The 57258-nt window shown below is 64.2% G+C and carries 51 protein-coding genes, 1 tRNA gene and 1 pseudogene (2 of these 53 cut by a window edge); 41 read left to right on the forward strand and 12 right to left on the reverse strand.

Features of this window, described 5'->3' with window-relative positions; genetic code table 11:
* From der to AXYL_RS10870, 13 genes are all read left to right on the forward strand, one after another.
* On the forward strand, positions 1–483 hold the 3' end of the coding sequence (der, locus tag AXYL_RS10810; RefSeq protein ID WP_013392829.1) for a ribosome biogenesis GTPase Der. Its footprint begins 870 nt before the window's first position; the window shows 483 of its 1353 coding nt (coding positions 871–1353); its start codon lies beyond the left edge, outside the window; the stop codon is at positions 481–483.
* A gap of 3 nt (positions 484–486) precedes the next feature.
* A complete protein-coding gene (hisC, locus tag AXYL_RS10815) occupies positions 487–1560 on the forward strand; it encodes a histidinol-phosphate transaminase (protein ID WP_013392830.1) in 1074 nt (357 codons plus the stop codon).
* Positions 1561–1716: 156 nt separating this feature from the next.
* The gene (hfq, locus tag AXYL_RS10820) at positions 1717–1953 is read left to right on the forward strand and encodes an RNA chaperone Hfq (protein ID WP_006218585.1); all 237 of its coding nucleotides are present in this window, start codon (positions 1717–1719) and stop codon (positions 1951–1953) included.
* 84 nt (positions 1954–2037) lie between these two features.
* Entirely contained in the window at positions 2038–3144 is a 1107-nt protein-coding gene (gene hflX, locus AXYL_RS10825; RefSeq protein ID WP_013392831.1) for a GTPase HflX, read from the forward strand.
* A complete protein-coding gene (hflK, locus tag AXYL_RS10830; protein ID WP_013392832.1) occupies positions 3110–4411 on the forward strand; it encodes an FtsH protease activity modulator HflK in 1302 nt (433 codons plus the stop codon). The genes hflX and hflK overlap by 35 nt, the downstream gene beginning before the upstream one ends.
* A gap of 18 nt (positions 4412–4429) precedes the next feature.
* A complete protein-coding gene (hflC, locus tag AXYL_RS10835; protein ID WP_013392833.1) occupies positions 4430–5332 on the forward strand; it encodes a protease modulator HflC in 903 nt (300 codons plus the stop codon).
* Between the two features lie 265 nt (positions 5333–5597).
* Positions 5598–6755 (forward strand): ATP phosphoribosyltransferase regulatory subunit, encoded by a 1158-nt coding sequence (locus AXYL_RS10840; protein ID WP_013392834.1) that lies wholly within the window; start codon positions 5598–5600, stop codon positions 6753–6755.
* Between the two features lie 77 nt (positions 6756–6832).
* Positions 6833–8128, forward strand: coding sequence for an adenylosuccinate synthase (locus AXYL_RS10845; protein ID WP_013392835.1), 1296 nt, complete (start codon positions 6833–6835; stop codon positions 8126–8128).
* An 84-nt stretch (positions 8129–8212) separates the two neighbouring features.
* Complete coding sequence (locus AXYL_RS10850; RefSeq protein WP_013392836.1) at positions 8213–8755, forward strand: phosphoribosyltransferase; 543 nt, start codon at positions 8213–8215, stop codon at positions 8753–8755.
* A gap of 392 nt (positions 8756–9147) precedes the next feature.
* Positions 9148–9360 carry a 30S ribosomal protein S21 gene (gene rpsU, locus AXYL_RS10855; protein WP_006218592.1) on the forward strand — a complete coding sequence of 71 codons (213 nt, stop codon included), beginning with the start codon at positions 9148–9150 and terminating at the stop codon, positions 9358–9360.
* 19 nt (positions 9361–9379) lie between these two features.
* Positions 9380–11434, forward strand: coding sequence for a DNA primase (gene dnaG, locus AXYL_RS10860; protein WP_013392837.1), 2055 nt, complete (start codon positions 9380–9382; stop codon positions 11432–11434).
* A gap of 768 nt (positions 11435–12202) precedes the next feature.
* Positions 12203–14455, forward strand: coding sequence for an RNA polymerase sigma factor RpoD (rpoD, locus tag AXYL_RS10865; protein WP_013392838.1), 2253 nt, complete (start codon positions 12203–12205; stop codon positions 14453–14455).
* 9 nt (positions 14456–14464) lie between these two features.
* Positions 14465–14543 (forward strand) — tRNA-Ile (locus AXYL_RS10870).
* Positions 14544–14664: 121 nt separating this feature from the next.
* On the opposite strand, the gene AXYL_RS34300 is transcribed toward AXYL_RS10870, so the two are convergent.
* Positions 14665–14823 carry a DUF6726 family protein gene (locus tag AXYL_RS34300; protein ID WP_080551052.1) on the reverse strand — a complete coding sequence of 53 codons (159 nt, stop codon included), beginning with the start codon at positions 14821–14823 and terminating at the stop codon, positions 14665–14667.
* Between the two features lie 325 nt (positions 14824–15148).
* On the opposite strand from AXYL_RS34300, the gene AXYL_RS10875 reads away from it, so the two are divergent.
* On the forward strand, positions 15149–15742 hold the full coding sequence (locus tag AXYL_RS10875; protein ID WP_041655386.1) for a YSC84-related protein: 594 nt from the start codon (positions 15149–15151) through the stop codon (positions 15740–15742).
* A 13-nt stretch (positions 15743–15755) separates the two neighbouring features.
* On the opposite strand, the gene AXYL_RS10880 is transcribed toward AXYL_RS10875, so the two are convergent.
* Positions 15756–16688, reverse strand: coding sequence for a LysR family transcriptional regulator (locus tag AXYL_RS10880; RefSeq protein WP_013392840.1), 933 nt, complete (start codon positions 16686–16688; stop codon positions 15756–15758).
* Between the two features lie 154 nt (positions 16689–16842).
* Between AXYL_RS10880 and AXYL_RS10885 the strand changes: the two genes are divergently transcribed.
* The 20 genes and pseudogenes from AXYL_RS10885 to AXYL_RS35280 all read left to right on the forward strand — a co-directional run.
* Entirely contained in the window at positions 16843–17244 is a 402-nt protein-coding gene (locus tag AXYL_RS10885; protein ID WP_013392841.1) for a Zn-ribbon domain-containing OB-fold protein, read from the forward strand.
* Positions 17241–18413, forward strand: coding sequence for a thiolase (locus tag AXYL_RS10890; RefSeq protein WP_013392842.1), 1173 nt, complete (start codon positions 17241–17243; stop codon positions 18411–18413). Before AXYL_RS10885 ends, AXYL_RS10890 begins: the two co-directional genes overlap by 4 nt.
* A gap of 58 nt (positions 18414–18471) precedes the next feature.
* The gene (locus AXYL_RS10895; protein ID WP_013392843.1) at positions 18472–19161 is read left to right on the forward strand and encodes a 3-oxoacid CoA-transferase subunit A; all 690 of its coding nucleotides are present in this window, start codon (positions 18472–18474) and stop codon (positions 19159–19161) included.
* Positions 19148–19816, forward strand: coding sequence for a 3-oxoacid CoA-transferase subunit B (locus tag AXYL_RS10900; RefSeq protein WP_013392844.1), 669 nt, complete (start codon positions 19148–19150; stop codon positions 19814–19816). Before AXYL_RS10895 ends, AXYL_RS10900 begins: the two co-directional genes overlap by 14 nt.
* Positions 19817–19848: 32 nt before the next feature.
* Positions 19849–21393 (forward strand): acyl-CoA carboxylase subunit beta, encoded by a 1545-nt coding sequence (locus AXYL_RS10905; protein ID WP_013392845.1) that lies wholly within the window; start codon positions 19849–19851, stop codon positions 21391–21393.
* A gap of 10 nt (positions 21394–21403) precedes the next feature.
* Positions 21404–22771, forward strand: coding sequence for an acetyl/propionyl/methylcrotonyl-CoA carboxylase subunit alpha (locus tag AXYL_RS10910; RefSeq protein WP_013392846.1), 1368 nt, complete (start codon positions 21404–21406; stop codon positions 22769–22771).
* Positions 22768–22980 carry an acetyl-CoA carboxylase biotin carboxyl carrier protein subunit gene (locus AXYL_RS10915; protein ID WP_013392847.1) on the forward strand — a complete coding sequence of 71 codons (213 nt, stop codon included), beginning with the start codon at positions 22768–22770 and terminating at the stop codon, positions 22978–22980. The genes AXYL_RS10910 and AXYL_RS10915 overlap by 4 nt, the downstream gene beginning before the upstream one ends.
* A 42-nt stretch (positions 22981–23022) precedes the next feature.
* Positions 23023–24048, forward strand: a complete 1026-nt coding sequence (locus AXYL_RS10920; RefSeq protein WP_013392848.1) for a Bug family tripartite tricarboxylate transporter substrate binding protein — start codon at positions 23023–23025, stop codon at positions 24046–24048.
* A 62-nt stretch (positions 24049–24110) separates the two neighbouring features.
* Entirely contained in the window at positions 24111–25040 is a 930-nt protein-coding gene (locus AXYL_RS10925) for an SDR family oxidoreductase (protein WP_013392849.1), read from the forward strand.
* A 51-nt stretch (positions 25041–25091) separates the two neighbouring features.
* Positions 25092–25949, forward strand: coding sequence for a MaoC/PaaZ C-terminal domain-containing protein (locus tag AXYL_RS10930; protein ID WP_013392850.1), 858 nt, complete (start codon positions 25092–25094; stop codon positions 25947–25949).
* 368 nt (positions 25950–26317) lie between these two features.
* Complete coding sequence (locus AXYL_RS10935; RefSeq protein WP_013392851.1) at positions 26318–26584, forward strand: hypothetical protein; 267 nt, start codon at positions 26318–26320, stop codon at positions 26582–26584.
* Positions 26581–27999, forward strand: a complete 1419-nt coding sequence (locus AXYL_RS10940) for a pilus assembly protein TadG-related protein (protein ID WP_013392852.1) — start codon at positions 26581–26583, stop codon at positions 27997–27999. Before AXYL_RS10935 ends, AXYL_RS10940 begins: the two co-directional genes overlap by 4 nt.
* Positions 27996–28613 (forward strand): pilus assembly protein TadE, encoded by a 618-nt coding sequence (locus AXYL_RS10945; RefSeq protein WP_013392853.1) that lies wholly within the window; start codon positions 27996–27998, stop codon positions 28611–28613. The genes AXYL_RS10940 and AXYL_RS10945 overlap by 4 nt, the downstream gene beginning before the upstream one ends.
* A 71-nt stretch (positions 28614–28684) precedes the next feature.
* Positions 28685–29404, forward strand: coding sequence for a hypothetical protein (locus AXYL_RS10950; RefSeq protein ID WP_148260598.1), 720 nt, complete (start codon positions 28685–28687; stop codon positions 29402–29404).
* Positions 29401–30255, forward strand: coding sequence for a Flp pilus assembly protein CpaB (gene cpaB / locus AXYL_RS10955; protein WP_013392855.1), 855 nt, complete (start codon positions 29401–29403; stop codon positions 30253–30255). Before AXYL_RS10950 ends, cpaB begins: the two co-directional genes overlap by 4 nt.
* A complete protein-coding gene (locus tag AXYL_RS10960; protein WP_013392856.1) occupies positions 30252–31622 on the forward strand; it encodes a type II and III secretion system protein family protein in 1371 nt (456 codons plus the stop codon). The genes cpaB and AXYL_RS10960 overlap by 4 nt, the downstream gene beginning before the upstream one ends.
* On the forward strand, positions 31619–33313 hold the full coding sequence (locus AXYL_RS10965) for an ATPase, T2SS/T4P/T4SS family (protein ID WP_013392857.1): 1695 nt from the start codon (positions 31619–31621) through the stop codon (positions 33311–33313). The genes AXYL_RS10960 and AXYL_RS10965 overlap by 4 nt, the downstream gene beginning before the upstream one ends.
* Positions 33310–34155, forward strand: coding sequence for a type II secretion system F family protein (locus tag AXYL_RS10970; protein WP_013392858.1), 846 nt, complete (start codon positions 33310–33312; stop codon positions 34153–34155). Before AXYL_RS10965 ends, AXYL_RS10970 begins: the two co-directional genes overlap by 4 nt.
* Positions 34156–34169: 14 nt before the next feature.
* Positions 34170–35042, forward strand: a complete 873-nt coding sequence (locus AXYL_RS10975) for a type II secretion system F family protein (RefSeq protein WP_013392859.1) — start codon at positions 34170–34172, stop codon at positions 35040–35042.
* Positions 35043–35164: 122 nt separating this feature from the next.
* Positions 35165–35275 (forward strand): annotated as a pseudogene (locus AXYL_RS35280) (DUF192 domain-containing protein); the annotation flags it as partial.
* A 6-nt stretch (positions 35276–35281) separates the two neighbouring features.
* Here AXYL_RS35280 and AXYL_RS35285 read toward each other — a convergent pair.
* Both AXYL_RS35285 and AXYL_RS10985 read right to left on the reverse strand, forming a co-directional pair.
* The gene (locus AXYL_RS35285; RefSeq protein ID WP_013392860.1) at positions 35282–36085 is read right to left on the reverse strand and encodes a BPSS1780 family membrane protein; all 804 of its coding nucleotides are present in this window, start codon (positions 36083–36085) and stop codon (positions 35282–35284) included.
* A 64-nt stretch (positions 36086–36149) separates the two neighbouring features.
* Positions 36150–37118, reverse strand: coding sequence for a homoserine kinase (locus tag AXYL_RS10985; RefSeq protein ID WP_013392861.1), 969 nt, complete (start codon positions 37116–37118; stop codon positions 36150–36152).
* A gap of 220 nt (positions 37119–37338) precedes the next feature.
* Here AXYL_RS10985 and dusA point away from each other — a divergent pair, with 220 nt between their 5' ends.
* The gene (gene dusA / locus AXYL_RS10990; RefSeq protein WP_013392862.1) at positions 37339–38319 is read left to right on the forward strand and encodes a tRNA dihydrouridine(20/20a) synthase DusA; all 981 of its coding nucleotides are present in this window, start codon (positions 37339–37341) and stop codon (positions 38317–38319) included.
* 29 nt (positions 38320–38348) lie between these two features.
* Here the strand turns inward: dusA and AXYL_RS10995 are convergent, their stop codons facing one another.
* On the reverse strand, positions 38349–38807 hold the full coding sequence (locus AXYL_RS10995) for a CBS domain-containing protein (protein WP_013392863.1): 459 nt from the start codon (positions 38805–38807) through the stop codon (positions 38349–38351).
* Positions 38808–38845: 38 nt separating this feature from the next.
* Positions 38846–40159, reverse strand: a complete 1314-nt coding sequence (locus AXYL_RS11000; RefSeq protein ID WP_013392864.1) for a YihY family inner membrane protein — start codon at positions 40157–40159, stop codon at positions 38846–38848.
* A 17-nt stretch (positions 40160–40176) separates the two neighbouring features.
* Here AXYL_RS11000 and AXYL_RS11005 point away from each other — a divergent pair, with 17 nt between their 5' ends.
* The 3 genes from AXYL_RS11005 to AXYL_RS11015 all read left to right on the forward strand — a co-directional run bounded on the left by AXYL_RS11005 (position 40177) and on the right by AXYL_RS11015 (position 42966).
* Positions 40177–40548: a DUF2069 domain-containing protein gene (locus tag AXYL_RS11005; RefSeq protein WP_013392865.1), complete on the forward strand. Its 372-nt coding sequence runs from the start codon at positions 40177–40179 to the stop codon at positions 40546–40548.
* Positions 40545–42032 (forward strand): protein adenylyltransferase SelO, encoded by a 1488-nt coding sequence (locus AXYL_RS11010; RefSeq protein ID WP_013392866.1) that lies wholly within the window; start codon positions 40545–40547, stop codon positions 42030–42032. Before AXYL_RS11005 ends, AXYL_RS11010 begins: the two co-directional genes overlap by 4 nt.
* A gap of 214 nt (positions 42033–42246) precedes the next feature.
* The gene (locus AXYL_RS11015; RefSeq protein WP_013392867.1) at positions 42247–42966 is read left to right on the forward strand and encodes a response regulator transcription factor; all 720 of its coding nucleotides are present in this window, start codon (positions 42247–42249) and stop codon (positions 42964–42966) included.
* Positions 42967–42981: 15 nt separating this feature from the next.
* Here AXYL_RS11015 and AXYL_RS11020 read toward each other — a convergent pair whose 3' ends face one another.
* Together AXYL_RS11020 and AXYL_RS11025 are read right to left on the reverse strand one after the other, a co-directional pair.
* Positions 42982–44472 (reverse strand): sensor histidine kinase, encoded by a 1491-nt coding sequence (locus AXYL_RS11020; RefSeq protein WP_237709994.1) that lies wholly within the window; start codon positions 44470–44472, stop codon positions 42982–42984.
* Positions 44473–44522: 50 nt separating this feature from the next.
* The gene (locus tag AXYL_RS11025) at positions 44523–46496 is read right to left on the reverse strand and encodes an EAL domain-containing protein (RefSeq protein ID WP_013392869.1); all 1974 of its coding nucleotides are present in this window, start codon (positions 46494–46496) and stop codon (positions 44523–44525) included.
* Positions 46497–47007: 511 nt separating this feature from the next.
* On the opposite strand from AXYL_RS11025, the gene AXYL_RS11030 reads away from it, so the two are divergent.
* From AXYL_RS11030 to AXYL_RS11040, 3 genes are read left to right on the forward strand one after another with little or no spacing between them, the layout of a single operon-like run.
* Positions 47008–48390 (forward strand): putative bifunctional diguanylate cyclase/phosphodiesterase, encoded by a 1383-nt coding sequence (locus AXYL_RS11030; RefSeq protein ID WP_013392870.1) that lies wholly within the window; start codon positions 47008–47010, stop codon positions 48388–48390.
* A 36-nt stretch (positions 48391–48426) separates the two neighbouring features.
* Entirely contained in the window at positions 48427–49497 is a 1071-nt protein-coding gene (gene aroC, locus AXYL_RS11035) for a chorismate synthase (protein WP_013392871.1), read from the forward strand.
* Positions 49498–49534: 37 nt separating this feature from the next.
* Positions 49535–50374: a M48 family metallopeptidase gene (locus AXYL_RS11040; RefSeq protein ID WP_013392872.1), complete on the forward strand. Its 840-nt coding sequence runs from the start codon at positions 49535–49537 to the stop codon at positions 50372–50374.
* A 53-nt stretch (positions 50375–50427) separates the two neighbouring features.
* Here the strand turns inward: AXYL_RS11040 and AXYL_RS11045 are convergent, their stop codons facing one another.
* The 4 genes from AXYL_RS11045 to AXYL_RS11060 all read right to left on the reverse strand — a co-directional run.
* Complete coding sequence (locus tag AXYL_RS11045) at positions 50428–52386, reverse strand: LapD/MoxY N-terminal periplasmic domain-containing protein (protein ID WP_013392873.1); 1959 nt, start codon at positions 52384–52386, stop codon at positions 50428–50430.
* 17 nt (positions 52387–52403) lie between these two features.
* Complete coding sequence (locus AXYL_RS11050; RefSeq protein ID WP_013392874.1) at positions 52404–53087, reverse strand: transglutaminase-like cysteine peptidase; 684 nt, start codon at positions 53085–53087, stop codon at positions 52404–52406.
* Between the two features lie 104 nt (positions 53088–53191).
* Positions 53192–56395, reverse strand: coding sequence for a retention module-containing protein (locus tag AXYL_RS11055; protein WP_013392875.1), 3204 nt, complete (start codon positions 56393–56395; stop codon positions 53192–53194).
* 160 nt (positions 56396–56555) lie between these two features.
* Positions 56556–57258: the 3' portion of a retention module-containing protein gene (locus AXYL_RS11060; RefSeq protein WP_013392876.1), read on the reverse strand. The gene runs 3488 nt beyond the window's last position; the window shows 703 of its 4191 coding nt (coding positions 3489–4191); its start codon lies beyond the right edge, outside the window; its stop codon occupies positions 56556–56558.

The following is a 57258-nucleotide window of genomic DNA, read 5'->3' on the forward strand; positions in this document are numbered from 1 at the left end:
GTGCTGGAAACGGGGCGCGCCGTGGTCGTGGCCATCAACAAGTGGGATGGCCTGGACGGCGAAGCCAAGGAACGCATCGAACGCGAGTTCCAGCGCAAGCTGCGTTTCCTGTCTTTCGCGCGCATGCATACCATTTCGGCCTTGCGCGGGCAGGGCGTGAAGCCCCTGCTCAAGTCCATCAACGCGGCGCATGCCGCGGCGTTCGCCAAGCTGTCCACGCCCAAGCTGACGCGCGAGCTGCAGACCGCGGTCGAGCAGCAGCAGCCGCCCCGCAAGGGCATATTCCGTCCGAAGATGCGCTATGCGCACCAGGGCGGGCAGAACCCGCCGCTGGTCGTCATCCACGGCAACGCGCTGGACGCTATTCCGGATTCCTACCGCCGCTATCTGGAAACGCGCTTCCGCAATGCGTTCGACCTGGCCGGCACGCCGCTGCGCATCGAATTCAAGTCTTCGCACAACCCCTACGCGCAGGAAAACTGATCCATGAGCCGCTTCTGGAGTCCCGTGGTCGGGACGCTCAGTCCGTATGTGCCGGGCGAGCAGCCCAAGCTTCAGAATCTGGTCAAGTTGAACACCAACGAGCATCCCTACGGCCCGTCGCCCAGGGTGCTCGACGCGATCCGCTCGGCCTGCGATGACACGCTGAAGCTCTATCCGGACCCTGCGTCCGACCGTCTGCGGCAGACCATCGCCGGCACGGTCGGCGTGCAGCCCGGCCAGGTCTTCGTGGGCAACGGCTCCGACGAGGTGCTGGCGCATGTGTTCCTGGCGTTGTTGAAGCATGAGCGTCCGTTGCGCTTTCCGGACATCACCTACAGCTTCTATCCGGTCTACTGCGGCCTGTACGGCATCCAGTACGAAACGGTGCCGCTGACGTCCGACTTCCGCATCGACGTCGAGGACTATCTGCCAGGCCGCAAGGGGCAGGCAGGTGCCATCATCTTTCCGAATCCCAATGCCCCCACCGGCCGCGCCCTCGGCGTGGCGGAAGTCGAACGCATCGTCGCCGGCAACCCCGACGCGGTCGTCGTGGTGGATGAGGCCTATGTGGATTTTGGCGGAGAGTCCGTCATTCCTTTGGTGGACCGCTACGACAATCTGCTGGTCGTGCAAACGCTGTCCAAGTCGCGTTCGCTGGCAGGCTTGCGCGTCGGTTTCGCAGTGGGCAGCGCCGAGCTCATCGATGGACTTGAGCGTGTAAAGAACAGTTTCAACTCCTATCCCATCGATCGCCTCGCATCGGCGGGCGCGGTGGCGGCCATGGAAGACGTGGAGTACTTTGAGCAGACGCGCCAGGCCGTGATCGAAACCCGGTCGCGGATGACGGCGGCTCTGGAATCGCTGGGCTTCGAGGTGCTGCCTTCGGCCGCGAATTTCGTGTTCGCGCGGCACCCCTCCAAGGACGCTGCGGATCTGGCTGCCGCCTTGCGCGAACGCAGCATCATCGTGCGCCATTTCCGCCAGGAACGCATCGACCAGTTTTTGCGCATTACCGTGGGCACCGACGAGCAGTGCGAGCTGCTGCTGAAGGCGCTTGCGGAGGTCTTGCAGGCTTGAGCGGCGGTAGCTTTCCAATCGGAAAACTCTGGTGTCACTTTTGCTTCCCGGCCAAGTAGCACGGGCCGGGAAAACCCTGTAGAGTACAAGTTTCGGCGTATGCCACCAGTACAGAAGTACGCCACCACTCAATAACAAACAAATGGAGCCTGGCCAATGAGCAATAAAGGGCAAACTCTGCAAGATCCGTTCCTGAACACGCTGCGCAAGGACCATGTGCCCGTGTCGATCTACCTGGTGAACGGCATCAAGCTTCAAGGGCAAATCGAATCCTTCGACCAGTACGTGGTGCTGCTGCGCAATACGGTCACGCAAATGGTCTACAAGCATGCCATTTCGACCGTCGTTCCCGCGCGTGCCGTGAATTTTCAGGTGGAAGTCCCTGCTGAGTAATCTCGCTCTAGCTTTACCTTTTATTGCCCGCCGGACGGTACTCGTCGGCGGGCATTTTCGCTTTGGCTCCAATATGGTGCATGTATGCGCGCTCTGATTATCAGCGTGGATCTGGGAGATCCGGACTTCGCGGCCCATGCCGAGGAATTCGCCATGCTGGCCAAGGGCGCTGGCGCGGAAGTCGTCGGCACCTTGACGGCTCGGCGCGACCGGCCCGACGCCAAATTCTTCATCGGTTCAGGCAAGGCCGATGAGGGCGTGGCGATGGCCCAGGCCTTGCTGGCCGACATCGTCCTTTTCGACCAGCCGCTGTCCCCCGCTCAGCAACGCAACCTGGAACGCGCGTTCAATCTGCGCGTGGTGGACCGGGTTGCCCTCATCCTCGACATCTTCGCGCTGCGCGCGAAGAGCCACGAAGGCAAGCTCCAGGTCGAACTGGCGCAACTGCAGCATCTGGCCACACGCCTGACCCGCATGTGGAGCCACCTGGAACGGCAGCGCGGCGGTATCGGCATGCGCGGGCCAGGTGAGGCCCAGCTCGAAATGGACCGACGCATCATCGGCGCCAAGGTCAAGGTGCTGCGGGAGCGGCTGGACCGGGTCGAACGCCAGCGCGTGACCCAGCGTCGGGCGCGCGCCCGTGGCGGCGCGTTGTCGGTGTCGCTGGTCGGCTACACCAACGCCGGCAAGTCCACCTTGTTCAATGCCCTGACGCGCGCCGACAGCTACGCCGCTGACCAGCTGTTCGCCACCCTGGATACGACCACGCGCCGCATCTGGATCGAAGGGGCGGGTTCGGTGGTGGTGTCTGACACGGTCGGATTCATCCGCGACCTGCCTCACGGCCTGATCGCGGCATTCCGCGCCACCCTGGAAGAAACCGTGCATGCCGATCTGCTGCTGCATGTGGTCGATGCCGCCAGCCCGCAGCGCGACGAGCAGATTTTCGAGGTGAACAAGGTCCTGGCCGAAATCGGCGCGGCCTCGATTCCCACCATTCTGGTCTACAACAAGATAGATCTGGCCGGATTGGAGCCAAGGGTGGAACGCGATGCACATGGTACGATTGCGCGAGTATTTGTAAGCGCCACCGAGCGCGCCGGTTTGGATGCGTTGCGCGGGGCAATTGCGGAAACCGGACAGATTGTGGGAAACAATGCCGCGAATTATCAAACTCTTCAATCTGAATGACCCCGGCTGGGGTCGTGGGAACAACAATGGCTCCGAGCCGCCGCCCAAGCGGCCTCAAGGCAACGGAGACGGCCCTCCCGACCTGGACGAGGTCTGGCGCGATTTCAACAATCGCATCGGATCGCTGTTCGGGCGCAAGGGCGGGGGCGGCAATAACCGCCCTGGCAACCGTGGCGGCATGACGCCGCCATCGCCGCGTGGTGCGCGCATCGGCCTGGGGGTGATCGCCCTGGTCGCGGCCGGCATCTGGCTGGCCAGCGGTTTCTACATCGTGCAAGAAGGCCAGGTCGCGGTTGTGACACAGTTCGGCAAGTACAAGTCGACGTCGCAAGCCGGTTTCCAATGGCGCATGCCGTATCCCATCCAGAGCCACGAAATGGTCAACGTGTCGCAGCTGCGCACGTTCGAGGTCGGCTTCCGCGGCGGCGCGCGCAACAAGGTCTTGCCCGAAGCGCTGATGCTCACGACGGACGAGAACATCGTCGATATGCAGTTCGTCGTCCAGTACCGCCTGCGTGCAGACGGCGCGCCCGATTACCTCTTCATGACGCGCGACCCCGATGAATCGGTCCGTCAGGCGTCGGAGACGGCCATGCGTGAAGTCGTGGGCAAGCAGTCGATGGACTTCGTGCTCTACGAGGGCCGCACCACGGTCGCCACGCAGGTGCAGACCCTGATGCAGCAGATCCTGGACCGCTACCAGACCGGCGTGCAGGTCAGCACCGTCGCCATCCAGAACGTGCAGCCGCCCGAACAGGTGCAGGCCGCGTTCGACGACGCCGTCAAGGCAGGCCAGGACCGCGAGCGCCAGATCAACGAAGGCCAGGCCTACGCCAACCAGGTCGTGCCGCTGGCCAGTGGCCAGGCGTCCCGCATGACCGAACAGGCTGAAGGCTACAAGGCTAAGGTCGTCGGCGATGCCCAGGGTAATACCTCGCGCTTCACCAGCATCCTTGGTGAATACGAGAAGTCGCCGGCGGTCATGCGCCAGCGTATGTATCTGGAAAGCATGCAGGAGATCTTCACGCGCGCTAGCAAGGTCATGGTCGACACCAAGAGCAACAACAACATGTTGTATCTGCCCCTGGACAAGATCATGCATCTGGCCGCTCAGGACGCCAGCAAGTCCGGTGTCGCCGGTTCGGGTTCGCCCACGCTCGCCAGCCCGCCCGCCCAGTCGCCGGCGCGCGGCAGCGCCGCGCCGGTGCCTCAGTCTTCCGGCAGCAGCAATAGCAACACGCTGCCCCGCGACCGTACGTCGCGCTAACCCGGAGGAGTCCTGATCATGCAACGTCTCATGCCTATCCTGGTCGGCCTGCTCATCGTGCTGGCCGCCCTTTCTTCCTGCGTCTTCGTCGTGCGCGAGCGCGACTACGCCCTGGTGTTCTCGCTGGGTGAAGTGCGCAAGACCATCAACGAACCCGGCCTTTACTTCAAGGCGCCGCCTCCGTTCCAGAATGTCGTGACGCTCGACAAGCGCATTCTGACCATCGAAACCAACGAAGCCGAACGCATCCAGACTTCCGAAAAGAAGAACCTGCTGATCGATTCGTACGTCAAGTGGCGCATTGCGGATCCGCGCCAGTACTACGTGTCCACCGGCGGCAATGAGCGCGTGGCGCAGGAGCGCCTGCAGGCGCTGATCCGCGACGCGCTGAACGCCTCGGTCAACGTGCGTACGGTGCGCGACGTGGTTTCGACCGAACGCGACAAGATCATGGCCGAGATCCTGACCAACGTCGCCAAGCGCGCCGAGCCCTTGGGCGTGCAGATCGTCGATGTGCGCCTGCGCCGCATCGAGTTTGCGCCGGAGATTTCGGAATCGGTGTATCGCCGCATGGAAGCGGAGCGTACGCGCGTCGCCAACGAGCTGCGTTCCATCGGTGCCGCCGAAGGCGAAAAGATCCGCGCCGAAGCCGACCGCCAGCGTGAAGTGATCGTGGCCCAGGCCTACGCCAAGGCCCAGGGCATCATGGGCGAGGGCGACGCCGCGGCTGCTGCGATCTATTCGCAGGCCTATGGCAAGAACCCGCAGTTCTACACGTACTACAAGAGCCTGGAAGCCTACCGCGCTTCGTTCTCGAAGCCGGGCGACGTGCTGGTCGTCGACCCCAGCTCCAGCTTCTTCCAGTTCATGAAGGATCCCACCGGCGACGCGCTGGCGCCGGTCACCGTGCCGGCCAAGTGATGCGGCTGCGGTAACGCGGAACGAAAAGCCCCTTGGATTTCCAAGGGGCTTTTTGCTGGCGGTTGCGGCGGTTGGCTCGTCGTTGTGCAATAAGGGACGGTTGCTTGCCCAGGGCAGGTCCGGGTGGCGCTCGCCGCTGAACCATGTACAATACCCCGTAAGCTAGAAAACATTCCGCAGCGGCTGAGCGGGCTTACGCCCCCTCAGCCGCTTTTTCGTTTGGGCGACGCCCACGCATCATTTGGCGTTATTCAGGTAAACATTCATGGGTAACTGGTTGCTGCCCGAGAGCCTTGCCGACGTACTTCCGGCAGAGGCCCGGCGCATCGAGGAATTGCGCCGCGAACTTCTCGATCTGTATCGCACTTACGGTTTCGAGCTGGTCGCGCCGCCCCTGGTCGAATACATCGATTCATTGCTGTCCGGCACCGGCAGCGATCTGGATCTGCGCACCTGTAAGCTGGTCGACCAACTGTCTGGTCGCACGCTGGGCGTGCGCGCCGACATGACTCCTCAGGTCACGCGCATCGACGCGCACTTGTTGAACCGCGCCGGCGTTACCCGTCTGTGCTATTGCGGCAACGTGCTGCATGCCCGCCCGGCGGACCTGCTGTCCAGCCGCGAGTTGCTGCAGATCGGCGCCGAGATCTACGGCCATGCCGGCTTCGAGGCCGACCTGGAGATCATCCAGCTGGTGCTGGAAACGGTGGCGATCGCCGGCGTGCGCAACCCGCGTCTGGATCTGTGCCATCCGGGCGTGCTGCGCGCGCTGCTGGAATCCGATCCGGCGGCCGCGGCCTTGTCGCAGGACGTCATCCTGCTGATGCGCGAGAAGGACGTCCCGGGGTTGGGCGAATTGGCTGAGCGGGCTCCCGGCCTGCGTACAGAGACCCTGAAGGCCCTGCAATTGCTGCCCAAGCTGTACGGCGGGCCGGAAGTGCTGAAGGAAGCGCGCCGCGAACTGCCCTTGTTGCCGGGCGTGGTGGCGGCTCTGGACGCGCTGCAGTTGGTGGTGGACGCCATGCCCAATGTGGCTTTCGGCGTGGACTTGGCCGACGTGGGTGGCTATGGCTACCATTCCGGCGTGAAGTTCGCGCTGTATGCCGAAGGCTGGCGCGATGCGCTGGTCAGCGGCGGCCGTTATGACGATGTCAGCCGTGCGTTTGGCCGGGCCCGTCCCGCCACCGGCTTCAGTCTTGATTTACGCAAGCTGGCGGCGGGTTTGCCGCCGGCGGAAAGGGCGCGTGCGGTTCGCGCGCCTTGGGGGCAAGCCCCCGCCCTGACCGAGGCGGTGCGCCGCCTGCGCCGGTCGGGGGAAATTGTCGTTCAGGTATTGCCCGGTCACGAGCAGGATCAGGACGAATTCGTTTGCGATCGCGAGCTGGCGCTGCAGGATGGCGCCTGGACGGTCAGAACGCTGTGACTAACTCCCTCTCGGCAACGAGAGGGCCCGCGGGGAGATTTCCGGATTTCCCGAGAAACTCGATATTGATTCGTAACATGAGCAAGAACGTAGTCGTAATCGGCACCCAGTGGGGTGACGAGGGCAAGGGCAAGATCGTCGACTGGCTGGCGGAATCCGTCCAGGGCGTGGTCCGCTTCCAAGGCGGTCACAATGCCGGCCATACGCTGTGGATCAACGGCAAGAAGACGATTCTTCGCCTGATCCCGTCGGGCATCATGCATCCTGGCGTCACCTGCTTCATCGGCAACGGCGTCGTGCTGTCCCCCGAAGCCCTGCTCAAGGAAATCGAAGAGCTTGAGGCCGCCGGTCTGGACGTGCGTTCGCGCCTGCAGATTTCCGAAATCTGCCCGCTGATCCTGCCGTACCACGTTGCCATCGACAAGGCGCGCGAAGCGCGCAAGGGCGACGGCAAGATCGGCACGACCGGTCGCGGCATCGGCCCTGCGTACGAAGACAAGGTCGCCCGCCGCGCGCTGCGCGTGCAGGACTTGTTCAATCCCGCGCTGTTCGACGAAAAGCTCGCCGAAGTGCTGGATTACCACAACTTCGTGCTGACCAAGTACCTGGGCGCCGAGGCGGTTTCCGCCAATGAAGTGCGCGACCAGGCCATGGCGCTGGCTCCGGCCATCGCCCCGATGGTCAAGGACGTGTCGAGCAACCTGTACGCCATGCAACAGGAAGGCAAGCGCCTGCTGTTCGAAGGCGCGCAGGGCGCTTTGCTGGACGTGGACCACGGCACCTATCCCTTCGTCACCAGCAGCAACTGCGTTGCTGGCGCGGCCTCGGCCGGCGCAGGCGTCGGTCCGCAGCAGCTGGATTACGTCCTGGGTATCACCAAGGCCTACACGACCCGCGTCGGTTCGGGTCCGTTCCCCACGGAGCTGGTCGACGAGATCGGTACCCGCCTGGCCACGATCGGCAAGGAATTCGGTTCCGTTACGGGCCGTCCGCGTCGTTGCGGCTGGTTCGACGGCGCGGCGCTCAAGCGCTCGGTCCGCCTGAACGGCATCACCGGCCTGTGCATCACCAAGCTGGACGTGCTGGACGGCCTGGAAACCATCCAGCTGGGCGTCGGTTATCGCGTCAACGGCGAGTTCCGCGATGTGCTGCCTTACGGCGCGCATGCCGTGGCGCAGGCGCAACCGGTGCTGGAAGAACTGCCGGGCTGGAGCGAATCCACCGTCGGCATCACCGAGTACGACAAGCTGCCCGAGGCGGCCCGTCGCTACCTGGAGCGCGTGGCCGAAGTCTGCGGCGTCCCGATAGATCTGGTGTCGACCGGTCCCGACCGCAACGAAACCATTGTGCTGCGTCATCCCCTGAAGGGCTGACATCGGGTTATTATTCGCAAGGCCGCCGCCGGTCTCATACCGGCGGCGGCCTTTTCGTATTTATTAAGCAGGAGATGCTTGCCTATGAGCACGCCGACCAATGATGACAGCCATCTGTGGGTGACGTGGGACGACTACAACCGCCTGATCGAGCGCCTTACCTTGCAGGTGCATCAATCGGGTTGGAAGTTCGACAAGATTCTTTGTCTGGCGCGCGGCGGCATGCGCGTCGGTGATGTTATGTCCCGTATTTTTGATGTGCCGCTGGGTATCCTGGCCACGAGCAGCTATCGCGAAGCGGCCGGCACCAAGCAAGGCGACATGGATATCGCCCAGTTCATCACCATCACGCGCGGCACGTTGTCCGGGCGGGTGTTGCTGGTGGACGACATGGTCGATACCGGCAAGACCTTCAACAAGGTCTTCGATCATCTGAAGAGCCAATTCGCCGACATCACCGAGCTGCGCAGCGCGGTGCTGTGGTGGAAGGGCCATTCCCAGGCGACGCCGGATTACTACGTCGACAAGCTGCCGACCAATCCCTGGATTCATCAGCCTTTCGAAGACTACGACAGCCTGCGTCCGCATCAGCTCGAGGCCTGGATCCGCAAGGGTTCCAAGAGCTGAGCTTGCTTTTCCGGCGGGAGAGGGCATTCTGGCTGCCCAGGGCGCCAGACTGTCCCCCCTAGTAGTCAAAATGGCCATGACCATGCTAGAATCGCTGGTTATCGCTAAACCGAACTTGGCTTGTTACTCTCTGGGTAGTCTTTGGGTAACGGAAACAGCCAGCGGAAATCCAGGATGGGATCTGCGGTTCAGGGCTGCCAGGCAGCACTGAAGCCAGCGTCCGGCGCCTGGGTTGCGCTTTCAAGGTTCCCCGTTCGCGGTATCTGTCTCTGTTGGTATGATTTTGGTATCGACGAGGCCGTTTACGCGTACCTGGACCCGCGCAGCGTTGCTGGTAAGCAAGCCAGGTTTGTCATCAACTTTTGTTACCCTACAAGCAGGCCAATCACTTTATGCCTATCGTTCGACTGAAGGAAAACGAACCGTTTGAAGCCGCTCTGCGCCGCTTCAAGCGCACCATCGAAAAGACCGGTTTGCTCACCGAGCTGCGTTCGCGCGAGTTCTATGAGAAGCCCACGGCTGAGCGCAAGCGCAAGCACGCCGCCGCTGTGAAGCGCCACTACAAGCGCATCCGTAGCCAACAACTGCCCCCGCGCCTGTATTGATTTTTGATTCCCGAATCTATTGATTCCAGAATCATTCATCCAGGATTTGCTCGCCCGAGTCGACGTCGTCGACATAGTCGGGCGATACGTGCAGTTGAGAAAGGGCGGGGCCAACTTGCTTGGCCTGTGCCCTTTTCATAACGAAAAAAGTCCCTCGTTCACTGTCAGCCCCACCAAGCAGTTCTATCACTGTTTTGGTTGCGGAGCGCACGGCAGCGCCATCACCTTCCTGATGGAACACACGGGCGCCAGTTTCCCCGATGCCGTGCGCACGCTCGCGGCATCGGCGGGAATGACGGTCCCCGAAGAAAACCGCAGTCCACGCCAGCAGCAGGAATCCGCGCGCCGCAAGGCCGAGGAATCCCGCCATACGCAGGTGCTGGATGCCGCTCAGGCCCATTACCTCAAGCAGTTGCGGGCATCGCCCGCAGCGATCCGCTATCTGAAGCAGCGCGGCCTGACGGGTGAAATCGCGGCCCATTTCGGCCTGGGATGGTCGGGCACCGACCGCCACGGCTTGTCGCAAGTCTTCCCGAACTACGAGGACCCCGTCCTGGTCGAGTCCGGGCTGGTCATCGAATCCGAGGATGGGCGCCGTTACGACCGCTTCCGGGAACGGGTCATGTTTCCGATCCGCAACGCGCGGGGCAGTCTCATCGGATTCGGCGGCCGCATCATCGGCAAGGGCGAACCCAAGTACCTGAACTCGCCTGAAACCCCGCTGTTCTCCAAGGGGCATGAGCTCTACGGGCTGTGGGAGGCGCGCCTGGCCATACGCCAGGAAGGTCAGGTCATTGTGGTCGAAGGCTACATGGACGTGGTCGGCCTGGCCCAGCAAGGCATCGCCAACGCGGTGGCGACGCTGGGTACGGCCACCACGCCGGACCATGTCAAGAAGCTGTTGCGTGCCAGCGATAAGGTTATCTTCAGTTTCGACGGCGACGGCGCCGGCCGGCGTGCCGCATGGCGCGCCTTGCAGGCCTGTCTGCCGGTGCTGCGCGACGATATTGCGATCCGCTTCCTGTTCCTGCCCTCGGAGCACGATCCCGACTCGTATGTGCGCGAACTGGGCGCGGAAGCCTTCCGCGCATGCCTGGGGGACGCCGTGGCGCTCTCCCGCTTCCTGCTGGATGAGTTGGCTTCGCGGCACAACATGAACGAAGCCGAAGGGCGTGCCAGTTGCCTGCACGAAGCCAAGCCCTTGCTGGCGGCCATTCCCGAATGCGCACTGCGCGTGCAGATCGAACGGGAAATGGCCAAACTGGTTCAACTGACGCCTGAGGAAATGGCTCAGGTGCTGGCTCAGCAGCCTGCCAAACCTTTCGCGCCCGCGCCCAAATCCGGCACGGCGGGAGGGGATGCTGTCGCGGCATCCGGGCGGGAGCATGAGCCCGGCCATTCAGACATGGGCTACGACTTCGCCGGTCACGATTTTCATGATATTCCGGCCGATGAGTCCGATTACGCGGACCAGGTCCATCTGCCGTCCCAGGGTTCCGACTTTGGCGGCGGAGGCGGTCAGCGCGGCGGCGGCAAACAGGAATGGAAGGGCAAAAGCGACTGGAAGGGCAAGGGCGACTGGAAAGGCGGCAAAGGCAACTGGAAAGGCAAGCGCGACAACGACGTCGGCGGCTTTGAGGGTCGCCGCACCATGCCGTCGCTGGCCAAGCGCCTGCTCGGCCTGCTGCTGGCGCACCCTGAGCTGGTTGACTCCATGGGCGACCAGCAGCTTGAAGTCATCGACCATGGCCCCCATCTAGGTCTTGTAAGAGACTTGATCATGCTGGCGCAAGCCAGCGGCGCCCGTCATGTCGGCGCGCTGCTGGAGGCGGCGGATCCGGATTCGGATCTGGCCACCGTGCTCAAGGGGCTGCGGGCCGATATCCTGTCCCAGGAAGACCTGCCGGACCCGCAAACGGAATGGGACGATGCCTTGAGGCGCATCGAGTTCGATTCGGCCAAGCTGGAGATCGCCAAACTCGCTGCGGCGGGGTTGACCACGGAAGAAGCGCGCAAGCGCTATCTGGAGCTTTCCAGCCGCATGGCCGTGCTGAAAGGTGCCGGTGTGCGCTAAATGCGCTAAAATCAAAGGTTGTCCGCCGGCATAGCGCATTTTTGGCCGGTGGGGCTGGGGCAGGCAGTTGTTTGTGCGGCGCGGTACCCGTTGCGGGACGCCGAACTTAGACAAGGTTTTGGCCTGGTGAGCTCGCGAATTGAGGTGTGTGCAGTCGATTTCTGCTTAATTCTTGCTGAATTTGGTAGTAATCCTGGTGCTGCAATCCGTGGGCAATACGAAATGCGTCTGGCAGACGGAATCTATTCCGGATGCTGGAATCTAATGGATGTATAGGGTTTGACGCGGGACCTGCGATCCGGACGCGGCGGGCGCTCCAGAAATGGAACGCCAGGCGCGCAACGGCAGAAATAAAAGCGGATGCGCGCGTCAAATTTGTTACATAGTTAATTAATATAGCTGAGCGGTGAATCAAGCAGTTCGGCGGCGGGCGTTTCCGCGTAGCGTTAGTGGTTTGGGTGCTGTGTCTACTCAGCTGCTTGGGGCCAAGGCCCGATAAGCAAGCAAAGCCTATTTATAGGCAGACAGCCCCCCCGACGCGCGCAAGCCCCCGCAGGATGAGGCCATGCACGCAACGCGCAAGTACGGTATCGCACCGGAACGGCGCCAAGCGGGCTCGCAAGAGCCAGCGCTGCGAACAACGCAGCCGTGTGGTCTCCGCCGATTCACCAGTTTTACCCGTATAACCGCCGTGTTGGGCTGCCCGTCCAAGGCGGCTTCATGCGGTGCAACATGCCCGAACGGGTTGCGACGACCACGGAAGCGACTATGACCAAATCCACCGGCAAATCCTCCTCTGCAATTGATGCGGCCGAAACCAAGGCCACCACGGCCAAGCGCGTCGTAAGCATGGCAGCGGAAAAGGCGCCCGCCAAGACGGCGGTGAAGGTCGCCAAGCCCGCCGCCAAGAAGGCGACCAAGGCTGCCGCGGCTGACAAGCCCGAGAAGGTGACGAAGGCTCGCGCCAAGAAGGCCGAAGACAAGCTCGCCGACCTCGTGGGCAGCGCGCGCCCCGTGCCCAGCGGACGCCGCCCGGGCCGTCCCGCCAAGAACGCCAACAATGATGCCGACGGCTTCGACGATTCGATGGACGGCGAGGGCGAAGTCCTGCCCGATCTGAAGCCGCCCAAGCGCGGCGGCAAGCGCGGCAAGGCCGATCCCAAGGATCTGATCGCCCGCGGCCCCGTCACGCCCGAAGAATACGAAGCGCGCCGCAACCGCCTGAAGCAGCTGATCAAGCTGGGCAAGGACCGCGGCTACCTGACCTACGGCGAAATCAACGACCATCTGCCTGACGACCTGGTCGACGCGGAAGCGATCGACGGCATCATCAGCACGTTCAGCGACATGGGCATTGCGGTCTACGACCAGGCGCCCGACGCCGAAACGCTGCTGATGAGCGAAAACGCGCCGGTGGCCTCCAACGACGACGACGTTGAAGACGAAGCCGAAGCCGCGCTGACCACCGTGGACTCCGATTTCGGCCGCACCACCGATCCCGTGCGCATGTACATGCGTGAAATGGGCTCGGTGGAACTGCTGACGCGCGAAGGCGAAATTGAAATCGCCAAGCGCATCGAAGACGGCCTGAAGCACATGGTCATGGCCATCTCGGCCTGCCCGACCACGATCAACGAGATCCTGGCCCATATCCTGCGCGTGCGCGAAGGCCAGGCCCAGATCGACGAAGTGGTCGACGGCCTGGTCGATCCGGAAGACGGCGAAGAGTACGCCGGCGCCGGCGTCACCGCCGAGGAAGACGAAGGCGACGACGGCCCCGCGGGCGGCATGTCCAGCAAGCAGCTGGAAGACCTGCGCGTGAAGGCCCTGGCGAAGTTCGACGAAGTCGGCAAGCAGTTCGAAAAAATGCGCCACTCGTACGAGAAGGACGGCTACAAGTCGGACGTCTACGTGCGCGCCCAGGAATCCATCCAGAACGAACTGATGGGCATCCGCTTCACGGCCAAGATGGTCGAGAAACTGGCGGATACGCTGCGCCAGCAGGTCGAGGAAGTGCGCCAGCTCGAGCGCGCCGTCCTGCACACGTGTGTGGACCGTGCCGGCATGCCGCGCACGCACTTCATCAAGGTGTTCCCGGGCAACGAAACCAACATGCAGTGGGTCGTCGATGAAGTGGCTGCCGGCCACCCGTACGCCGAAACGCTGGAGCGCCAGATTCCCGCCGTGCAGGAACTGCAGCAGAAGCTCATCGACCTGCAAACGCGCGTCGTGCTGCCGCTGAAGGACCTGAAGGACGTCAACAAGCGCATGGCCACTGGCGAAGCCAAGGCCCGCAAGGCCAAGCGCGAAATGACCGAGGCCAACCTGCGCCTGGTGATCTCGATCGCCAAGAAGTATACGAACCGCGGCCTGCAGTTCCTGGACCTGATCCAGGAAGGCAACATCGGCCTGATGAAGGCCGTGGACAAGTTCGAATACCGCCGCGGCTACAAGTTCTCGACCTACGCGACCTGGTGGATCCGTCAGGCCATCACGCGTTCCATCGCCGACCAGGCGCGCACCATCCGTATCCCGGTTCACATGATCGAAACGATCAACAAGATGAACCGGATCAGCCGCCAGATCCTGCAGGAAACCGGCGCCGAGCCGGATCCCGCGACCCTGGCGCAGAAGATGGACATGCCCGAGGACAAGATCCGCAAGATCCTGAAGATCGCCAAGGAACCGATCTCCATGGAAACGCCCATCGGTGACGACGACGACTCGCACCTGGGTGATTTCATCGAAGACACGTCCACCCTGGCGCCTTCCGACGCGGCCTTGCACGGTTCTATGCGCGATGTGGTCAAGGAAGTGCTAGACTCTCTCACCCCGCGTGAAGCCAAGGTTCTGCGCATGCGTTTCGGCATCGAAATGAGCACGGACCAGACCCTGGAAGAAGTGGGCAAGCAATTCGACGTCACGCGCGAGCGCATTCGCCAAATAGAGGCGAAAGCACTGCGCAAGCTGCGTCACCCCAGCCGGGCCGATAAGCTGAAGAGCTTCCTGGAAGGGCAGTAATCGTTTTTAGGGCCTCTAGCTCATGCCTGGTTAGAGCAGCGGACTCATAATCCGTTGGTGCCGAGTTCGACTCTCGGGGGGCCTACCAAGAAAGACGCGGGTCTCGGAGCAATCCGAGACCCGTTTTTCTTGTGCATCCGATATCTTGATTCACCGGCGCGCAGATGCGGCTCCAGCTATTTGCCCGATCCGCCGCACGGTCGCAACAATCAATCGATCACTTCCGCGCAAGCATCCGTTGGCGCTGCGGCGACGTCGCCGACGACGGGCACGATCTTGATGGCCGCAGACGCAATACGGCAGGGGGCGGCCGCTACGCCGCAACCGGAAGCGGATATGCACAGCATTGAAATCAAAAGCCACTTCATTGGACGTGTTCGAATTGATTGATCAAGGCGCAGCCCGATAAAAGGCTGGCGGTGTCGCACGGAGTCTATTTCGACCATGTTCAGACGCCGATTCCCATATGAAGAAAACGTGCACGCTGCATTGCGCAGGCGGCATTCTGCTATGTGTCGCCGCGCCAATTAGTGGGGAAATGCTGGCCAAGTGTAATGACACTTGCTCGCCTTGGAACAGGAGGTAACGCGGACCCCGTTTGCATGGCGCCAGAGCCGGGAAATCCCGGGTAGGATGGTGATGTTCTTTCCGGGCGTACCCGGAAGGGCGTCCAACAAAAAGAAGGAGCGCTACATGCTTGATACTTTTCCCAAGGCAGGCCGAGCGGGCGTGATCGCCGCGATGCTCGGCGTGGCTGGCTTGTTGTTTACCGGCTGCACCACGACCACCGCTCAATCCTCGGCCACGGCTGCGGAAAAGCGGCAGGAACTCGATACCGCCGCGGACGCCACCCTGAGCAAGCTTTATCAATCTTCGTCGCAGGCCAAGCAATTGGTCGAACGCGCGCGCGGGGTGTTGGTGTTCCCGGGCGTATTGAGTGCAAGCTTCATCGTGGGAGCCCAGCATGGGTCCGGCGTGCTGCGCGTGAGCGGTTCGGATACCGGCTACTACAGCATCACGGGCGGTTCTATTGGCTTGCAGGCTGGCGCCCAGTCCAAGGCCATGGTGGTGTTGTTCATGACGGACGATGCCTTGGCCAAGTTCCGCGCCAGCAGCGGTTGGACGGTCGGGGCGGACGCGACGGTGGCGGTGGCCAACGTGGGCGTCAACGGCAGCATCGATACCAACACCGCGCAACAACCCATCGTCGGTTTCGTCTTGAACAACGGCGGTCTCATGGCCGGAGTGTCGGTGGACGGCAGCAAGATTTCGCCGCTGTTGTTGTAGCAGGCGCGCGCAGTTACAGGCCCATGGCCTTTTCCCAAGGCAATTGGGGAGGCATGGCCTGCGTCATTGCATCCACAAAAGCGCGGATGCGCGGCGATAGGTGCCGGTTCGGCAGATAGACCAGCTGGACCGGCGCGCCAGGCGCCATCCAGTCGGTCAACACCAGTTTCAGGCGTCCGTCCATGACGGCGGACTCTGCAATGAAGCTGGCCATGCGGGCGATGCCCGCGCCGGCCACCACGGCATCCAGGATGGCTTCCGGATGGTTTACGTTCAGATTGCCGCCGGGCGTGATCGTGTAGCGCTCATCGCCTTTCTGGAAATCCCATTCGTGATATCGGCCGGTCTGCCATTGGACGTAGGCCAGGCAGTTATGCCGTTCCAGTTCGGCGGGTGTAGTCGGCGTGCCATGCGCGGCCAGATAGGCGGGGCTGGCGCACGTGACGTAGCGCAGTTGCGACAAGTTCTTGGCGATCACACGCGAATCCGCAGTGACGCCGATCCGTATGGTCGCATCCAGTCCCTCTTCAGCCAGATTGGGAATGCGGTCGCTGAAATCGGCGTTGATCGATAGTTCCGGGTAGCGCGCAGTTAGCGACAGCAGCGCAGGCATGATGACCTTTCTGCCCAACCCGACCGGCGCATGCACGCGCAGCTTGCCGCGCGGACTCTCGCTCGCTCCCGTTACTTCGGCCTCGGCGGCTTCCACTTCCAGCAGGATATGGCGGCAACGCTGCAGCAGCAATTCGCCGTCGTCCGTCAGCGACAGGTTGCGCGTGGTGCGGTTGAGCAACTTCACGCCCAGCTTGGCTTCAAGCAGTGAAACGCTCTTGCTCACCGACGCGGTTGAGATGTCGAGCCGGTGAGCCGCGGCCGTGAAACTACCGCTGTCCGCGACCCGCACGAAATTCAGAACATGCTTGAGATGGTCTATGAGGATGTACATGGCGCTCGGGCTGATGGGTGCACGCCATCTTAGCCATTCCCACGCGGAAAGTTAAAGGTGATTTGCCCTCGGGTCCGTTTATCTGCCGCATGCCTGTCCCTACACTGAGCCGCAATGTTGGCAGGTTCAGAAGACGACACGACAGGAGGCATGGGTGGAGATCCAGAGCAGTGCGCAGGCAGCGGGCGGGCCCGAGCGGATTTATCTAGATGGGCTGGCGGCGGGCCGGTTCCAGATTCAACGTTGCGAGGATTGCAGCCAGGCGGTGTTCTATCCCCGCTGCGTGTGCCCCCATTGTGGCGGCTTGGCATTGCGCTGGTTCTCGCCTTCGGGTGAGGGAGTGGTGTATGCCACCACGACCGTGTACCGCAAGCCGGAGCAGGGCGGCGACTACAACGTTTGCCTGGTGGATTTGCCGGAAGGCGTGCGGATGATGAGCCGGGTCGCGGAGCTGGCGCCCGCGCAGGTGCGTATCGGCATGCGCGTAAGCGCCCGGATCGTGGCGGACGGCCATGCTGCGCAAGTGGTGTTCGTGCCCTCGGGGAGGACAGCATGACGCTGCGCGATTTGAGAGGCAAGACGGCCGTGGTCGGCGTGGGACTGGCCGGGCTGGGACAGGCCAGCGGCCATAGCGAGCAGGAAGTGCTGGCGCAAGCCGCCATGGCCGCGATTACGGACGCCGGCCTGAGTCTCAAGGACATAGACGGCATTACGACCTGTAGCTCCCTGTCGCCCATGTGGGCGATGTCCGTCGTCGAGTATCTCGGCATACGTCCGACCTTCGTGGACAGCACCATGATCGGCGGTTCCAGCTATGTGGCGCATTTGCTCCCGGCCATGCACGCGCTCGCTTCCGGGCAGTGCAATGCGGTTCTGGTCTGTTACGGCAGTACCCAGCGCACCGCCACGTTCAACCGTGCCGATCTGACCCGCGTGCGGAAATTCCTCGACCCGCAGCCCTACGAAACGCCCTATGACCCGCCTTTGCCAGTGGCGGCCTACGCCTTGGCCGCGAGCCGCCACATGCACCAGTACGGCACCACGCGCAAGCAGTTGTCGGAAGTGGCGGTGGCCGCGCGGAAATGGGCGCATTTGAACCCGGAAGCCACCATGCGCGAACCGCTGTCGCTGGCGGATGTCGAGGCGGCGCGTCCGGTCTGCGAGCCCTTCACGGTGCGCGACTGCTGCATGGTTAGCGACGGCGCTGGCGCATTCGTGCTGACCCGATCGGACCGCGCGCGCGACTGCGCCAAGAAACCGGTGTACGTGATGGGCAATGCGACCGCGCTATGGAACCGGCAGGTGTCGTCCATGCATGACCTGACGGTGACCGCAGCGCTTGAATCGGGCAAGCGTTGCTACGAGATGGCCGGCGTCTCCGCGAAAGACATGGACCTGGCCATGCTGTACGACGCCTTCACCATCAACACCATCCTGTTCCTGGAAGACCTGGGGTTCTGCCGGAAGGGCGAGGGCGGCGCGTTTGTGGACGATGGCGCGATCGCGCCCGGCGGGCGGCTGGCCGTCAACACCAACGGCGGCGGCCTGTCCTGCGTGCATCCGGGCATGTACGGGGTGTTTCTCATGGTCGAGGCGGTCAGGCAGCTGCGTGGAGAGTGCGGTGAGCGCCAGTTGAAGGATCCGAACCTGGCCCTGGTGCACGGCAACGGCGGCACGCTGTCCAGCCAGTCCACCGCGATCCTCAGCGCGTTGCCTACGCTCTGACCGTCCAACAAGTCTGCGGTGGAGGCGGAGCAACCGCGTCACCGCCATGGGGTAAGCCATGTTGAAAAAGATTGTGCCCTCCTTGGAGGAGGCCGTGGCTGGAGTGGCGGATGGCGCCACGCTGCTGATAGGCGGGTTTGGCGCTTCCGGCGTGCCGACGGAGCTGCTGCAGGCGCTACTGGAGACCGGCGCCCGCGAACTGACCATCGTCAACAACAACGCGGGCAATGGCGAGCAGGGTTTGAGTCAGCTGATCCGGGCGGGGCGGGTGCGGAAAGTGATCTGCTCCTTTGCGCGCTCGTCGAATCCCAAGAAGCCCAATGCGGCGGCGTTCGGAGAGTGGTATGCCGCAGGCAGAATCGAACTGGAGGTGGTGCCGCAAGGCACGCTGGCCGAACGCTTGCGCGCGGCCGGAGCCGGCATGGGTCCGTTCTTCACGCCCACTGCCTACGGAACCCGCTTGGCGCAAGGCAAGGAAGCGCGCGTGATCAACGGCCGCGGCTACGTACTGGAAGAGCCGCTGCCGGGTGATGTGGCCTTCGTGAAGGCGCAGTACGGCGACAGTGCGGGCAATCTGACCTACCGCTACGCCAGCCGTAATTTCGGACCCGTGATGTGCATGGCCGCGCGGATGACTGTGGCCCAGGTAGACCAGGTGGTGTCTCTGGGGGAACTGGCGCCGGAGCAGATCATAACGCCCGGGATTTTCGTTCAACGCATCGTCGAGTACCCCAATGAGTATCAATAGCCTGTCCCGCGCGCGCATGGCGCAGATCGTCGCCGACGACATTCCGCCCGCCTCATACGTCAATCTGGGCATCGGCATGCCGACCTCGGTGGCCGACTATCTGAAGCCCGAGCGCGGCGTGGTGCTGCACAGCGAGAACGGCATCCTGGGCATGAAAGGCCTGCCGCCGGGCGCCGCGGTCGACACGGACCTGCTCAACGCCAGCAAGGAGCCCGTTGCGCTGGACATCGGTGCCTCGATTACCGATCACGTGGTGTCCTTCGCCATGATGCGCGGCGGCCATATCGATCTGACCGTGCTGGGCGCCTTCCAGGTTTCCGCCGACGGCGACCTGGCCAACTGGGACACGGGACGCGAAGACTCGATTCCAGCCGTGGGCGGGGCCATGGACCTGGTAGCAGGCGCCAAACGCATCTTCGTAATGATGCAGCACGTGGACCGGGATGGCCGGCCGAAGATCGTGCCTGAATGCACCTATCCCCTAACCGGCAAGGCCGTGGTCGATCGCATCTACAGCGATCTGGCAATCCTGGACATCACGCCGGACGGACTGCATGTGCGGGCGATGGTGCGGGGCCTGGATTTTGCAGCGCTGCAGGCGCGGACCTCGGTGGACTTGAAGCTGGACGATGCATGGATCGAACTGGCGCCCTGAATTTCAGGTGGACGCCGTCATTGGAGGAAGTCATGAGCTGGACGCAGGAGTTGGACGAACTGGCACGCCGCAAGGAATATTCCCTGCGCATGGGCGGCGCGGAAAAGGTGCAGCGTCAGCATGACGCGGGCAAGCTGGACATCCGCCAGCGGATCGAACGGCTGGTCGATGGCGGTTCGTTCGTCGAGGTGGGAGGTTTGGCCGGTAGCGGTGAATACGACGAGCAGGGCCGCCTGGTCCAAGTGATGCCGTCGAACGTGATCATGGGACGGGCGGCGCTGGACAGCAAAAGCGTCGTAGTCGTGGGCGACGACTTCACCGTGCGCGGCGGCGCGAACGACGGGGCCGTGGGCGACAAGATGATTTTTGCCGAACAGATGGCGTTCGACCTGCGCCTGCCGCTGGTACGCCTGATCGACGGCACGGGCGGAGGCGGCTCGGTCAAGAACATCGAGAAGATGGGGCATGCGCTGCTGCCGAAGATGAAGATCTGGGCCTACGTGGCGCGCAACCTGGCCCAGGTCCCCGTGGTGTCGCTGGCCCTCGGGTCGGTGGCCGGCCAGGGCGCCGCGCGCGTCGCCGGCAGCCACTACTCCGTCATGGTCAAGGACACCTCGCAGCTGTTCATTGCGGGACCTCCGGTGGTGGCCAAGATCGGCCAGAAACTGGGCAAGAACGAGCTGGGCGGAAGCGCCATACACACCCGCAACGGGGTGGTGGACGATGAGGTGGATTCCGAGGACGAGGCTTTTGCGGCGGCGCGGCGTTTCCTGTCGTATCTGCCGGCGTCGGTCCACGAACTCGCGCCCAGGGGAGAGCCTCCCGTCACTGTGGCTGAACAGGAGTGGTTGCGGACCGCCATTCCGAAGGACACGCGCAAGGTCTACAAGATCCGGCCGATACTGGACACCTTGTTCGATCCCGGCACCGTGTTCGAAATCGGCCGGCATTGGGGGAGGGCAATCGTGGGCGGGCTGGCTCGGGTGGATGGCTGGCCCGTGCTGTTCGTCGCCAGCAATCCCTACCACTACGGCGGCGGCTGGGACCGGCACACCGCCGAGAAGTTCACCCGTCTGGTCGACCTGGCCGAAACCTTCCACCTGCCCGTGGTGAACCTGGTGGACATCGCGGGTTTCCAGATCGGCCTGGAAGCCGAGAAGGACGGCGTGATGCGCGCCGGAGTCAGGGCGTTGACGGCGGTCTCGCAGTCAACGGTGCCTTGGTTTTCGCTGATCATGCGGCGGGCCTTCGGCGTGGCCGCGGGCGGCCATCAGAATTCCAGCCGTTTCAATTTCCGCTATGCCTGGCCTTCGGCCCAGTGGGGCTCGCTGCCGATCGAGGGCGGCCTGGAGGTGGCGTACCGGTCGGAGATCGAGGCGGCCGCCGATCCCGAAGCCAAGCGCGCGGAAATCGAGGCAAGAGTGCGTGCTTTGACGTCGCCCTTCCGTAGCGCGGAGGCCTTCGTCATCGAAGACATCATCGATCCTGCCTGCACGCGTGCGCGCCTGGTCGAGTTCGCGAATCTGGCCGCACCGCTGCGCCAGCCCGGCCAGGTGGCCACCGGATACCGGCCCTGAGGTGCTGCAGATGAAGAAGATCCTGATCGCCAACCGGGGAGCCGCCGCCGCGCGTATCCTGCGTGCCGTGAGGGCGCTGGGCCTGCGGTCCGTGGTGGTGTACTCCGAGGCCGATGCCGACCTTCCGTATGTGCGCCAGGCGGATGAGAGCTGCTGCATCGGGCCGGCGCCGGCGCGGGCCAGCTACCTCAACCAGGACCTGCTGCTCGAGGTCATGGCGCGTTGCGGCGCCGATGCGCTGCATCCGGGCTACGGATTCCTGTCCGAGAACGCACAGTTCGCGCGCAGGGTGGAAATGGCGGGGCATTGCTTCATCGGCCCGTCGTCCAAGTGGATCGACGCGCTCGGCAATAAGGCGAGTGCGCGTACGTTGATGCAACGGCATGGCCTGCAGGCAGGCGGCAGCACGGGCATCCTGCCCCGGGATGACATGGCGGCAGTACGCCAGGCGGCCGAGGCGCTCGGGTATCCGGTGCTGATAAAGCCTGCGGGCGGCGGCGGCGGTATAGGCATGATCCCCGTCCACGATCCTCGGGCGCTATCTGATTGCTGGGAGCGCGCCAGCGGCATGGCCGAAAAGGCCTTCGCCAACCCCGCCCTGTACATGGAACGATTCGTGCCGTCTCCGCGGCATATCGAATTCCAGTTCCTGGCGGACAGGTTCGGCAATGTCCTGTCCTTGTTCGAACGGGATTGTTCCACCCAGCGCAGATACCAGAAGGTGATCGAGGAAGCGCCGGCGCCGGCCATCGACCGCCAGGCCGTGGCCAGCATGTCGCAGCGGCTGTCGGCGATCCTGGGAGAGATCGGCTACGACGTCATCGGCACGGTGGAGATGCTGTACACGCCGGACAGCGGCTTTTCGTTCCTTGAAGTCAACACGCGTTTGCAGGTCGAACACGCGATCTCGGAAGCGGTCACCGGCGTGGATATCGTGCAGGCGCAGATTCGCCTGGCGGCGGGCGAAAGGCTGTCCTCGGTGATCGACAGGCAGCCTGTCGTGACGGGGCATGCCATCGAGGCGCGCGTCTACGCCGAGGATCCCGTGAGTTTCCTGCCTTCGCCCGGCGTCCTGAAGGCGTTCGAGTTGCCGCAGTCCCGTCCCGGTTTGCGGATAGAGACTGGCTATGCGCAAGGCAACCGGGTTTCCAGCCATTACGACCCCATGGTGGCGAAGGTTGTTGCGCATGCGGCCGATCGCGCCAGCGCCATCGGTGAACTGAGCAGCGCGCTTGGCCGTATGCGGGTAGAGGGCATCAAGACCAACATTCCCATGATTCTTCAGGTGCTCGGATCGGAGCGGTTCCAGGCCGGAGCAATGACTGTCGACGGCTTGCAGGAAGTGATTTCAACAGAGTCGGTAAAGGAGCTTGCATGAAAAAAATAGTCTCCAACGTGGCGGGCCGCGTGGTCGCTTGTTGCGTGGAAGAGGGCGTGCAGATTCAGACGGGCGACGAGGCGTTCAAGGTCGAGTCGATGAAGATGGAAATCCCCGTTGAGAGCGAGGCAGCAGGCCGTATCGCCAAGGTGCTGGTGGCGGTCGGCGATGAAGTGGAGGAAGGGCAGGATCTTGCGTTGCTGGATTGAGGCGGACCGCCTCTGAACCTGGATAAAAAAAGCGAGGAGACAATGTTCAAGACAATCAAAAAAGACGCGCCCGCAGCTTCTGCGCGCAAGCGTCCCCTGAGGATCCTGGCGCTGCTGGGATGCGCGGTCCTGCTAGGCGCTGGCACGGCTGGCGCGCAAACCGCGCAGGGCTTTCCGAACAAGCCGGTGACCATAAACGTTCCATTCTCGGCCGGCGGCACCACCGACATCCTGGCGCGCGTGATAGGCCAGCGCCTGAGCGAGCGCTGGGGCGTGTCGGTGGTGGTCGAGAACAAGCCCGGCGCGGGCGGCAACATTGGCACGGCGCAGGTGGCGCGCGCCGCGCCGGACGGCTACACGCTGGTGATGGGCACGATCGGCACGCACGCCATCAACCCCAGCCTGTACAAGTCCATGCCCTACGACGCCATCAAGGACTTCGCGCCGATCACGCGTACGGCCATGGTGCCGAATGCCCTGGTGGTGCCCAAGAATGCGCCGTATGACACCGTGAAGGAACTGATCGCCTACGGCAAGACCCATCCGGGGAAGCTCACCTTCGGCTCTTCCGGACATGGCAGCACGCTGCACATGTCCGGCGAGACTTTCAAGATGATGACCGGGGTCGACATGGTGCACGTGCCCTACAAGGGCAGCACGCCGGCGGTGACGGATCTGCTGGGAGGCCAGATCTCGATGATTTTCGACAACCTGCCTTCGGCGCTGCCGCACATCAAGGCCGGCCGGCTGAAGGTGTTGGCGGTGACCTCGGCGCAGCGCAGCGACCAACTGCCCGACGTGCCCACCGTGGCGGAGGCCGGCGTGCCTGGCTACGAGGTCGTGTCGTGGTTCGGCCTGTGGGCTCCCGCGAGGACGCCGGACGGCGTCGTGGCGGAAATCAACAAGCAGGTCGTCGCGATCATTCAGACCCCCGATATGCAGAAGCAGATCCGCGACCAGGGAGCGGTGCCCAATCCCGACACGCCCGCGGAGTTCGCCGCCTTCATCGGCAGCGAAGGCAGGAAGTGGGCCGAGGTGGTGCGCCGCGCCAACGTGACGACCGAGTAGGCAATCGACAGCACCGGGCCTGCCGCATGCAGCCGGCAGGCCCGTTTTGAGGAGACACAGGCATGGAACGCATGATGCAAGGCAAGGTAGTGGTGGTGACTGGGGCGGGAGGCGGCATAGGCCGCGAGGTGGCCCTGCAACTGGCGGCCGAGGGCGCCAAGGTCGTGGTCAACGACATCGGGGTCGCGCTCAACGGCGACGATCTGACCGCCAGGGAGACGCCGGTGGCGCCCGCCGATGCGGTGGTCGCCGAGATACGCGCAGCGGGCGGCGTGGCGGTCGCCAACTTCGATTCGGTTGCGACCCATGCGTCCGCCAACGCCATCGTCCAGTGCGCCATGGACCAGTTCGGACGCATCGATGGCGTGGTCAACAACGCGGGAAATCTGCGCGACCGCTCCTTTCACAAGATGAGCGAGGAAGAATGGCGCGCGGTCATCGCGGTGCATCTCGACGGTACGTTCTTCGTCAGCCGGGCTGCGGCCACGCACTTCCGCGAACAGGAGGGCGGAGCGATGGTGCACATGACCTCGACCTCCGGACTGATCGGCAACTATGGCCAGGCCAATTACGGCGCGGCCAAGCTGGGCATCGTGGCCTTGTCCAAGATGATCGCGCTGGACATGGGCCGGTATGGCGTGCGCTCCAACTGCATCGCGCCGTCGGCCTGGAGCCGCATGACCAGTTCCATCCCCACCGACACGCCGCAACAGCGGGACCGGGTGGAGAAACTGAAGAAGATGGAGGCGGGCAAGATCGCGCCGATGGCCGTCTATTTGCTGAGCGATGCCGCACGGGAGGTCAGCGGCCAGATATTCGCGGTGCGCGCCAACGAAATCATGCTGATGAGCCAGCCGCGCCCGTTGCGATCGGTGCATTTCAGCGAAGGCTGGACTCCGCAGCGCATTGCCGAGGTCGCCATTCCGGCGATGCAGAAGCACTTCTACCCCCTGGAACGCTCGCCCGACGTGATGAGCTGGGATCCGATCTGACTCGGCGGCCATGGACGTGGAATTGTCTTTGGGATAAAGGGGAGGGAAGCCATGCGCTTGACCCATGAGCAACTGTTGAACTACGAATTGCCGGAGATCAGGCAGCGCTACACGGCGCGCGACGCCATGCTGTATGCGCTGTCAGTGGGGCTGGGACGCGACCCCTTGGATGCCTGCGACCTTGCCTATGTGGGCAGGCGGCACGATCCGCTGGTGCTGCCGTACATGGCCGTGGTCCTGGGCTATCCGGGTTTCTGGCTGAATGCGCCCGATATCGGGGCCGATACGGTGCGGCTGCTGCACGGCGAGCAGGGGATGGAGCTCTTCCATCCCATTCCCGCCGCCGGCGAACTGATAGGCAAGACCCGCGTCATCGAGGCGGTGGACAAGGGCGAAAAGGGACTGCTGCTGTATTCCGAGAAAACCCTGACGGATGCCGGCACGGGAGTGCTCATCGCGCGGACTACCGCGACCCATGTGCTCAGGGGCGATGGCGGCATGGCGAATGCCGGCAGGCAAGCGCGTCCGGCGCACGCCATGCCCGGCGGTGCGCCGGACTGGACCGTGCCGGTGCGCACCCGGCCCGAGCAGGCGCTGGTATATCGGCTCAATGGCGACTACAACCCGCTGCACAGCGATCCGACGATCGCCCGCGCCGCGGGATTCCCGCGGCCCATATTGCATGGGCTGTGCACCTTTGGCATGGTGTCGCACACCGTTGCGAGGCAGTTGCAGCCTGAGGCGGAAGGGGCCGTGCGTTCCGTGTCGCTGCGATTTTCTGGCCCGATGTATCCCGGCGAGACGCTAAGTGTGGAGGTCTGGCGGGACGGGTCCTTCCGGGCGAAGGTCGTGGAGCGCGACGCGATCGTCATCGACAATGGTGTGTTGCGGGGCGCCAGCGTCGGATAGGGCGGGCCGAGTCCAGGCCGCATGCTTGAGCGCGATGCGCATTTGCGCGCTGCAAAATGGAAGAGCGCCCCAGCTCTAGATGAGTCTGAGGCGCTCCTGCCCGGCTTCGCACGCGATGGGTGTCAGACAGCCCGGCAACTCAAATCTACTGCTGCGGTATAGGCTGGGCAATAGGGAAAACCCTTGAATATTAAAGGGTTACAAGATACATGCCCTCGGCGCGGCAACTGGCCCGTGCCGGCCGCCGCTGACGTCAGTTGCCTGTCAATGGGGCCGCGACAACTTGATCCGCCTCGGTATCCGCGAATTGTGACGCCGGAGGCAGACGCCGACACTGAAGCCTGTCTTCACAGTGCCGGAGAGCGGATATGTCAGGGTTGCGGAAGCGTCAGTTGGGACAGGGCATGACCGAATACATCGTGGTCGTGGCCTTGGTCGCCGTAGCGGCCATAGCGGTGTATCAGTACTTCGGCCAGGTGGTGCGATCGCAGACCGCCGCCATGGCGCGTGAACTTGCCGGCGAGGACGGCGGAGCGCAGAGCCGTGCGGCGCAACAGGCGGCGCAGAAAGCGGCGGCGCAGACCAAGGCGCGGTCGCTCAAGTCCTTCACCGGCAATGCCGCGGATGCGAAGTGATTACACGTTCTTGCGCATCGCTTACCCACCAGCGTGGCCAGGCGCTGGTCCTGGGCCTGCTGATGGTGGCGGTGGGGGGCATCTCCCTGGTCGTGCTGTACAACCTGGGCCAGACCGTGGGAGCGCGTCAGCGGCTGACGCATGCCGCGGACGCGGCGGCGTATAGCGGGGCGCTGGAGCAAGCGCGCGCGCTCAATGCCCTTGCCTATATCAACCGGACACAGATCGCGCATCAGGTCGCCATGGCCCATCTGGTCACGCTAGGTGCGTCCGCGCAATACGCCCGCACCCTGCAGTCTCAGCGCAATCGCCGCAATCCGCCCGCGGGCTTGATCACCATGTTGTTTGGTCCGGATGTCGGCATGGCCTATCAAACCGCGCAAGCCGTGCCTGATGCGGAACAGAGGCTGGCAGCGGCGTTCGGCGAGCACGACAGAGTCGTCCACCAGGTCCTGGAAGCCGCCGCGGCGTCCGCTGTCGCCGGTCTGACGGATTCGCGCGGTCGCATCATGAACAAGGTCCTGGTCGCCAATCTTGCGGAGGATGTTCCGACACTCGGCGCAGATGGCGTGCATGCCAGAGGCGCCAGTTTGCGGCTGCTGACGGACGGGTGGCCTGGCTACGTGGGGCGCCGCCTGGCCATGCGCGACGCAGGTCTGCGACCCGCCGTCGAGCAGGCGGTGGAACGCTATGGCTTCCTCAATCGCCGTAGCGCCACACGGCGCAATCCGTGGATGGTTCAACCGCTATGCCCGCTGCTTCGTCACGAGCTGCGGCGCCGGGGCTCTACCTGGTTGGGACCGGACGGGCGTTGGGGCGCGCTGGACACCCAGTCCTACCATGCACTGCGTTTCAACCGCTGGAGGGGCTGCTACTTTCGCGAATACGCCATGGGCTGGGGCACGGCGCAGGGGCAGAAGATCAAATCGCCCGAAGGCCTGGAGTACGTGGATGAACCGCCGCTCGATTTTTCCGATCAGGATTTTTGGCGCTGGGTGGAACTGTCGACCAACTGGGATCTGCTCAATGACATAAGCAATCCCATGGCCAACTCATACGCCATGGCTGCTGCTCAGCGCTGGCCGGGCCGGGGCCTGCCCGCCTATCGCGAAGTCGCCTTGTCGCGCAGCGGCGATGCCCTGCGCTTCGCGGTGGCCGTCCGGCTTGCCGGTACATCCTTGAAAACCACGGATGCGCAAAGCGCGGTTCGGGCGCCCGAGGGAAAGTTCCGCTATGCCGCCCTCGGTCCGGAGGACGCCATTACCGTGACCTCAGCGGCGGAGACCTACTTTGCCCGGCCGGAACCACGCGCGGACGGCCGTGATGAACTTGCCACGCTTTTCCGTCCCTACTGGCAAGCGCGCCTGTCGGCCGTTACCGTGGGCGAGGCTGCGCGGGCAAGGGGGACGCCATGAATCGGATTCGCACGCGGCAGCAAGGGCAGGCCTTGATCGAAGCGTTGCTGATGCTGCCGCTGCTGGCCCTGCTGCTTTGGGCGGCATCCTGGATAGGCGGATTGCAGTTCACGGCTCAGGAAGTCGCGCAGGCCAGCCGCAAGGCCGCGATGGCCGGCGCCTTGGGGCAACCCTCGCAGAATCAGCACGCTCCAAGCGGCACGGCGCTGTCGCGGAATGCCAGCGCGCTGCCTGGTATCGCGCCAGCCCAGGTCACCGCCTTGCAGGACGAATGGTTCGGCGCGGAACTGAAACTGATGACCGCGACGGCAAGCACTGCGCGCCGTGACCGGGACAATGCGGCCTGGTTGCGCATCGCCCGCCGCACGCACGTGGCAAGCGGCGCCGGGTATGCGCACGGCGACACCGACGCGCAGCGCCGCATCGGCCGTGCGCCAACATCCTGGCGCAGGGCTGAAAGCGCTTCGCTGGCGGAGGCACGGCGTTTGAAGCCTGTTGTCGACCGCCTGGACGGGCCGTGGCGCAGGCCTGGCCTGTCGCTGGACTGGCTGTCCGAATGGGCGGATGTGGTGCCCGCGGATCGGCTTAGCAATCGCAAGGGGGCGGGCAAATGATCGGACTTTGTCTTTCGCCATTGCCTGTGGGGCAGGTTGCCCCATGGGGTAGTGGTTGGCGGACGTTGGCGGTGGCACGAACACTACGCCTGTTGCTGGCTGGTGCACTGGCCGTCGCTTTGGTGGGGGGGCGCAACATTGCCGCCGCGCAGGATCGGGCGAAAGACGGCAACGAGGCAGGAGCCGCCACCAGGACCCGGTCCGGCGTCACCGCGCTGGAAGCCTTGCGTTTTCCTGCGGGTTCGCGGCGCGGGCTGCTGGCGGAAAGCATCTGGCTGCATGGCATCCCCGCACGCGTGCTCATATTCGATACGCCTCTCAGCACGCCCGAACTGATCCGCTACCTGTCAGCGCAGCAGCCCGCTCTGGCCGACCTGAACGTGTTGTCCGGCCAAGCCATCCTATCGGGTCAGGTGGGGCAAGAGCGCTGGGTCGTCCAGATGGAAGGCCTGGGCGCGCGCCGCACGGCCGGAAGCATTTCGGCGGTCAGCCTGCTGGCTGCGCCAGATAGTCCGCTGCCTGCCTGGCTCCCGGCTGGCGCTCGTCAGAGGCTGGACGTGGCGGTGATGGAGGACGGCGTGCGAGTCTCGGAACGCATCTGGCAATACGCCTTGCCGCCGAGGCAGTTGGCTCCGCTGCTGGAGGAGCGCCTGGCCCAGAACGGCTGGCGTCGTGTGCCGGCGTCCGAGGAGTCAGCGCATTGGTGGATCCGTCCGGGCGCGCGCATGCGGTTGTCGCTGGTGCCGCTGGAAGGCGGCAGCGGGCTTCTGGTCAGCGGAAGATCGCCATGAGGCTCTGGATCACCCATGTCCTGCAGCGCCTGCGCAGAACGGGCGTGTACGCCATCGCGCTGATCGCGGGCTTGGTGTCCGCGTGGGCGGTGCGAGAGCACGTGCAGCAGCGCGTCCAGGCGCTGGAGGCCGAGGCGCGCACGCCGATGGTCAGCCGCCTGGTCGCGGCGTATGACTTGCCCGCGGGCACGCAACTCGAAGAGCTGCATCTCGCCGTGCGCGAGATCCCGGAGCCATGGGCTTCGCGGGCCAGCATCGATCCCCTGGATCTTTCTGGCCTGCTTGGCGCCACCTTGCTGGCCGATGTCGCCAACGGTGAACCCTTGCTCCGGGGGCATTTGACGTTCACCGCGCCGGTTCCGGCCTTGGCGTCCCGCCTGCGTAGCGGGCAACGCGCGTTGACGGTGGCGGCCACCGACCTGGGAGGTCTGGCGGAAGTGTTGCGCGTGGGCGATGCCATCGACATCTATGTGAGCTTCGCGCATCGCCAGCAGGAACTGACCGTGCCTCTCTTGCAAGGCATGCGCGTGCTGATGGTCGGGGGCGAGGCCGATGGTGAAAACAAGGGCGGCAATATCACCTTGGCGGCGACGCCGGACGAGGCGATGCGATTCGTGGCGGCCCGGCAGAGCGGGGTGCTGACGGCGATGCTGCGCCATCGCGATGATGCCGCCGTGGTCAGCGGCGCAGCGCAAGGCGATCTTGCTTCGCTGATCGGATTGGACCTGGAGCGCCGCAATGCGCCGGGCGTGACCATTTTGTATGGCGACCGGCTGGAGTCCACGGCAGATGAAAGAGCAATGGAGATTGAAGCGGCCGTCCCGTCTCGACATAAAAGGGGGCGGCCATGAGGCGCGCCGTTGCCAGCATATTCGCCTGGGCGCTATGCCTCGTCAGCCCGGCAGCGTGGCCAGCGGACGAGGAGATCGAACTCCAGGTGGGCGAAACGCGGATTCTTTCGCACCCCGGCGTCAAGCGTGTGGCGATAGGTAATGGTCAGGTGATCGGCGCCATCGAGGCCGAAGGGCGCGAGGTCATCGTGTTCGCCCGCGCCGAGGGCGTGTCGTCTCTGCATGTCTGGGCCAACGGCGCCCGCGCCAAGGCCTATGAACTCAGGGTCGTGCCGGCCGGGGCACCGCGCCTGCGTGCGGAAGTCGAGGCTTTGCTGGCCCGCATTCCTGGCGCGCGCAGCACCGAGGTGGGCGGTCGCATCCTGATCGAAGGCGACGACCTTTCCGACGACGACCGTTTGCGTATCACGGCCCTGGCAGACCGCTATCCCGCCGTGCTGGATTTCACCGGGCAAGTGGGCTGGGACCGCATGGTGCAGCTGGACGTGCAGGTCGTGGAGATCCCCACATCGAAGCTGAGGGATCTCGGTGTGCGCTGGGACGGAATGTCCCAAGGCGGCATCAATGCCGGCCTGGCCTGGGATGCGGGGTCCCGGGGGCGCGTGAGCCGCCCTGGCGAGGAGATCATAGAAACGATGGGCCGGGTCTCGTCGCCGGCCGGCTACTTCGGCGTCAATGCGTTGTTGTCGTCGCGCATCGCGATGCTGGCTCAAAGCGGGGAAGCCGTGATGCTGGCCCAGCCTCAATTGCTGGCGCGCAGTGGCGCCAGCGCAACCTTTCTGGCCGGTGGCGAGGTTCCCTACTCGTCAACCGATACGCGCGGCAATTCGACCACGCTGTTCAAGCCCTACGGCGTCATGCTCAGGATTACCCCTCGTGTCGACCGTAACGGGATCATCCGTTCCTTGATCGAAGTCGAGGCGAGCTCGGTGGACAACGCGCTGAGCGTGCCGGGCGGACCGGCGTTGCGCACGCGCCGCGCGTCAACCGAATTCAACGTGCGGTCGGGCGATACGCTGGTCATCGGCGGCTTCCTGTCGCGCGAGCGGGACGAGGCAAGCGACGGGCTGCCATGGCTGAAGGACATCCCGGTCCTGGGGGCCTTGTTCTCGTCCCGGCGCTATCAGTTGCGGGAAACCGAGCTCGCCATATTTGTGACGCCAAAGCTGATTGCGCAGGCCGAGCCCGCCATGGCGGACCGTGTGCGGCGTGGGCGTGGCGTGCTGGAAGCGGCATTTCCCGAAGCGCCTCGCCTGGGAACCGCCGTGCCTGCCGCGTCAGGCTGGGATGCCTACGCGGGCGCGGGCTCGCAATGGGACGCGCGACCTGAAGGTGTCCCGACTCCCCCAACGGAAACGAGGCCATGATCGACATAGAAATGATGTTCGAGGACGCCACGGTGGACAAAGCGACACTGGCCGCTCCCGTGCTGATCGGACGCGGCGCGCATTGCGGCTTGCGCATTGTGAACTGGCGTGTGGGACGCCAGCACGCCCGTCTGGTGCGCGAAGAGGCCGGTATTGCTCTTGAAGACCTGGGAACGCTGGGTGGGACGCTGGTGAACGGCGAGAGGATCGTGCGCCACGTGCCGGTATTGCCCGGTGATGAAATATTGATCGGGCCTTGTCGGCTGCGGGTGTCGCTGGCGGTCGCCTCCGAGCACACCGGCGAATCGAATGGTCCGGAGGCTGACAGCGCCGCGCGCGATATGGCTGCAGCGCAGCAGTCGCCGACGCTGGCCGCGCCTGCAACGCCGTTGCCGGCGCGCGCGCCGCTGCATCAGCTACAGGAGCGCCGGCGCCTGCATGCAGCCTTGCTAGCGGCGCTGGACCTGCGCCGCCGTGACGTGGCGGGCATGAGCGACGGCATGCTGCGTGCGGAGGCCGAGCGGCTGCTGACGCATATCGTCGCTTCCGACGAGGATTTGCCGCCTGGGGCGGACCGGGCAGCGCTTTGCCGCGAGGTGCTGGACGAAGCAGTCGGCCTGGGGCCTCTGGAGCCCTTGCTCGCCGCCGCCGACATCACGGAGATCATGGTCAACCGTCATGACGAGATCTACGTCGAACGTGCCGGCTGCCTGTCGCGCCACCAGGCGGCCTTCACCAGCGAGCAATCGTTACGCTGGGTCATCGAGCGCATCGTCACGCCCCTGGGGCGGCGCATCGACGAAAGCTCGCCGATGGTGGATGCCCGGCTGGCGGATGGATCCCGGGTGCATGCCATCATTCCGCCGGTGGCCATGAGAGGCGCGAGCCTGACCATACGCAAGTTCCCGCAGCGGCGCCCGGGCATGTCCGATCTGATCGCGGCGGGTTCGCTGAGCGGCGCCATGGCGAAGTTCCTTGCGCTCTGTGTGCGGTCGCGCAGAAACCTTGTGGTGTCCGGAGGCACGGGAGCCGGCAAGACGACCTTGCTCAACATCCTGTCCAACGAGATTCCCGATGGCGAGCGCGTGGTCACCATCGAAGACGCGGCGGAGTTGCGCCTTAACCACGATCATCTGGTGGCGTTGGAGGCGCGTCCCGCCAACCAGGAGGGGCGCGGGCGCATCGACATCCGCGAGCTCGTGCGCAACGCGTTGCGCATGCGGCCAGACCGGATCGTGGTGGGCGAGTGCCGCGGGCCGGAGGCATTCGACATGCTGACCGCCATGAATACCGGCCATGAGGGCTCCCTGACGACGCTGCATGCCAACTCGCCTCGCGATGCGCTGGGACGCCTGGAATCGATGATCCTGATGGCCGGCCTGGACCTTCCTTTGGCGGCGGTGCGCGAGCATATCGCCGCCAGCGTGGATATTGTGGTGCAGCAGGCCAGGCTGGCCGACGGGCGGCGCGTCGTGACGTCGATCGCGGAGATCACCGGCATGGAAAGCGGACGTATCCAGCTCCAGGATTTGTTCCGGTACGACCGCGTCCGGGGTTTCTTCGGCTGCGGCGCCTTGCCCGGCTTCGCGCGCGATTGGACACAGCCCGATGAGGCCTTCGACCCTGCCTGGTTTTCCGACACGGAGAAGGCGGCGCCGGGGACTGCAATTTTTTCGCAAGGAACGCCATGATCTGGCTAGCGGCGGGGGCCGCCATGATCTCCGTGCTGCTGTTGGCTTGGCGGGTCCAGAGCTGGTTTGCGCCGGCGCTGCGTCGCTATCGCGAGGTCTACACGCAGGAGGCGGGCTTGCGCCTGAGCGAGGTGTTCCTGTTTATAGATCCGGCCCAATTGTGGGCCGGCGCAGTGGCCTGCGCCGCCTTGGCGGCAACCTTGGCCTTTGCCGCCACGGGTAGCGGTCTGGTGTCCGTCATGGCTGCGGCGCTTGCCTCGCGCTTGCCCCGTGCGCTTGTGAACGCGTTGCGACGTCGGCGCGCCCGCCGGTTTGAGCAGCAACTGCCGATGGCGTTGTTGATGCTTGCCGCCGCTCTGCGCGCGGGCGCGGCATTGACGACAGGCCTGCGCCACGTCGTCGAGCAGAGCGGCGCACCGTTGGCCCAGGAGTTCGGCTTGATGCTGCGCGAGCAGCGCATGGGAGTGCCCTGGGACTCCGCGCTTGAAAACCTGCGCAATCGCATGCCGGCCGATTCGACCGCTCTCGTCGTGGCTGCCATGCGCATTGCGGCACAGACGGGCGGCAATCTGGCGGAGGCGCTGGAGAGCATCGCGCAGACCCTGCGCGCCCGGCTGCAATTGCAGGCGAAGCTGCTGGCGCTGACATCGCAAGGGCGTTTGCAGGCCTGGATCGTAGGGTCTTTGCCCTTGCTGCTGCTGGCCGTGCTGGACCGCCTGGAGCCGGAAATCATGGGTTTGCTGTGGCATACGCCCGTGGGTTGGGGCGTGCTGACCATCGTGGCGGTGCTGGAGACCACGGGCATGCTGCTGATCCGGCGCATTGTCCGGATCGATATCTGACGGAGGAGGCTGCGATGTGGCTGTACTTGAGTCTGTTGACGGCCGCGTTGGCTGCGGGGTGGTTGGCCTGGGTGGTCTTGAAGCCATTGTTGCTGGACAGCCAGGGCGCGTCCTCCGCCTTGCCGTGGTGGTGGCGAGCGGCCTGGCCCTGGATTGCGGCGGTGGCGCCCTTGGCCGGGCCTTTGTGTACCTGGCGTTGGCGCATCCGGCTGACGCGGGCGATCGAGCGGGCTGCGTTGCCCGCTGGCATCAGCTACGCGCATGTGGCGGCGCTGAGCTGGAGCGCGGCAACGGCCGCCGGTGGGCTGGCGACGACGGTAGCGCTTGTTCTGCTGCAGGCTCAGTCCTGGGGGTGGATTCCTTGGGCGGTAGCGTCTGCCCTGGGGGCCGGCGCCGCGCCGGGCCTCTGGTTGCGGAGTTTGAGCGTCAAGCGGCGGCGCAGCATCGAACGCGATCTGCCTTTCGTGTTCGACATGATGACCTTATGTGTGGAGGCGGGGCTGAGTGTGCACGGGGCATTGCAGATGGCCGCACAGAGCGGCCCGGCCGGCATATTGCGCGATGCCTTGGCCGACGCGCTGGCTGAGATGCGCGCCGGAGTCTCCCGGACCGCGGCGATCAAGGCCCTGGCTGAACGCAGCAATAGTCCGCTTGCGCGCAATTGGGCTGCCGCCTTGGCACAGGCCGAGGCGCTGGGGATAAGCCTGGGGCCGGTGCTGCGCGCGCAGGCGGCGCAAAGTCGCAGCGATCGCCACGTGCGGGCGGAACAACTGGCGATGCAGGCGCCCGTGAAGATGCTGCTGCCCTTGATCGGCTGCATCTTTCCCTGCACCTTCATCGTGCTGGCCTTCCCGGTCATGGTGCAATTGCTGCAGAGCGCGCAATGAGCAATGACCAGCCATCGGGGCAGCGTGGCCGGCTCAGGTTGCTCAAGGTAGCCGACTGGTGTGGCCGCGCCCGCGGTTTGCTGGGACGCAAGCCGCCAGGGCCGCGGTCCGGCATCTTGTTGATGCCTTGTGCCGCAGTGCATACCTTTGGCATGCGTTATGCCATCGACGTGGCATTCATATCGCGGCGTGGAAGGGTGCTCGCGGTGCGCAGGGCGCTGGCGCCCTGTCGCGTGGCTTTATGCCTGGGCGCCGTTGCCGTCGTCGAGATGCGCGCCGGCATTCTCGATGCCGAACACGGAGGTATAGGCAGGATAGAAGCTGCAGTACAGCACGCCACCCGCGGCGATATTGAAGGGAATCTGCAGCGTTCCGGCAAGCTGCGGGGACAGGCCGATGGCGACCAGAAGGCCGGCGCAGAGGTCGATGAAAAGAAACACCAGGATCCACGTGGCGCCGTAGACCAGGAACGGCAGCTTGTTGCGCCAGCAGGCGATGCCGGAGAAAAACAGCGCCTGGATCAACCGCAGCCCATGCCAGGCGACCAGAACTGGCGCGTGCCAGAACAGCGCCGCGATCACGACGTACGTGATCGCGAACAGGCTCAGCGGCACGGCCATGGCGGACAGGATGGGCTCCATGGATTTTTCCACGGAGGCGATGCGCATGCCCTCGACCATCGCGTCGGTGAACGGCAGGAAAATGATCAGGCCGCAAGCAATGCAGAGCGCCGCGTACAGCAGCCCCATCAGGAACAGTTTCCTGAATACGCCGGGCTGCTTGAGCGGTTTGGCCCACATCGAGGGCAGCATGACGCGGTCTGCTTCGACGTGCTTGCACGCCGATAGCGTCATCAGCGTGATGATGGGCATCAGCGCCACCACCAGGATGGGGCCGACCGGCGGCGTCGCGGTGGCGAAGATGACCAGGAGGCTGATGGCCATGGCCCAGGTGAACATGGCCAGTGGTTGCTTGCGGAACAGACGGAAGCCGTCACGGACCCATTGCCAGCCGGATGTTGCGGGTAGGAATGCTGCTTGCATGGCTCTTTAAAGGGGGGATCTCTCAAAAAGGGACGCGCTATCCCCATTATGGGGGGAGCAACAGTTACGGCAATATTGGCAGGCCCGGGCGGTGGCGTGCTTGCAACACTCTTTCGAAATGCCGGGGGTCGTGCGGTTTGAGGGTCTGGGCCGGCCGCGGCAGGAAAAAGTCGTACAGGCGCGATATCCAGAAGCGCAGCGCGGCGGCGCGCAGCATCAGCGGCCAGACTTCGCGTTCCGCGTCGGTGAACGGGCGCACGGCCGCATACGCCGCCAACCAGGATTCGACCAGTTCGGGCACGAATTCGCCGGTGTCGCGCTCGATGCACCAGTCGTTGACGCTTACCGCCACGTCGAACAGCCAGGTATCGCAGCCAGCGAAGTAGAAATCGATGATGCCGCCCATGAGCGGATCCTCGAAGGTGCCGGCAAACAGAACGTTGTCCCGGAACAGGTCGCAGTGGGCGGGGCCGGTCTGCAATGCCTGCCATGCCGGCGTCGCGGCGGCTGCCTGCTGGTCGGCCAGCTCCGACGACAGAAGCTGGGCCTGCGCCGGTTCCAGGAAGGGCAGGACCTTGGGCGCCGTCTCCAGCCACCAGGACAGCCCGCGCAGATTGGGCTGGCGCAGCGGGAAGTCGCGCGCCGCCAAGTGGGCGCGTGCAAGCGTGGCGCCGGCCAGGGCGCAATGCGCCGCGCCGGGTGCGGGCTCGTAGCCGCCTGGCAGGCGTGAAACGATGGCGCAGGGCTTGCCGTGCAGCGTCGTCAGGCGGGTGCCGTCGCCCAGGGTCTGGGGGCGGGGCACGGGAATGCCGCGCTCGGCCAAGTGGTACATCAGCTCGATGTAGAACGGCAACTGCGCCTGCGTGAGCACCTCGAACAGCGTCAGCACGTACTCGCCGCGGGTCGTGTACAGGAAGTAGTTGGTATTCTCGATACCCGCCGTAATCCCCCGAAGCGAGACAAACTCGCCCAGATCGAAATGCGCCAGGAGGGCGCGAGCGTCGTCTTCGGAGACAGGGGTGAATACGGCCATTGATGTGCGGAATCTAGGGGTTAACGGACGCGCGGCACGCCTGTTTCGGCTGCGGCGGCGCAATTTTAGACCACATGGCGGGCGGGCCTGTCCGCCATCCGGTTGAGCGGTCGGAGCCGCCGGCCGGACACAAAGCCGCCAAGCACCGTAAAATACCGCATCCCCTTGTTTTGTAGAGTGATTCTTGGACTCCCCCGACTGGCGGCTGTGCGTCGCCCCGATGATAGATGTGACCGACCGCCATTGCCGCTTTTTCCATCGGCTGCTGGCGCCGCGCGCCCGCTTGTACACGGAAATGATCACTACCGGCGCGTTGCTGCACGGCAATGTCGAACGTCACCTGGATTTTGACGAGGCCGAGCATCCCGTGGCCCTGCAACTGGGCGGCAGCGAGCCCGACGCCCTGGCGCATTCGGCTCGGCTAGGCAAGAAGTGGGGTTACGACGAGATCAACCTGAATTGCGGCTGTCCTTCGGAGCGGGTGCAGAAGGGGGCGTTTGGCGCCTGCCTGATGGCTGAGCCTGCGCTGGTGGCCGATTGCATGAAGGCCATGCAGGACGCCGTGGATATTCCGGTCACCGTCAAGCACCGGCTTGGGCTGGACTATGACGAGTCCTATGAATTTGTCCGCGATTTCGTCGGCAAGGTCTATGACACCGGTTGCCGGGTGTTCATCGCCCATGCCCGCAACGCGGTGCTCAAGGGGCTCACGCCCAAGGACAACCGCGAGATTCCGCCCCTGCGCTATGAGGTGGTGCGGCAATTGAAGCGCGACTTCCCGGATTGCACGTTCGTACTCAATGGCGGCCTGGCCGACGCCGGGCAGTCGGTGCGCGCCGCGGGTGATTTCGATGGCGTCATGCTGGGCCGGGCCGCCTGGCATACGCCGCGGGTGCTGTCCGAAGTGTCCTTGCAGCTGTGGCCATCGCTGCGCCTGCCCAGCGACGCGCAGGTGGTCGACGCCATGATGGAGTACGCGGCGCGGCAAGTCGCCGTGGGCGTGCCGCTGCGGGTGATGACGCGGCCGATGTTGGGGCTGGTGAACGGCCAGTCTGGCGCGCGCCGCTGGCGTCGCATGCTGTCCGATCCGGCCTTGCTGGCCGCGAACAATCCTGAACTGATTTACGATGCCTGGCGCAGCCAGCGGCATGCGCCTGATATGCGCGGCGCCGCGGTCGAGGCGGCGCCGGCTGGGGTGTGACGGCAGGCCAGCGGCGGCTGGCCAGGGGCTCAGGACTTGGCCGGTTCAGCGGTTTCCGTAGGCCAATCGCGGATGTAGGCCTTCAGCATGTTGTTTTCGAACTGCTGGGCCGCCACGATGGCCTGGGCCATGTCGTAGAACGAAATGACACCCATCAGGGTGGGGCCGTCCATGACCGGGATATAGCGCGCATGCTTTTCGAGCATCAGGCGCTGCACTTCGTCGGCGCTGGTGTTGGGTGACACGCTGACCGGCGCGTCGTCCATGATGGAGCGGATGGTGGTGTCGCCGGCGCCGCCATGTGCATGCATGTGGCGGATGATCTCGCGGAACGTGAGCATGCCGGTCAGCGTCCCGAATTCCATGATGACCAGCGAGCCTATGTCCTGCTCGCTCATTGTTTGCACGGCCTGGGATACAGGCATGTCGGGCGACGCCGTATAGAGCGTATCGCCCTTGACGCGCAAAATCTCGCTGACCTTCAACATCGGTTCCTCCTGGGCGGACTGCGCCCTTATCCTATTTACTAGTTCTTTTTCGCTTCCAGCTGCAGCACCGGAGCGATTCCATTTTCGGTATTTTGCGCTTCTCCGCAGACTTCTTCCAGCGTGGGCGTATTTTGCTGCGAAATCACGGCCGAGGCGACTCGCAATATTTCCGGGTCATTGCGGACCCTGGGCTGGCTGCGATCCAGCAGAAAATGATCCACCACGGGCGCCATCGAGGTATTGCGGGCATCGCAGGTCAGCACCCAAAGGCCTTCAGGGCTGCGTGTCGCCAGTCCCATTTCCGCCAGCGTTTCCAGCACTTCGTTCAGTTCGTCCTGGTGCAGCCGTAATTGCGCGGCCAGCAGATTGGTGGGCAGTCCTGGCGGATTGGCCGCCTGCGCCTGGCGTAGCGCGCGCAGCGCATCCACGGCATCCACAAAGGGCGCGCCGGGATAGCGGTTGATTTCCCAGCGGCCCAGGCGGATAAGAGGCGCGCTGGAAGCCAGGATCGCCCCCAGTAGCACGGCCAGCCACGACAGGTAGATCCAAAGCAGGAATATCGGCAGGGTGGCGAATGCGCCGTAGATCACGGTGTAGGTGGGGAAGCGCGTCAGGTAATAGGCGAACGCCGACTTCATGATTTCCAGCACGACCGCGGTCACGCAGCCGCCGACCAGGGCGTCGCGCCAGAGGACCTCGCGGTTCGGGACCATGACGAACAGCGTGGCGAAACCGAGAGCGGTCAATATCAGCGGGATGAACGACACCGCGACGCTGAGGGCTTCAGGCACGTCCCGGACCAGGCCCAGTGATTCGCGCGCCACGAACGAGGTCGCCCAAAGGCTGGCGCCGGCCACCACCGGCCCTAGCGTGATGATGGCCCAATACACCAGCGCGCGCTGCCGCAGGGGGCGTTGGCGCGTCACATGCCAGATGTCGTTGAACGCCTTGTCGATCGTCATGATCAGCAACAGCGAGGTGATCAGGAGGAACACGCCGCCGATGGCGGTCAAGCGCGAAGCCTGACGCGCGAACTGGTTCAGGTAATCCATGATGTTGTCCGACACGGACGGGGGCATCAGGCTGTTGGTCAGGAAATCCTCGAGCGCGACGCGGAATTCCTGGAATACCGGAAAAGCCGTGAATAGAGACAGGACCACGGCCAGCATCGGCACGATGGCCAGGACGGTGGTGAAGGTGAGGCTGGACGCCACTTGCAGCAGTTTTTCTTCGCCGGCGCGTTCGGCGCTGAAGCGCACGACGCGTCCGGCCCGCGCGATCCATGAAGAGCGCGGGGTCGAGTGCTCGGTGGCCGCCGGCGTAGTGGCGGCAGGCTCGGCGGGGCGATTCATCAGGCGATAATAGCAGCATGAACCCCGAACTCAATCCCCGTTTGCGCCTGCTGGCCTCGGTTTCGCTGTTCGCCCTGATCGTGCTGTGCGTCACCTGGGAAACCGTGGTGGCGCCGGTGCGGCCCGGCGGCTCCTGGATGCTGCTCAAGGCCCTGCCGCTGGCGTTTCCGCTGCGCGGCATCCTGCGCGGCAATCTCTATACCTACCAGTGGGCGTCCATGTTGTCGCTGCTCTATCTGATGGAGGGCGCGGTGCGGGCCATGTCGGATCCGGCCCCGCTGTCCGTGCTGATGGCCTGGGGCGAGATCCTGCTGTCGACCATTTTCTTCCTTAGCGCCATTTTCTATGTGCGACCCGCCAAGCGGGCCGCCAGGAGGCAACGCGCATGAGCGCCCAGAAGCTGTCCGACCTGCGCGTCGTCAATTCCTTTGCCGCCTTGCCTGCGGCGTTCTACTCCAGGCTCGAGCCCCAGGCCTTGAACAATCCGCGGCTGTTGCACGGCAATGCGCAGGCGGCGGAACTGATCGGCCTGGACCCGTCCGCCTTGTCCACGCCCGAATTCCTGAGCGTGTTTTCCGGCGCCCAGCCGCTGCCGGGCGGCGACACGCTGGCCGCGGTTTACAGCGGCCATCAGTTCGGCGTCTGGGCTGGCCAGTTGGGCGATGGGCGCGCCCATCTGTTGGGCGAGGTCGAAGGTCCCCAGGGCAATTGGGAATTGCAGCTCAAGGGCTCGGGCATGACGCCGTACTCGCGCATGGGCGACGGCCGCGCGGTGCTGCGCTCATCGGTGCGCGAATACTTGGCCGGCGAGGCCATGCATGGCCTGGGCGTGCCTACGACGCGCGCGCTGGCGCTGGTGGTTTCCGACGACCCCGTCATGCGGGAAACCGTGGAGACGGCCGCCATCGTTACGCGCATGTCTCCCAGTTTCGTGCGTTTCGGTTCTTTCGAGCATTGGTCGTCACGCCGACAGCCCGATATGCTGAAGACGCTGGCGGACTACGTCATAGACCGCTATTACCCGGAATGCCGCGCGACCGGCGCGGGCGAGGTTTCAAATGACGTGGCGCCCTATGTGAATCTCCTGCGCGCCGTTACGCGGCGCACGGCGTTGCTGATGGCGGACTGGCAGGCGGTGGGCTTTTGTCACGGCGTGATGAATACCGACAATATGTCCATACTGGGGCTGACGCTGGACTATGGCCCGTACGGTTTCATGGACGGTTTCCGCCTGGGCCATATTTGCAATCACTCGGACTCGGAAGGGCGTTATTCCTGGAACCGCCAGCCGTCCGTGGCGCTATGGAATCTTTACCGCCTGGGAGGCAGCCTGCACGCGCTGGTGCAGGACGTGGAGAGTCTGCGGGCGGTCCTGGACGAATTCGAGGCGGTCTTCACGCGTGCCTTCCATGACCGCATGGGCGCCAAGCTGGGCCTGGCCGCATGGCAGCCGGCCGACGAAGCGCTGCTGGACGATCTGCTCAAGTTGATGGACGCCAATCAGGCGGATTTCACATTGACCTGGCGGCGCTTGGCCGATGCCCTGTCGGGCCAGCGCGCTGCGTTCGCAGACTTGTTCATCGACCGGCCGGCGGCGGGGGCCTGGCTGGACCGCTTGGTGGAGCGGCATGCGCAGGATGGACGGCCGGTGCAGGATGTAACTGCGGGCATGAATCGCGTGAATCCGCTTTACGTGCTGCGCAATCACTTGGCGGAGGAGGCGATCCGGGCGGCTAAATCGGGCGATGCCGGCGAGATCGACACCTTGATGAAGCTCTTGCGCAATCCCTACGAGGCCCAGCCCGGCCATGAGCGGTATGCGGCATTGCCGCCGGATTGGGCAGGCAGCCTGGAGGTTAGTTGTTCCTCGTGATAACGGCCGCCAGCCGTACAAACCAGAGCAGGGTGCAAGCGGTTTTCCCGGGATTTACGGGAAAATAACTATTTGGACAAGGAATATCGCAGTTTTTTTCACTGCAATCATTCGTTTCCATTGTAAAAGACGTAAGATTGTCGCCAACGGAATACCCGGGACGCTGCGTCTGCGGGGCATTTGTCGATAATCTTCAAAATAAAGCACTCTAAATATGGCTGGCGCAGATGGTTTGCTGTGTATCGGTCTGCTTGAGGATGACGCGGACTTCCGGGAGGAGTTGGCGTTAGGCTTGGGTGGCTATGGTTTCCGGGTGGCATTTGCCTGTGACAATGCCGCGGCGTTTTATCGCCGGTTGCAGGAACAACCTTGCGATATCGTCATTCTTGACGCCCACTTGCCAGGAGAGGACGGTTTCTCCGTGGCGACCCGCCTGCGCGCCCTCAGTCCGGTTGGTATCGTCATGCTGACAGGCCGCAGCGCGCTGGAAGACCGGGTGCGCGGCCTGGAAGGCGGCGCCGATGTCTATATGACCAAGCCCGTGGATTTGCTGGAGCTCAGTTCGGTCATCCGCAGTCTGGCGCGCCGGATGCGCTTGGCCAAGACGCCGCGTCCCGTGGATGCGGAGACGCGCGCCACCGCCGACACCTCATGGTCCCTGCAGGACGGCGGATGGATTCTGGTGGCGCCCGATGGCGCTTCGCTGCATTTAAGCGCCCAGGAGCGCACCTTCCTGATCGCTCTGATGGATGCCGCCGGCAGCGCGGTCAGCCGGCAGGTCCTGGCGGAATTGTTCCTGCCGGACAGCCCAGGGGGCTTTGAATTGCGCCGTATCGATGTGCTGGTCAGCCGTTTGCGCGCCAAGGCACAGAGCGCGGGCCTGAAGTTGCCGGTGCTGTCGGTGCGCGGCCAGGGTTACGTGTTCGCTGCCTGAAAATGCCCGCGGCGGTCAAGCCGCTGGCGCGCTGGACGGCAAGGTGACGACGAAGCGCGTGCCCACGCCCACCTGGCTTTCCATGGTCAATGAACCGCCCTGGTTCTGGCAGATGCGCCGGGCCAGGTATAGGCCAATGCCCATGCCTTGAGTCTCCCGGTGCGCCGAGCGCCGGAAATGCGGTTCGAAGATCTTGGCCTGTTCCTCCACGCCGATGCCTGGGCCGCGGTCAGTGACGGCCACCCAAGCCATGGGAATGCCCTCCACCCGGGTTTCGCCGGTTTCGATGCGGACGGGTTCATTCGCTGGCGAATACTTGATAGCATTGTGGATCAGGTTGCGCACCACCACACTGGTCAAGGGGCGGTCGCAGTAGACCGGCAGGGAGGCGCCGGCCTGCAACATCAGCGCATGCGCCGTATCGGGTTGCATCGCGGTGACGACATCGCGCACCAGATCCGCCATGTCCGCTTGTTCGCCGCGCGGCGTCCACGCCTGTTCGCCCAGCCTGTCCTGATTCAGCAGCTGATCCATGAGTTCGGTCATGCGGGTGACCGAGCGATGGATGCGCGCCAGGCGGTTGTCCACGGCCTCGCCGCTTTCGGCAAGTATCATGTCCAGGGACTGGGCTGCCGCACTGACGGTGGCAAGCGGTGCGCGCAATTCGTGCGAGATTAGCGCGTTCATCTGGCGTTGCGTATCGAGTGCGCCGGCCAGTTCCGCCAGCCTTAGTTCGCCTTGGGCCACGTGTTCCGCATTGTTGTGTTCCTGGACTGCGTGTTTCACTTCCTGTTGCAGGCCACTGGATTGATGGATCGCGAGCAGAACCAAGGCGCTCGATACCAGCAGTAGTCGCGCCAGTTCGGCGACCGTTCCGCCCGCGCCCTGGGGCAACCAGGCGTCATGTCCCAGCAGCCAGACCGATATGCCATAAGCGCCAGCCAAGATCAGCGCGGCTGCGCGTGCGGGTGTTCTGCTTGCCCCGCGGATCAGGAACCAGATGGCCAGCGGCAGGCTGGCGATGGCGCAGGCGCCCGCGATCGCGGCCGATGCGATGCCGTTGCCTGGGTCGTAGGCGATGATCAGCGCCAGTATCGCTACTATCGTCAACGCCGCGCTGGCCCAGCGGCAGGCCGTCGCCAGCTTGGTGGCGGATGCTGCCGCGAGTAGGGGGGCGGTGAGGGCGAGCAAGGCCGCATAGGATCCGGCTTGCAGCGCTGCCGGCGGCAACAGCGTGGGCATGGAGCGGAATACGCCTTCGAGCAGCATGAAGGCCAACCCCGCGCCGTACATGGCATTGCGGGTGGCCGCCCATGCGACGGCACAGGCCACGCCGCAGGCTGCGGCGACGCCGGCCGTCAGGCCCAGATGCAGGTCTTCGTATGACGCGCCCACGCCATAGGCCAGGACCGCGTCGGGGCCGAGCAGGGCGCACAGCAATAGCCCCAGGCGGGGCAGGATGACTGGCCGAACCGCGGGGGCGTCACCGGCGCGGCGCGGGCGCAAAGGCCAGCGTGTGCGAAAAAGCCAACAGATGCGAAGCAGCATGCCTTCCGTCAACTGGAACCCCAGGGATGATCTGGTGCGAGTTCGTGCGTATGGGCGGAGTTTACGACAGGCCCGCGCATGGCATGGACGCCGATGCTCGCCAGGACGTTCTGCGTGGCGAGATCAGGCACGTCTTCGGCGTAGACATCGATATTCAGCGCTGCGGCTGTCGCCACTACGGTGGCGGCGAGGTGCTGGCTGCCCGGGCTGTGGAGCAGGCCTGTGATGAAGCCGCCACATAGCTTCAGGTATGACAAGGGGAACTCATGCAGATGCTCGATGGCGCCGAATTGGTACGACAGCCGGCTTACGCCGACCCGTGCGCCGGCGGCCACGATGATGTCGCAAAGCTGGTGCAGGTCCGCCCCTTGCGCTGCAAGGGCTGCCGCATCGATTTCCACGATCAGGCGTGCGCTCAGGGCGGGGCGGTCAGCCAGCATGCGTTGCAGTCTGGACTGGAATGATGGCTGGGCGATCGAGGCCAGCGATATCGGCACTGCCAGCGCGCCAGGACGCGCGAACAGCCAGTCCAGCCCCAGGCGGATGGCTTGTATGTCGCACTCGGCGGCCAGGCCGAGGCGGACCGCGGGGGGCATGAAGATCGAGGCCGGCACGGGATCGGCGCCGGTGGTGTCGTGCAGGGTCAGGCTGGCTTCGTGGTGCAGCAGGCCGCCGGACAGATCGTGCAGAGGTTGCACGGACAAGGAGAATCTGTGTTGTTCGAGTGCGGTAACCAGGGCGTCGTGCCAACTGTACTCGCCGATGTGCGTGCTGTCCGGCGCTCGGCTGGCCGGCGCGATCTGGTCGTCGTCGGCGCTTTCGGCGCACATCAGGGCGTGGTCCAGGCGCGCCAGCGTGTCGCTCATGCCGTCTCCTGGCGCGTAGGAAGCCATCGCCAGGGCCCAGCGGCAGGACTCATGCTTGTCCATCGGTACACGTAGGGCGCGCAGTTCGCGTCGCACCCGCTCGGCCAGCAGGCTGGCTTGCGGCGCCGAGCTGCGGGGCAGCAGCAGCGCAAAATCAGAACCGCTGATGCGCGCGAGCATGGCCGCCGGCCCGCCGAATTCGGCGACCAGCTTGCGCAGCCGGTCGGCGGATGAGCGCAGCCACTGGTCCGTGAAGGCGCGCGAAAGGTGCCGGTTGATCTGCGCCAGGTCGCGTTGGCGGAACATCAGCAGATGGCCGCCGGCTTCGGGGTCCTTGTCCGCCAGCGCCAGCCTGAACTGATCGACAAAATACTTGCGATTGTGCAGCCGGGTGATGGGGTCCTTGTAGATCTCGCTCTGAAGCGATTCGATCCGGGCATTTTGTTCCTGGACGGTGGCGGCGACCATGCGCTGCGCGTCCACCAGCGCCTGATCGACGCCCGCCAGCTCGCACGTGCCGTTCAAGGTCTTACGGTTGCCCGGGGCCAGCGCGCGCACGCGTTCGCAGATGTCGCGAGAGGTGCGCGCTTCCATCCGCCGCGCGAGATTGAGGGAGAACAAGACCCACAGCAGGCCTGCGGCCAGCACCAGCCCCAGGACCCGCACGCCGCCTTGCCACAAGGTGTCGCGGGCTTCCCGCGAATCCGCCTGCACGGTGACGATACCCCGCGAACTGCCGTCCGGTGCCGCGTAAGGCCGCGACACGGCGGGCGCTTCCATGCTCAACCAGGCGTCGCGCCAATCGTGCTCCCTGGACTGAGAGTCGGTTTGCGGCGTTTGCCGTTCGATGGCGGGCGCGCCCCTTTCGTCGGTAATGCGTACCAGCGCGTAATCTCCGCCCGCGTACAGATCATCCGCCAGCGCCATTCGTTCGTCGGGGCCAGCCGCAGCGTGCGACAAGGCCCAGGCGAGCGCGTTGGCGCCGTCGTCGCTTTGCTGCGTCAACTGCGAGCTCAGATAGCGGTGCGCCGCCAGCATCCCCACCGCCTGCGCGCCGAACAGGACGAGGCCGATCAAAAGTGTGGTGAAGAAAAGTAGCCGGCGGAATGTGGACATGTATTGGGAGGTTCCCTTCCTGGCCGCTGCGTGGCCTGAACTGAGGACTGCCAGGTGTCCGGTTGGAACGGCGTCGGATCGCGATCAGCGCTAGAAGGCCTGGATACGGGGTGTGACACAAGTCACTAATACATCAGTGGAACAGCAATTCTACATGTCACAGAACGTGCCGAATATTACTAAATTCATGCCGCAAGGGGGCAAGCTGTGCAATTATTTCGGTGCGGCCCGGTTTTGAATGACAACTATCGAGACAGGGTGTATTAATTTTTCGGGTGTAGCTGTCGTAAGTAGTAGGGCGAGCATGGCATCAAGGGCCGGCGCTAGCCTTCGTGGCCTATCCCGAACCTTCCGTGAGCAACCAGAATAACCGTAGGAATACAGGGGAAAGAGGCGCGTTGCCTCTGAAGTGTGGCGTTTTTTGCGAAAATAATGCATATTTTAAAAAATGTTACAGTCCTTGGGTTCCTTTTCGAACCGCAACGCCAGGGGCTTATGGATAGGGGGCTTCGTGCGTGAGAGTTACCTGCTCGCACTGTGCCTGACGCTTGCGGGCGCACTTGTAGCGATATGCTGGGTCTTCGTGCGCAGGGAGCGCCTGCTGCGTCAGCGGCTGACGCGCGATGAATTGACCGGTGTCCTGAATCATCAGGAATTGCACCGGCGCGCCCGCGCTTGGCTCAACAATGCCGAGGGCCGCTCGCGCCGCGGCGCATTCTTCCTGGTGAGCTTCGAGCAGTACGCCGAGATCAGCGCCATGTTGCGCGCGGGCGAAGATCAGGCCCTGTTGGTGCAGGTGGCCAACCGCCTGGGCCTGATCTGCCGATCCATGGGCGGCATGGTGGCGCGCTCCGGGACGGATGCGTTCACCGTATGCGCACCCGACGTGGATGAAACGGGCGCGGCCCAGGTGTCGGCCAAGCTGCTGGAAGCCCTGAGCGCGCCTTATGAATTGGGCGGGCGTCCGCTGATGGCCATGTTCCGTGTCGGCACGGCCCTGTATCCCGAGCATGGCCGTAGCGTGGAAGAGCTGCAGCGCTGCGTGCAAGTTGCCTTGCTCCCGCTGAAGGAGCGCGGCGGGCCGGGCTGGAACCTGTTCGATTTCCGCATGCTGGCGCGCCAGCGTGACCAGCAGGGGCTGGAAAACGACCTCCGGCTGGCGCTGACCACACCCGCCATGGAGCAGTTCGAACTGTATTACCAACCGGTCTGTGACAGCGGTACCGGCATGGTGCAGGGATGCGAGGCGCTGCTGCGCTGGCATCACCCCGTGCTCGGCAGCGTGTCGCCTGCCGTCACCATCGAACTGGCCGAACGCAGTGGCCTGATCGTGCCGCTGGGGGCCTGGATACTGGAACGGGCATGTACGCAGGCGGCGCTATGGCCGGCGACCTGGCGCGTGCATGTGAACCTGTCGGTCAAGCAGATGAACGAGGACGGTCTGGTCGAACTCGTGTCGGATGCGCTCGCTGCCGCCAATCTGGCGCCGCGCAAACTGGTGCTGGAAATCACGGAATCACTGTTCATCCTGCACTACGAACGTCATGTGAAAATCCTGAACACGCTGCGGGCGATGGGCATAGGCGTGGCGTTGGACGATTTCGGCTGCGGTTATTCCAGCCTGAACCACCTGCGTTGCCTGCCCATCGATTGGGTCAAAATCGACCGCAGCTTCATTTCCGCGCTCGAGTCCGATGCCGGCAGCCGCGAAGTGGTGTCGGCGCTGTTCGGCCTGTGCCAGGCGATGCATCTGCCCGTGGTGGCGGAAGGCGTTGAAACCGAGGGCCAACGAGAGATCCTGAAGTCCCTGGGATGCCGGGTGATGCAAGGTTTCCTGTTGGGACGTCCCGCGCCGGCCTCCGAAATCCAGGCTTTGGCCTCGGCGGTGTCATAATCGGGGTTGCTTGCAAACCCGACCTCTCGACTCCCTATGCCCGGCAACACCCTAGGTACCCTCTTTACCGTCACCAATTTCGGCGAATCCCACGGGCCGGCCATCGGTTGCGTCGTGGATGGCTGTCCTCCGGGACTGTCGCTGGACGCTGCCGATATCCAGCTCGAACTGGACCGCCGCCGTCCTGGCACGTCCCGCCACGTGACGCAGCGCCAGGAAGCCGATCAGGTGGAAATCCTGTCTGGCGTATACGAGGGAGTGACGACGGGCACGCCTATCGGCCTGCTCATCCGCAACACCGATGCGCGCAGCAAGGATTACTCGAACATCGCGGATACCTTCCGTCCGGGCCATGCCGACTACGCCTACTGGCGTAAGTTCGGGGTGCGCGACCCGCGCGGAGGCGGCCGCTCGTCGGCGCGCCTGACGGCGCCGACGGTAGCGGCGGGCGCCATCGCCAAGAAGTGGCTGGCAGAGCAATACGGTGTCAAGGTGCGCGGCTACATGAGTCAGCTTGGCCCCATCGCGATTCCCTTCGTTTCCTGGGACGAGGTCCCCAATAATCCGTTCTACGCGCCCAACGCCGAGGTCGTGCCGGAACTGGAAGCCTACATGGACCAATTGCGCCGCGACGGCGACTCCGTGGGCGCCCGGATCGAAGTCGTGGCCGAGAACCTTCCCGCGGGCTGGGGGGAACCGATCTATGACCGCCTGGACGCCGACATCGCCCACGTGATGATGGGTTTGAATGCCGTGAAGGGCGTGTCGATCGGCGCGGGCTTCGACAGCATCGCACAGCGAGGCTCGGAGCACGGCGACGAAATTACGCCGGACGGTTTTTTGACCAATAACGCCGGCGGGGTGCTGGGCGGCATTTCAACCGGTCAGCCAGTCACCGTGTCGCTGGCCATCAAGCCGACCTCCAGCATCCGGGTCGAACGCCGCTCCGTGAATCGCGCCAACGATCCGGTCATGGTGCAGACCCTGGGACGCCACGATCCTTGCGTCGGCATCCGCGCCACACCCATCGCCGAAGCAATGCTGGCGCTGGTCCTGATCGACCATGCCTTGCGCCACCGCGGTCAGTGCGGCGATCCGGTAGTCTGATACGCTGTCGTTCTTCGAATCGGCTGGGAGGCCTGCCATGAACCGGAAACGTCATCTGCTGCGCAATGCGGGCGCTGCGCTCGCGCTGGCGGCCCTGGCGGGCTGCACCGGCATGAACACCACGCAGTCGGGCGCCATCGGCGTCAACCGGACCCAATACATGTCCAGCATGGTGCCTTCGCAAGCGCTGGAGCAGGAAGCCACTCAGCAGTACGCCGACATACTCAAGCAGGCGCAGGCCAAGGGCCTGCTGGACCGTGACGCCCAACAGGTTGCGCGGGTTCGCACCATTTCGCAGCGGTTGATCGCGCAGGCGGGAATCTTCCGGCCTGACGCCGCCAGCTGGAAATGGGAAGTGCATGTGCTGTCCAGCAACGAGATCAACGCCTGGTGCATGCCGGGCGGCAAGATCGCCGTCTACACGGGGCTGCTCGGCAAGATCAAACCTACGGACGATGAGTTGGCGGCGGTGCTGGGCCACGAGATTTCGCACGCCTTGCGCGAGCATGCGCGCGAGCGCGTATCCCAGCAGATGGCGACCAACCTGGGGCTGTCGGTGTTGGCTATCGCCACTGGGTCTTCCGCGGCGTCCGACCTGGGCGGGCAGTTCACCAGCGTCATGTTCACGCTGCCCAATAGCCGCACGCATGAAACCGAAGCTGACCGCATGGGCGTGGAGTTGGCAGCCAGGGCGGGCTACGACCCGCGCGCCGCCGTGACGCTGTGGCAGAAGATGGGCGCCGCCGATCAGGGCAGCGCCCCGCCGGAAATCCTGTCGACCCACCCCTCGGCCGCATCGCGCATCAGCGATCTGCAGGCCGCCGCGCAGCAGGTGCTGCCGCTTTACGAACAATCGAAAGGCAAAGCCTCCCGCTAAGGCTGCTGCGGCGGCCGCGGTGGCTTTTGACCGGGGTCTTGGCTGTGGCCGCCTTAGGCCGCGGCCGTCTTGACACCGGGGCCGCGCATGATACCTATGCCCAGCCTGGCCAGAATGCGCTGCGTTTCGGCGTCCGGCACATCCTCGGCATAGACCGCGATCTTCAGGTTGCGTGCGGTTTCCAGCACCGAAGCCGTCAACTGCTGGCTGCCGGGGCTTTGAGACATGCCGCCGACGAAGCCCCCACCCAGTTTCACGTACGACAAGGGCAGCGTGTGCAGTTGCGCCACCGCGCCGAACTGCTGCGCCAGGCGGCGCACACCGATATGCGCGCCGAACTCCGAGGCGACGCGGGCCAGCGTCGCGATCTGCTCGTGGCATTCCACCAGGCCGTGCGCGTCGATTTCCAAGTACAGGCGGCGCGCCAGCGGCCGGTGTTCGGTCAGCAGCAGGGCCAACTGGCGGAAGAATTTCTGGCCTCGCAAGGAGGGCAGCGCCACTCGCACGGCGAGTTCGCCGGTGTTGGCAGCCAGCCAATCCAGCCCCAGGCTGACGGCCTCCAGGTCGCAATCGGCCACCAGGTCCAGGCGCACCGCCGGCGGGATGAACAGCGTGGCGGGAATCGGCACCTGATCGGCGGCAGTGCGCATCATCAGCATCGCTTCGGTGCGGACGATGCTGCCATCGGTGGCTTGGAGGTTTTCCGTGGACAGCTCGAAACGGTGCTCTTCCAGCGCGGATTGGATTGCGTCCTTCCAGGCGCGTTCACCCGATTCCGAAGGCGACTGCATGTCGGTCGCGCCCGCGATCACGACCTGGTCGTTGCCAGCGCTTTCCGCCCGCATCAAGCCGAAGTCCAGGCGCGCGAGCACCGGGCCGGCCTGGCTGCCGTGGCCATAGTCGGTCATGGCCTGCGCCCAGCGGCACAAATGCCCTTCACCCACGGGGATACGCGAAGCGTGCAGGTCGGCGCGTACCTGCTCTGCCACCATCATGGCCTGGGGAGCCGCGCAGCCGGGCAGCAGCAAAGCGAAATCCGAGCCATTCAGGCGGGCCAGCAGGGGCGAGGCCACATGCATGCTCTTGAGGGTGCCGCGGATGCGCTCGCAGGCCGCGCGCAACCACTGGTCGATGAACTCACGCGGCATATGGCGGTTCAGGTCCGCCAGGTCGCGCTGGCGGAACACCAGCACGTGGCCGCCGTCGATGCTGCGTCCCGTCGCGATGGCATGGGTTTCCAGCGCACGGCGGAACTCGTTGACGAAGTACTTGCGGTTAGGCAACCCGGTGACCGGATCTTGGTTCAGTTCCAGCTCCAGCGATTCGATCTTGGCGTTCTGCTCTTCGACGCTGGCATGGATGCGTTCGCGGGTTTGATTCAGGGCCTGCACCACCCCGGACAGTTCAGGCACGCGCGCCTCGACCTGCTCGGTCGGCGATTCCTGGCCGATGCTGCGCACGTGGTCGCTGATTTCGCGCAGCAGGCGATTCTTGATCCAGCCTACCAGCATGAAGGCAAACACGGCCCACAGGATGCCGGCACCCACCACCAAGGCGATCATCTTGAGGCTGCTGCGCCACAGGGCTTCCCAGGCATAGGCGTCGTTCGCGATCAGCGTGACTTCGCCAATCTGACGCCAGCCGTCGCTGACGGCATGGCTGGCCGATTGCGCCGTCAGTGGAGCCAGCGCCTGGAACCAGGCGGGAACCGACGCCGCGGTGGCCGTGGATTTCCGTTCGATCAGGACCTTGCCTTCCGGATCGGCCAGGCGTACCAGCGAGAAGTGTCCGCCGTCGTACAGCGCCGATACCAGCAGCTCTTGCACGACCGGATCATTGTTCGCGGGCTGCGAGAGCGACAACGCCAGCGATACCGCGGCATCGGTGCTCTGCACCTGCAGTTGGCCTGACAGGTATTCCCTGGCGGAGTTCACGCTGAGCGCCAGCGTGCCCAGCAGGATGACGCCGATGGCAAGGGTAACGCTGAGCAATAGCTGTCGAAGTATGGACATAGTCTTATTTCCGGACATCAGGGGCGCACGCCTTCCCGTTCCATGCGTTGAAGTAGATCACGCCAGCGGCTGAGACGGTCAACCGGCGCGGCGGGTTTGCCATCCACGTAGACGCCGTCGGCATTGAAACTGAATACCGGCGTCAGGTCGCGACGCTGAGTGGCGGGCAAAATGGTCGAGATCAGATTGTCCAGCACCAGCGGCACGGCGTTGGGAGTTTCGTAATAGCCCAGCACCATGTGGGCGATCTGGGTGCTGCTTGCGGCGCCGCCGATCCGTGCGCGGACGTAGATGAAGCGCAGCTTGTTGGCCGGCACGCCCAGCGCCAGCAGCGTGAAGTACTTGCCGATAACGTAGTCTTCACAGTCACCAGCGCCTCTGCCCAGCGATTCTAAGGGCGTGGCCCAATAATCGGCCTGCTTCCATATGGTGATGTCCTCGCCGGACATCAGGGAGCGGTTCCAGAAATCGTTGGCCTGCGTCAGCGCGCCTCTTTCCTGGGCTGGGGCGGGGCTGCGCATCAGCTGCAACCATTCTGACACCGCTTTGGAGCCCTTCGCGCCATAGCGGCTGGCCGACAGGCTTTGCAGCCGGTCGGCATTCACTTCCAGGGCGGAACTTCCGCCCCAGCCGCAAGCCAGGCATAGCAAAGCCAATCGGCACAGATTCAGCGTGCGGCGGAAACGGCGAGACGATGGCATGAAACGGATTTTCACATTTTTCCGGGCATCTTAGACGCGCCCTGGGAAAAAATGCGTCATGCGGGGCAGGAAGGTCCGTTGCGGATCTTCCTGGGAGCTATTGTTCAGGCATGGTCGACGGTCAACTTACCTTTCTGCAGCAGGTCGTTGATGATGGCCTGATTGCTCATGGACTGGCCGTAGGCATCGTGGGTGAGGTCCACGTTTTCCAGCACGATCTTCTGGTCCGCGCCCTGGGTGCCTAGCTTGCCCTGGGTGTTCACGTTGATGACCGTGCCGTTGCCTTCCTTGTAGAAATTCAGATAGTCGGTCAGGGTGCTGTCATTTTCGCCGACCAGCAGTTCCTGCAGATCCAGGATATCGCCGCCATCGGCTTGCTTCTGAATCGAGAAGTCCATGACCGTGTCCACTGCTGGGGCGTCCGTGGTGCCTTGGTCATTGAATTCCCATTTGAACGTGTCGCTATTGTCGTCGTACCGGACGCCATTGCCGTCGCCGTACAAGAGGTCGTTGCCCATGCCGCCGATCAGGACATCGTTGCCGGCGTCGCCTTCCAGATGGTCGTTGCCCGTGCCGCCCGACAGGATGTCGCGGTCACCGCCGCCAAACAATGCATCGTTGCCGCCTTGGCCGTAGAGGATGTCGTCGCCATCGCCGCCGTACAGTACGTCGAAGCGACCGCGTGTATCGCCATGTACCTCCAGGGCGTCGTGGTTTTCCGAGATGAACTTGTGCAGATCGGCATCCGTAGGCTGCACGCCGTTCTTCAGCAGCAAAAACTGTTTGAGCGCCCACAGACCAGACCCGTCTAGCAAGCCCTCGGGTCTGGCGGGGTTGCCATCGATGCCCCAGGGCAACTGGTCCGTGTTGATTGCATCGCCGAAAAGAATGTCCGAACCGTCGCCGCCGTAGAGGCGGTCGATGTCGGGTGTAGCCAGCACATGGTCAGGCCTGCTGCCGGCTTCGGCGCCTCGACCCGGTCGGTCAGCAGGGTCCGGAGGTGGAGGCGGGAGTCCAAGCACGCCGCCGTGGTCGCCCAGCATCACGTCATTGCCATTGCCGCCATTCCACTTGTCCATGATTTTTGCCCGGTCGCCGTTGTCGTCGTCGCCGGCGATGAACAGGCCCACATTCATCTTGAACAGATGCTGGCGGGAAATGTCCTGGCCGCCGTCGGCGGTGCCGCCGCTATCCCTGACGCGAAAATCGAAGGATGACGAGCCGCTGTTGTCGCTGGCGTTTCCAGCGCCGGGCTGGAACACCAGCTTGCCGTTGACCAGGTCTTCCACGCTGATCTCTTGTCCTGACTTGATCGCTTTGCCGTTCAGGAGCAGCGTGCCAAGCGGGGGCAGGGAATCGATGACAAGGGACTTCATGGAATGGCCTTCCCCTGGATCGGAGAACGGAAAGTCATTCAGCCCGAATACATAGCGACCTCCACCAGCCACGACGTTGCCGGAGCCGTCTTGAGAGACCGGAGCATCGTTGACGGGTAGTACACCGATGTCCAACGTGGAGGAGGTCGTAGCCGTTCCGTCCGTCACGGTATACGTGATGGACGGAACGGCTCCATTCCAGTTCGCATCTGGCGTGAACACATAGCTGCCGTCGGCCTCTATGAGGATCGAACCCATGCCCGCTATATACGCGGTGCTGCCGGCGGAGTATGTCGCACCGTTGACCGTGAACACAGTGACGATCAGCGCATCATTGTCGACGTCGACCGCTCCCGCGAGCACGTTGCCGGATGCCGCGTGGTCCTCAGATACATGAGTGGCTTGAGCCTGCAGGACCGGTAGGTCGTTGGTGCCGGTGATTTCGACCGTCAAGATGGCGGTGCTTGTACCTCCCTGACTATCGGAAACGATGTATGTGATCGAGCTGTGGATCTGCTCGCCGGCGCCGAGGTGCTGGAAGGCGGAGCCTGGGTCGAAACTGTAGGAGCCGTCGGCGTTCAGCGTGAACGTGCCGCCGTGGGAGCCCGCGATGGCGACGCCCACGTAGGCTGTGTTGCCGTTGACGTGCGATACGGCAAGGGCGTCGCCGTCTGGATCACGGTCGTTTGCCAGCACGCCGTTTCGAGCGCTGACGTCGAGAGACGAGTCCTCGCTGGCAGCGCCCGAGTCGTCGACTGCGATGGGCGCGGGGTTGGCGATGGCCCAGTCGAACTTTTGCGAGGTGGCGGCACCTGAGGGGTCGGTGGCGGTAACGGTGATGTTGTAGACCCCGCCCCATCCGCCTTGCGAGGCCGAAGGATCGATGCTGCCGGTAATGATGCCGGTGTGCGGGTCTATGCCAAGGCTGGGCGGCAAGCCTGTTGCAGTGTAGGTGAGCTTGTCGCTGGAGTCTGGATCCGAGAAGTGGCGGGAGACGTCGTAGCTCACGTTCGTGTGCGCATCCACGCTGGAGGTGTCGGAAACGGCGGAGGATACCGGGCCGTCGTTGGTGCCGGTAATCAGCACGACGACGGTCGCCGTAGAGGTGGCGCCGCGGGGATCCGTGATGGTGTAGGACACGGTGCTGGTCACGGCTTCTCCTGCCGCCAGGTGGTCGTAATCGCCGCCCGGCGTGAAGACGTAGCTGCCATCAGGCAGAACGGTGAACATGCCGCCATTGCTGCCCTCAAGCGCGACGCCGCCCGAGGTCATGGGACGGCCGCCTACCGACGTGATCGCCAGCGGATCGTTGTCGGGATCCAAATCGTTGGAGAGCAGGTTGCCGCGCACCAGGCTGTTTTGATCGCCTTGGCCAGCGTCGTCCCGTGCGTCGGGCGCGCGGTTGACATTGGCCAGTGGAGGCGCCTCGTCTTCGTCGACGGCGGAACCGGTACCGCTGGAAACGCGTGGCATGACATCGGCACGATGGCCGGGATTGGAATAGGCCAAGTCCAGCGGGATTGTGGATTCAAGAAGGCGGGCCAGCTGTACGAAGCTGCTGCCGCCGTCGCCACCGCCGCCAGTCACGACGGCAGCGGTGGGATCGAGTTCGTCGAACAGGTCGCGGCCCTCACGCAGGGCCGCCAACAGACGGTCGGAGTCGGTACCCGAGGGCGTGGCTACCGCGGCTTCAGACGGGTCGTCCAACGTGGTTGTCATTTCGTTGGTCAGCGCGACCATGCGGCCTTCGCCGATGACAACCGGCAAACCGTTTTCAAGCTGAAGGGAAACCGTGGCGCCCGAAGCAGTGACGACGTCACTACCGGCGGGGACCTTGCTGCCTTGATGCAGTTCGGTAAGAGAGCCGTCGCCATGGCGTAGCCACGCGCGACCCGAAATTTCGTTGACGATTGCGGCAGAATTGTTGGCCATATTGGTCTCGTTATAGAGCGTTGTCCAAGATGGTTTGATACTAGATGGCGCGGCCACCGCTCGAAACTGGCAATACTAATAGTGTCAAGTAATTTGCACTGAGGCTTGGGGGAAAGTGCACCACGCGGAGGTTGCTGCGATTCTTCCGTGGACCCACTGCTTAGCCGTGGTCAACGATCAGCTTTCCCTTTTGCAGCAGGTCGTTGATGATGGCCTGGTTGTTCATGAGCTGACCGTAGGTATCGTGGGTCAGGTCGACGTTCTCCAGCACGATCTTCTGGTCCGAGCCCTGTGCGGTCAGCTTGCCCCGGGTATTCACGTCGATGACCGTGTCGTTGCCTTCCTTGTGGAAATTCAGATACTGGGCCAGTGAGCCGTCATTCTCGCCGACCAGCAATCCCTGCAGATCCAGAATGTCGCCACCATCCGCGTGCTTCAGGACCGAGAAATCCTTGATCGTATCCACCGCCGAGGTGCCTGCGGCACCTTGGTCGTTGAGTAGCCACTTGAACGTGTCGCTGCCCGAACCACCGTACAGGATGTCATTGCTCTTGCCTCCGAGCAGAACATCGTCGCCGGCGTCGCCAAAGAGTGTGTCGTTGCCGGTACCGCCAGACAGGACGTCGTTGCCCTCGTCACCGTGGAGTAGGTCGCTTCCACCCTGGCCATAGAGAATGTCGTTGCCCGCGCCGCCATGCAGCTCGTCGTTACCTCCGCGCGTATCGCCCTGCACGTCGAAAAGCGCGTGGTTGTCCGAGATGAACTTGTGCAGATCGGCGTCGGTGGGTTGGATGCCGTTCTTTAGTAGCAGAAACTGTTTGAGCGCGTCCAGGCCGGACCCGGCGGGGAGGTCCGCGGGCTGG

The organism is Achromobacter xylosoxidans A8, assembly GCF_000165835.1.
Classification (GTDB): Bacteria; Pseudomonadota; Gammaproteobacteria; order Burkholderiales; family Burkholderiaceae_B; genus Achromobacter; species Achromobacter xylosoxidans_B.

Coding starts and splice junctions, on each gene's coding strand:
- hisC (WP_013392830.1), top strand. CDS start 487: ATGAGCCGCTTCTGGAGTCCCGTGGTCGGGACGCTCAGTCCGTATGTG.
- hfq (WP_006218585.1), top strand. CDS start 1,717: ATGAGCAATAAAGGGCAAACTCTGCAAGATCCGTTCCTGAACACGCTG.
- hflX (WP_013392831.1), top strand. CDS start 2,038: ATGCGCGCTCTGATTATCAGCGTGGATCTGGGAGATCCGGACTTCGCG.
- hflK (WP_013392832.1), top strand. CDS start 3,110: ATGCCGCGAATTATCAAACTCTTCAATCTGAATGACCCCGGCTGGGGT.
- hflC (WP_013392833.1), top strand. CDS start 4,430: ATGCAACGTCTCATGCCTATCCTGGTCGGCCTGCTCATCGTGCTGGCC.
- AXYL_RS10840 (WP_013392834.1), top strand. CDS start 5,598: ATGGGTAACTGGTTGCTGCCCGAGAGCCTTGCCGACGTACTTCCGGCA.
- AXYL_RS10845 (WP_013392835.1), top strand. CDS start 6,833: ATGAGCAAGAACGTAGTCGTAATCGGCACCCAGTGGGGTGACGAGGGC.
- AXYL_RS10850 (WP_013392836.1), top strand. CDS start 8,213: ATGAGCACGCCGACCAATGATGACAGCCATCTGTGGGTGACGTGGGAC.
- rpsU (WP_006218592.1), top strand. CDS start 9,148: ATGCCTATCGTTCGACTGAAGGAAAACGAACCGTTTGAAGCCGCTCTG.
- rpoD (WP_013392838.1), top strand. CDS start 12,203: ATGACCAAATCCACCGGCAAATCCTCCTCTGCAATTGATGCGGCCGAA.
- AXYL_RS34300 (WP_080551052.1), bottom strand. CDS start 14,823: ATGAAGTGGCTTTTGATTTCAATGCTGTGCATATCCGCTTCCGGTTGC.
- AXYL_RS10875 (WP_041655386.1), top strand. CDS start 15,149: ATGCTTGATACTTTTCCCAAGGCAGGCCGAGCGGGCGTGATCGCCGCG.
- AXYL_RS10880 (WP_013392840.1), bottom strand. CDS start 16,688: ATGTACATCCTCATAGACCATCTCAAGCATGTTCTGAATTTCGTGCGG.
- AXYL_RS10890 (WP_013392842.1), top strand. CDS start 17,241: ATGACGCTGCGCGATTTGAGAGGCAAGACGGCCGTGGTCGGCGTGGGA.
- AXYL_RS10895 (WP_013392843.1), top strand. CDS start 18,472: ATGTTGAAAAAGATTGTGCCCTCCTTGGAGGAGGCCGTGGCTGGAGTG.
- AXYL_RS10900 (WP_013392844.1), top strand. CDS start 19,148: ATGAGTATCAATAGCCTGTCCCGCGCGCGCATGGCGCAGATCGTCGCC.
- AXYL_RS10905 (WP_013392845.1), top strand. CDS start 19,849: ATGAGCTGGACGCAGGAGTTGGACGAACTGGCACGCCGCAAGGAATAT.
- AXYL_RS10910 (WP_013392846.1), top strand. CDS start 21,404: ATGAAGAAGATCCTGATCGCCAACCGGGGAGCCGCCGCCGCGCGTATC.
- AXYL_RS10915 (WP_013392847.1), top strand. CDS start 22,768: ATGAAAAAAATAGTCTCCAACGTGGCGGGCCGCGTGGTCGCTTGTTGC.
- AXYL_RS10920 (WP_013392848.1), top strand. CDS start 23,023: ATGTTCAAGACAATCAAAAAAGACGCGCCCGCAGCTTCTGCGCGCAAG.
- AXYL_RS10925 (WP_013392849.1), top strand. CDS start 24,111: ATGGAACGCATGATGCAAGGCAAGGTAGTGGTGGTGACTGGGGCGGGA.
- AXYL_RS10930 (WP_013392850.1), top strand. CDS start 25,092: ATGCGCTTGACCCATGAGCAACTGTTGAACTACGAATTGCCGGAGATC.
- AXYL_RS10935 (WP_013392851.1), top strand. CDS start 26,318: ATGTCAGGGTTGCGGAAGCGTCAGTTGGGACAGGGCATGACCGAATAC.
- AXYL_RS10945 (WP_013392853.1), top strand. CDS start 27,996: ATGAATCGGATTCGCACGCGGCAGCAAGGGCAGGCCTTGATCGAAGCG.
- cpaB (WP_013392855.1), top strand. CDS start 29,401: ATGAGGCTCTGGATCACCCATGTCCTGCAGCGCCTGCGCAGAACGGGC.
- AXYL_RS10960 (WP_013392856.1), top strand. CDS start 30,252: ATGAGGCGCGCCGTTGCCAGCATATTCGCCTGGGCGCTATGCCTCGTC.
- AXYL_RS10965 (WP_013392857.1), top strand. CDS start 31,619: ATGATCGACATAGAAATGATGTTCGAGGACGCCACGGTGGACAAAGCG.
- AXYL_RS10970 (WP_013392858.1), top strand. CDS start 33,310: ATGATCTGGCTAGCGGCGGGGGCCGCCATGATCTCCGTGCTGCTGTTG.
- AXYL_RS10975 (WP_013392859.1), top strand. CDS start 34,170: ATGTGGCTGTACTTGAGTCTGTTGACGGCCGCGTTGGCTGCGGGGTGG.
- AXYL_RS35285 (WP_013392860.1), bottom strand. CDS start 36,085: ATGCAAGCAGCATTCCTACCCGCAACATCCGGCTGGCAATGGGTCCGT.
- AXYL_RS10985 (WP_013392861.1), bottom strand. CDS start 37,118: ATGGCCGTATTCACCCCTGTCTCCGAAGACGACGCTCGCGCCCTCCTG.
- dusA (WP_013392862.1), top strand. CDS start 37,339: ATGATAGATGTGACCGACCGCCATTGCCGCTTTTTCCATCGGCTGCTG.
- AXYL_RS10995 (WP_013392863.1), bottom strand. CDS start 38,807: ATGTTGAAGGTCAGCGAGATTTTGCGCGTCAAGGGCGATACGCTCTAT.
- AXYL_RS11000 (WP_013392864.1), bottom strand. CDS start 40,159: ATGAATCGCCCCGCCGAGCCTGCCGCCACTACGCCGGCGGCCACCGAG.
- AXYL_RS11005 (WP_013392865.1), top strand. CDS start 40,177: ATGAACCCCGAACTCAATCCCCGTTTGCGCCTGCTGGCCTCGGTTTCG.
- AXYL_RS11010 (WP_013392866.1), top strand. CDS start 40,545: ATGAGCGCCCAGAAGCTGTCCGACCTGCGCGTCGTCAATTCCTTTGCC.
- AXYL_RS11015 (WP_013392867.1), top strand. CDS start 42,247: ATGGCTGGCGCAGATGGTTTGCTGTGTATCGGTCTGCTTGAGGATGAC.
- AXYL_RS11025 (WP_013392869.1), bottom strand. CDS start 46,496: ATGTCCACATTCCGCCGGCTACTTTTCTTCACCACACTTTTGATCGGC.
- aroC (WP_013392871.1), top strand. CDS start 48,427: ATGCCCGGCAACACCCTAGGTACCCTCTTTACCGTCACCAATTTCGGC.
- AXYL_RS11040 (WP_013392872.1), top strand. CDS start 49,535: ATGAACCGGAAACGTCATCTGCTGCGCAATGCGGGCGCTGCGCTCGCG.
- AXYL_RS11045 (WP_013392873.1), bottom strand. CDS start 52,386: ATGTCCATACTTCGACAGCTATTGCTCAGCGTTACCCTTGCCATCGGC.
- AXYL_RS11050 (WP_013392874.1), bottom strand. CDS start 53,087: ATGCCATCGTCTCGCCGTTTCCGCCGCACGCTGAATCTGTGCCGATTG.
- AXYL_RS11055 (WP_013392875.1), bottom strand. CDS start 56,395: ATGGCCAACAATTCTGCCGCAATCGTCAACGAAATTTCGGGTCGCGCG.